This is a genomic window from Streptomyces sp. NPDC058683 (genome assembly GCF_042716195.1).
Classification (GTDB): Bacteria; Actinomycetota; Actinomycetes; order Streptomycetales; family Streptomycetaceae; genus Streptomyces.
On sequence record NZ_JBHXSK010000004.1, the window covers coordinates 1 to 53,783 of the forward strand.

The window sequence follows — 53,783 nt, forward strand, 5'->3', positions numbered from 1 at the left end:
CTTCAAGGCCTACGGCACGACGAACCGCACAACAGGCTAGGAACCGGAAAGCCTCAACCGACGCACAACCGTCAAGCCTCATCTGACGCTAGACATCTGCCAGGTGGAGGCTCAAGCACTCGTGTTGGGATCACGATCGTGGTAGGCCCGCTGCAGTCTGGCGTCGAACTCCCTTAGCTCCACGGGCAAGGGGCTTCCTCCAATCTCGGGAAGACCGAGGTCACACCGGGCCGAGTTGATGAACAAGCACTCAGCAACGAGGAGGCTTTCGTACAAGTCCTCAGGAACTGGCCCCGCACCGTGCACAGAGCGGGCAACACCGACACGACGGGCAATGCCGGTCAAGAGGTAGGCCCGGTCGATCGCCTCCTGCTCTTACGCCATGAGCTGCACGTTTGCGTAGGCCGACTCCATAGCTTCTTGATACGAAGCCCCGTCAGGACCGAGGCCGGGTATGAGACGGCCGTTGACCTCATTGGTCCACACTTCAATTCGGGCGTGCGGTCCCAATACGTGCGCCCTGTACTGCCTCACTGCGGAAACAAGGTTGCCGTAGGCAGTGCGCCGGGTCTCCCTCCACAAACGAGCTTCCTCTCGGTGCCATGCCCGGTCCTGAGCACGAGCCGATAACAAGCTGCCGAACCATACACCTGCTAGAGCAGTCAAACCGGTGCCCCACACTGCGACGTCCATGCCCCTCCAGGAGGTGAGGGAGCGGCCTTCCGGCGCACCTCCTTCGGACGGAAGTGGCGCCGTGCCCGCGAGGTCGTCGGCCTCCCGGACAGCTTTCGCTTCTACGACCTTCGTCACACCGGACACACGCTCTCGACCCGATCGGGCGCCACCCTCAAGGACACGATGGTCCGCGCCGGCCAGTCGTCCGAGAAAGCCGCGATGATCTACCAGCACTCCGACGACGACCGGCAACGGGAGGTCGCCGCCGGGCTGGACGGGATGGTGCGGGCCGAGCGTGCGAAGCACCACAAGAACGGTGGCCCGCACCACAGGCAGGGGTCGTCAGCGGGCTAATGGTGCGCTAGTGGTGCGCTAGTGGTGCGGCACCCGCTCGCCGGTCTAGACAACAAAGAACCCCCGGGTCCACGACCTGGGGGTTTCTGCTGGAGCGGGTGACGAGAATCGAACTCGCGCTCTCAGCTTGGGAAGCTGATGTTCTACCATTAAACTACACCCGCGTAAGACGCCGACGGAGTCGGTGTCGAATGCCCGCTCACTGTACCTCATGACGGACCCCCGGTGCTGGGACCGTGGGGTCCGGGCGCGTTCCAGGGGGTGGGATCCGCGTGCGGGCGGCCGGAGTTGGGGCGTACCGTGGAGGTGTGGGAGAGGGGCCGGGTGAGCCGGAGTGCCGCCTGGAGAGCCGTCCCTTTGATCCCGTAATGTGGCTTTCCGTCGTCACGGCAGTAAGCCCGACGCGGCTCCTGGGGAAGGGACTTGATGGAACGCACCGTCGTCCGCTGTGCCGAAGGGCACGTGTTCAGCACCACTTCGTTCCCGATGCAGCAGGCCGAGCGGCTCGGCCCCGGTCGGCTCGTCCGGTGTCCCAAGTGCGCCCGGCTGCGCAGCGTCGTGCCGGTCGCCCTTGAGAAGCATTAGCGGCAGAAGAGGACAGCAGTAACAGAGGCGCGTGGACCGTCACGATTGTCGTGGGTCCGCGCGCCTTGCGTATCCTCGGGACGTGCTTCTCTCAGACAAGGACATCCGGGCCGAGATCGACGCCGGGCGGGTACGGATCGATCCCTACGACGAATCAATGGTGCAGCCGTCGAGCATCGACGTGCGGCTGGACCGCCTCTTCCGGGTGTTCGAGAACCACCGGTACCCGCACATCGACCCCTCCGTCGAGCAGCCGGACCTGACGCGGCTGGTGGAACCGGAAGGCGACGAGCCCTTCATCCTCCACCCCGGGGAGTTCGTCCTCGCGTCGACGTACGAGGTCATCTCGCTCCCCGACGACCTCGCCTCGCGGCTGGAGGGGAAGTCCTCGCTCGGGCGGCTCGGGCTGGTCACGCACTCCACCGCCGGGTTCATCGACCCGGGGTTCAGCGGGCACGTGACCCTTGAGCTGTCCAATCTCGCGACCCTCCCCATCAAGCTGTGGCCGGGCATGAAGATCGGGCAGCTGTGCATGTTCCGGCTCTCCTCCCCCACCGAGCACCCCTACGGCAGTGAGCGCTACGGCTCCCGTTACCAGGGGCAGCGCGGACCCACCGCCTCCCGCTCCTACCTCAATTTCCATCGGACGCAGGTGTGAGGAGCCGGCCATGAGCAGCGACGTACGGGAGAACCTCACCTACGAGCGGTTCGGTGTCGCCGTGCGCGAGCTCGCCCAGACCATCGCCGACGACGGGTTCGAACCCGACATAGTGCTGAGCATCGCCCGCGGTGGCGTGTTCGTCGCCGGCGGGCTCGCCTACGCCCTCGACTGCAAGAACCTGCACCTGGTCAACGTGGAGTTCTACACCGGGGTGGGGACGACTCTCGAGATGCCGGTCATGCTCGCGCCCGTCCCCAACGTCATCGACTTCAGCGACAAGAAGGTGCTGATCACCGACGACGTCGCCGACACCGGCAAGACGCTGAAGCTGGTCCGCGACTTCTGCCTCGACACCGTCGCCGAGGTCCGGTCCGCGGTGATCTACGAGAAGTCCCACTCCCTCGTGAAGTGCGAGTACGTGTGGAAGCGGACCGACGACTGGATCAACTTCCCGTGGAGTGTCCTGCCTCCCGTACACAGGTCGGGAGAGACACCCAGAGCGAACACGGAAGCTCTCTGAGCCAGGCAGGTTCAGTGCCGACCGCTGATGTTCGCGTTCCGCGGCCCAAGATGCGTGCGACGACCGCCATCAGCGGCTGACACCGACGGGGCACGGGTGCGCCCTTCGCGACGCCTGCGGCCATGCAGCAACGGCCACGCGGGTTGCAGTCGCGGTGCCGACGGATTGCGGTGATCCTGTCAGAGGAGCGTAGTCGGCCTCGCACGGAACGTGTGCGTCGGTGACCGCACCGTACAGGAAGGGAGGCTGCTGCCATGACAACGGTGCCGAACAAGGCACGGCAAGGGCACGGCGGGCCCGACAGCGGCGCAATGCTCTCCGGCGCCTCTTCGTTCGCCGGGATCGTGATGATGCTCAGCGGGCCCCTCAGCATTCTGATGGGCGCGGCCGGCATCGCGCACGACACCCTGTTCGCCGCGTCCCGGTACGCCTACCGGTTCGACGTGACCGCTTGGGGCTGGATTCACCTGGTGATCGGAGTGGTTCTCGTCGTCGCCGGCATGGGAGTGCTGACGGACCAGGGCTGGGGTCGCGGGGCCGGCGTAGCGGCGGCGGTGATCAGTCTGATCACCCAGTTCATGTTCGTTCCGTACTACCCGCTGTGGGCCATCCCTGTGATGACACTCGACCTCCTGATCCTGTTCGCGCTGACCAGGGCGCATGTCGAGACCAGCGGGGATCGGTGAACCCGGACGCCGAAGCGCATGGGAAGGGCCCCCGGCTCGGCAGCCGGGGGCCCTTGTCATGTGCGGGTGGGGCAAGAACCTCATGTGCGGGTGGGGCTAGAACGTGCCCAGCTTGACGATCGACAGCAGGGCGATCAGCTGGATCGCCGACGCGCCCAGCGCCTTCGGCCACGGCAGGTCGTGGGACTTGCCGACCATGAGCGTGAGGAGGGCGCCGGCCGCGATCCAGGTCGCCCAGCCGAGAATCTGCACGAAGCCCGCGTCGCCGCCGAAGAACATGGCGAACAGGAGACGGGGGGCGTCGGTGATCGACATGATCAGCATCGACAGGCCGACCGTCGGCTGCCAGGCCCCGTCGCCGCCCAGCTGGCGGGCCAGGGTGTGGGTCACCACGCCCAGCACGAAGGCGGCGAGCACCATCGCGATCGCCGTCGTCAGGACGATCGGGATCGCGTTGGTGAGGGTGGCGCTTATCGCGTCCGCGCGGGCGCCGTCGAAGCCGAAGACCGCGAGCAGGCCGTAGAGGAAGGTCACGATGAGGGCGGGCCCCCACATCGTGTAGTCCCGCATCTGGAGGAACGTCTGGTTCGGGGAGAGCACGATCCCCTTCAGCAGGTCCTTCCAGTGCAGGCGCGGGCCGACCGGGCCGGACGGCGCCGCCGAACCGGCGTGGTAGGTCGCGCCCCGCGTGTAGCCGTCGGCCTCGTCGACCGAGAACGCCTGGGTGTGGCCCGGGTTGTTCGCCGCGTACGGGTCGGGGGTGCCGGCGCCCTGGCCGCCGTAGCCGTGGTCGTCGCCGAAGTACTCCGGGCCGTCGCCGCCGGGCTGCCCCTGCCCCGGGTAGCCGCCGCGGCCCTGCGGCCAGCCGCCGCCCCCGCCGTTCGGCGGGTACGGCTGCGGGGCCGACGGGTACCCGTACGACGGTCCCGCCGGCTGCCCGCCGAAGCTCTGGGGCGGCGCCTGCTGCCCGTACGCGGGTTGTTGCGGTCGCGTTTGCGGGGCACGGGCGTCCCGGCCGCCGCGTCCGATCCTGAATCCAGCCACGTCATCGAACGTACCTGGTCCGGGGGAACCTTGGGGCGGGCTCGGCCGTCCGAGCCCGCCTTTGCCGCAGAGCTGTGACATCCCCTAGGGGGCCCTCAGGGGATGCCTGAGGGCCCCGGACCTCACTGTCCGAACACCATCCCCAGCTGCGCCCACGTTCCCGGCAGGCCCACCGACGTCGCCCCGAAGGTGACCGCGCCCGTCGTCGTCAGGCCCGCCGAAGAGCCGCGCAGGGTCCATACGGCACCCCGGCCGCCGTTCTCGTGGCGGGCGCCGACCGCCAGGTCTGCCTTGCCGTCGCCGTTCAGGTCGGCCAGGTGGACGGCGCTGCCCCAGAAGTCGTTGTCCTCGTTCACGTCCGGTACCCCGGGCGTGTTCTGGGTCCAGCGGGTGGAGCCCGCGCCCGTCAGACCGGCGGCGGAGCCGCGCAGCAGCGTGACCGTGCCGGTCTGCCAGGCCGCGCCGACCCCTTCGTAGGGCGTGCCGACCGCCACGTCGGCGTATCCGTCGCCGTTGACGTCGCCGACGGAGAGCGAGTCGCCGAACGACTCGCTGCCCGGGGCGCGGGTGGCGCCCGGGACGCCGGGGCTGTCCTGGGTGAGCGCTGCCTGGGGCGTGGGGCTGATGTCGTGCGCGGAGCCCAGGTAGACGGCGACCGTGCCGGGCCCGACCTTGTCGCCGTAGACCGTGTTGTAGGACGTGATGACGTCGTCGTAGCCGTCCCCGTTGACATCGCCGAGGACCGCACGCTGCCAGCCGCCGCTCACCAGCGTCCGCAGGGCCTTCGGCCGGGACTCCGCGCCCAGGTACACCAGCTGGCCGTCGACGTAGTCGCCGCTCCCCGAGCGGATCGAGCCGCTGACCACCAGGTCGTCGACGCCGTCGCCGTTGATGTCGCCGGCGGCCAGGGACTGGGAGCCGTAGAGGTTGCCGGTCTGTATGAACGGCACCACCCAGGTGCGGGACGCGGCCCCGGCGGACTTGGTGAAGGTGCCCCGGAAGATCTGCACGTCGGCGCCGGTGCTGCCGACGGCCAGGTCCGCCCGGCCGTCCGCGGTGAAGTCGCCGACCGCCAGGGACATGCCGAAGCGGGTGTGGGAGGTACGGGCCGGGTCGGCGACGATACGGCCGCCGGTCAGGCCGTTCTTGCTCCCCCAGACGATCGTGACCGACCCGGCCTCGCCGTCCTCGCCCTCGGAGCCCACGACCAGGTCGGCGTACCCGTCCCGGTTGAGGTCCCCGAAGGCGAGCGACGAGCCGAACGCGTCGTACTTCTCGGCCGTGCCCGGGACACCCGCCGAGTTCTGGGTGACGACGGTACGGCTGGACGCCTTGACGCCGGACTTGGAGCCGTAGGTGACGACCACGGCGCCGGCGTCGGCCTTGCCGCCGACCGTGGTGTCCGGGGCGGCGGTGGCGAGGTCGTGGTAGCCGTCGCCGTTGAAGTCGTCCGCGTACTTGGCGGGCGCGGCCGAGGCGGTGCCGGCCAGCGGGACGAGGCCCGCGGTCAGGAGTGCGGCGAGGGTCGCCGCCGTACGCATGCGCATGATCAGCCTTCCAGTACGTCGCCGAAGTAGGCGGTCCCCGACGGGCCGCCCAGGGTGGTGCCGGTGAAGGTCTTGGAGCCGCCTGCCGCGACACCGGCGGTGGTGGACTTGAAGAGCCAGACGGCGCCGGCGCCGCGGCTCTCGCCGTAGGCACTCGCGACCAGCTCCGCGCGGCCGTCGCGGTTGATGTCGGTGAGGCGGACGGCGGAGCCGAAGAAGTCCTGGGACTGGGCGGTGCCGGGGACGGCCGTCGTGTCCTCGGAGAAGAGCTTGGCGCCGCTGCCGGTCAGACCTGAGGCCGAGCCGCGCAGCACGGTGACCGTGCCCGCCTGCTTCTTCGCGCCGAGGGTCTCGGCGTAGGCGCCGACGGCGATGTCGGCGTAACCGTCGCCGTTGACGTCCCCGGCGGACAGGCTCCAGCCGAAGCCGTCGTTCTTCTCGCTCTTCTCGGGCACGCCGGCCGTGTCCTGGGTGATCCGGACCGGCGTACGGCTGCTGAGGCCGCCGGCCGCGCCGTACGTCACCGTGACCGCCCCGCCGAGGCCGCCGTTCGGCTCGGTGGCCGACTTCTCCAGGAAGTTGCCGGTGACGATGTCGCCGTAGCCGTCCTTGTTGACGTCGGCGATGACCGCCTCGTAGCCGCCCGCGAGCTTCTTGCCTGCCTTGAGCGTGCCGGTGGCGGAACCCGTGTAGAGGACGCTGCGGGTGCGGTAGTCGCCGGAGGCGGTCTCCTCCTGGCCCATGACCAGCAGGTCCGTCCTGCCGTCGCCGTTGACCTCGCCCGCGATGATCTTGTCGGTGTTGATGCCGGTCTGGGCGGAGGTGTCGATGCCGACGAGGGAGGCCGCCTTGCCCTTGCGGGTGATGGGGCCCCGGAAGATGTTGAGCTCGGGCGCGGCGACGTTGCCGACGGCCAGGTCGGTGTGGCCGTCGCCGTCGAAGTCGCCGGCCGCCAGCGCCCAGCCCAGCTCGTTGCGGTACCTCGGCAGCGGCGAGGAGAGGTTGCTGGCGCCCTTGAGGCCGCTCGCGCCGCCCCAGAGGACGGTCACGTTGCCGGAGTCCCCGTTCGTGCCGACCGGCTCGCTGTGCACGCCCACGACCAGGTCGGTGTAGCCGTCGCCGTCCAGGTCGCCGCTGGTCATGCGGTCGCCGAAGTAGTCGTACGACGCCGGGTTGCCGGGGACGCCGGTGGTGGCCTGGCTGACGATCTGGCGCTTGGTGGTGTCGAGGCCGTTCTTGGTGCCGTAGACGACCGCCACGTAACCGGCGCCGGACTTGCCGGAGATCTTGGCGACGGGCGCGGCGATCGCGAGGTCGCGGTAGCCGTCGCCGTTGAAGTCGCCGGCCAGGCCCGAGGGGGCGGCGGAGGCGGTGGCGGCGGGCAGGGCGGTGAGCAGGCCCGTGGTGAGGGCCGTGGCGAGCAGCAGGGTGGTGCGCTTGGGCATGGACTTCCCCGTGAGGTGGTGAAGAGACGAGGTGGTGAAGTGACGAGGTGATGAGGTGACGAGGCGTGGTCGGGTGGCGGCGCGTCACCTCGCGGTGGTCACGCCGAAGTTGCCGTCGCCGTCGATTGCGGCAGAGCTGGGGGATCCCGCCGGAACCGGCCCCTGAGGGCCGGTTCCGGGGTCGCCCGGGGGCGTCAGCCGGTGAGGCCCGTACCGAACGCGCCGTACGTGCGGGAGAGCCCGAAGGTGCCCGGGCCGAAGGACTTGGCACCCGTGGCGGTGATGCCGGAGGCGCTGCCGCGCAGGGCGGTGACCGCGCCGACACCCTCGTCCTCGAAGGAGGCCCCGACGGTCAGGTCCGCCTTGCCGTCCTTGGTGACGTCCGAGAGCACGAGGTCCGAACCGAAGTAGTCCATGGACTCGGCGTTGCCGGGGACACCGACGGTGTTCTGGGAGATGGTCCGGGCGCCGGTACGGGAGACGCCGTCGGCCGAGCCGTTCATCAGCACGACGAGACCGGTGTCCTCGGCCGCGCCGATGTCCTTGAAGACGACGCCGATGGCCAGGTCGCCGTAGCCGTCACCGTTGGTGTCCCCGATGGAGACGGCGCCGCCGAAGCCGTCGCCCTCCTTGTCGGTGCCGGGCACGCCCGTGGCGGACTGGGTGAGCTCGGCCATGGGGGCGTCGCCGTTGACCGGGCCGCCCCTGCTGCCGCGGATGACGACGACCTGGCCGCCGAGGGTGCCGGTGTGGTCGTCCTCCTTCGCGAAGACGTTGCCGATGGCGATCTCGTCGTAGCCGTCGCCGTCGATGTCGCCCAGGGCGAGGGAGGTACCGCCGTTCAGCGCGCGCGGCTGGGTCGCGACCACGCCGGTGGACGCACCGAGGTAGGCGGCGCCCTTGGACCAATGGTCCGACGGGTCCGAGGCGAGCGCGGTGCGGTAGGTGAGGACGAGGTCGGCCTTCTTGTCGCCGTTGGTGTCACCCGCCGCGAGCGCGTCGATACCGAACTCCGCCTTCTGCGGCGTGGGCACCTTCTGCACGCCGCCGGTGGTGCCGGACTTGGTGAAGCCGCCCTTGACGATGTAGGCGTACGAGGCTGCCGTGCCGGACGCCAGGTCGGCCTTGCCGTCGCCGTTGAAGTCGCCGGCGGCCAGTACCGAGCCGAAGGCCTCGTGCTTGGTCGCCGAGGGGTCCTTGACGTTCGTGCCGTTCTTCAGGCCGCTCGTCGAACCCCACAGGATCGTGACCGAACCGCCTTCGGAGTCCGAGCCGTTGTCCTCGCCGGGCGCGCCGACGGCGAGGTCGGTGTAGCCGTCCTTGTTGAAGTCGGCCACGGCAAGCGCTCGGCCGAAGAAGTCCTCGGTCTCGGCGGTGCCGGGGACACCGGTGGTGTTCTGGCTGACGATCGTGCGCTTGGCGGGGTTGAGTCCGGAGGCGCTGCCGTAGACCACGGCGACGTACCCGGCCATGTTCTTGCCGCCGACCTTGGCGTAGGGGGCGGCGAAGGCGACGTCGCCGTAGCCGTCGTGGTTGAAGTCGGCCTTGTAGGCGTGGGCCGTGGCGGCGGACGCGACGGGGGCCGAGAGGGTCAGCAGACCACCGGTCAGTGCGGCGGCGGTGACCGTCGCGAGGGCGAGGCGGCGGCGGTGATGTCCGTTCGCGAGGACGTTCACGGAAACGTTCACGGGGCGGGAGCTCCTGAGATCAGCGGCATGGGTGCCGGAGGTACGCGGGTACGCGGAGGCGGTGCTGGCGACAGTGCGGAACTTTTGTGCGGGAGCGGGAGGGACCGGGATCGGACAGGCCCGTGGTCGTACGACCGACGGGCCTGCCCGTACGCCGTCCTGAGTAGCTCTCCCGGCGTGCCGGTCAGTCGGCGAAGAGGGCGCCGAGCTGCGGGGTGCCGGACGTCGACACGCCCAGCTTGCTCGCGGCCAGGGCCCGGGAACCGGTCGTGGTGATCTTCGAGCCGTTGGACGGCAGATAGGTGACCGCGCCGTCGCCGCCGTTCTCGTACGAGCCGACGACCAGGTCCGCCCTGCCGTCGCCGGTGACGTCGTCGAGCTTGACGTCGGCGCCGAAGAGGTCGGCCTTCTCGTCGTCGCCGGGGACGCCGGCCGTGCTCTGCGCGAAGGACTGGGCGCCGGAGGCGATGTTGATCCCGGTCTTCGCGCCGTAGAAGACGGTGACCTGGCCGGTGTTGGTGTTCTTGCCGATGTCCTCGTTCGGGGTGGAGACGACCAGGTCGGCACAGCCGTCGCCGTTGACGTCACCGAGGTCGAGGTCCCAGCCGAAGCCGTCACCCTTCTCGGAGGTGCCGGGGACGTTCCCGGAGTTCTGGTTGAACATGGTGGCCTTGGCGGGCCCGGCGGCGGAGCCGTAGGTGACAGCCACCCGGCCGCCCTTGGCGGAGTCGGGCACCGCGGTGCCGTCGTCGGTGGCGGTGTCCCAGGAGGCGCCGCTGACGATGTCGCCGAAGCCGTCGCCGTTGATGTCGCCGATGCCGGTGACGATGCCGTTCTTCAGCGCCTTGGCGCCGGTCGCGGTCAGGCCCCTGGAGGTGCCCGGCAGCCAGTAGTTGGTGTTCCAGTGCCGGGAGGTCTTCGTCTCGTAGCCGTCGACGATCAGGTCGGTGCGGCCGTCGCCGTTGACGTCACCGGCGGTGAGGTTCATCGGGCCGTACGGGTTCGCGTCGCTGCCCGGCTCGATCGGCGGCTTGACGGTGTACCGGCCGCCGGGCGTGCCGTTGGCCGCGATGCCGCCCTTGAGCACCCACAGGGTGGCGGCGGAGCTGCCGACGGCGAGATCGGCCTTGCCGTCGCCGTCGAAGTCGCCGGCGGCGAGGTTCAGGCCCCAGTAGTCGTGGCCGCTCGGGGAGGGGTCCTTGAGGTCGACGCCCTTGCCGGTGAGCCCGCTCTTGGAGCCCCAAAGGAGGGTGACGGTACCGCCGTTGGTGTCGCTGCCGACCTTCTCGTAGGGCGAGGAGACGGCGAGGTCGTCGTAGCCGTCGGCGTTGAAGTCGGCGTACGCCAGCTCGTAGCCGAAGCCGTCGCCGGCCTCGGCGGTGCCGGGGACGCCGGCGCTGTTCTGGCTGAGGGTGGTGCGCTTGGCGGTGGTGACGCCGGTGGCGGAGCCGTAGAGGGCGACGACCTGGCCGGCGCCCTTGTGGCCGCTCACGTAGGCGGTGGGCGCGGAGGTGGCGATGTCGCCGATACCGTCGCCGTTGAAGTCGGCGCGCGCGACCTTGGAGGAGTCCGCGGCGGTCGCCGAGACGGCGGAGAACGTGAGCAGACCGCCCGTCAGCGCGGCCGCGGCGGCCGTCGCGAGGGCGAGTCGCGGGAACGTGTGCATGCGGGTCGTCTCCTGCGGCATGCGGGGGCCGCCCGCACTCCGGCGGACGGCCGGAGTCAGTGGATGTCCGGCGATCAGGAGACCCGCGCCGGGGAGTAAGGGTTGTACATAAGTTCGGTGAAATCTTTGATGCCGCTGTGACTTACGGGGTCGTTGGTCCCGGCTGGTGCAGGATGGGCCCATGAGCGTAGTCAAGATCAACGTACTGACCGTGCCGGCCGAGCAGCGGGAGACGCTGGAGAAGCGGTTCGCCCATCGCGCCCACGCGGTGGAGAGCTCCGACGGGTTCGAGTGGTTCGAGCTTCTCCGTCCGGTCGAAGGCACCGAGAACTACCTCGTCTACACGCGGTGGCGCGATGAGGAGTCTTTCCAGGCGTGGATGGAGGGACCCATGAAGGCAGCGCACCAGGGTGGTGGGGAGGGCGACGACAAGCCGAAGCCTGCGGCCTCGGGCTCGACATTGTGGTCTTTCCAGGTCGTCCAGCAGGCCGAGCCCAAGAACGCGTGATCCAATCTTGTATGAATGATCCCGCTTAGCCTCGCCCCCTGTGCAAGATCGAGGCTGGATCGCAAGAGCCCCTACGGCGGGGCATCGCCCTCGATCATCGGATGGCGCCCCGCCGGCTCGCTCCGGCCTCAAGACCCCGCCGACGGCAATGACGGGGTCTTGAGGTCTTCCAGTGCCACACCTTTCGAGTCGACAGCTCGTACATCCGAGCCGTGTTCACACCGGCCACAGCAAGCTCATGTCACCGACGACCAGCCCTTACGCGGCGAACTGGGCGTTCAGGTAGGTGCTGATCACGTCCGGGTCGGGATCCATGCCCAGCCCAGGACCCTGCGGTACATCGACCCGGCCCTGTTTCGGAATCAGCTGGTCGCCGTAGATCTGCGCCTCGAGATCGAAGTAGCGCCATTCGACCATCGAGTCGGAGGTTCCCATGACGGCGACCGTGTGCAGCGCGGCCAGCAGACCGGGTCCGTCGTAGAAGCTGTGGGGCATGACCGGGACGTTGTGGACGGACGCGAGCGTGAAGGCCTTGCACAACTCCGTCACGCCGCCCACCTTGGCCGGGCTGGGCTGTACGTAGTTCACCGCTCCGGCGCCGAAGAGGCGGTCGAACTCGATGAGAGTGGGCACGTTCTCCCCGGCGGCGATCGGTACGCCCGCGCGGCGCACCTGCGCGAGCCCGCTGTAGTTTTCCGGCGGCCAGACCGGTTCTTCCAGCCACTTGAGCTTGAGCGGCAGCAATTCCTCCGCTTTCGCCAACGCCTCGTGCACCGTCCATGCGCAGTTCACGTCGACCATGATGTCCACGTCGGGTCCGGCTTCCTCGCGTGCGGCGCTGATCACCGAGAACTGCTTCTCATGCAGCTTGACGCCGGCGAATCCGGCGTCGGCCGACTGACGGACGGCGTGGCGGACGAGGTCGGGATGCCCGTAGGCGTCCAGGCTCGCGTAGCAGGGCAGATCGGCCTGGCCACCGCCCAGAAGCCGATGGAGCGGGACGCCGGCGATCTTGCCCGCGATGTCCCACAGGGCGATGTCCACCGCCGACAGGGCGTGTGTCAGAGGCCCCCCGCGCCCGAAGACATGCAGCTTCTTCTGCACGTCGAGCATGAGCGGGACGATCTGGGAGGGGTCCTGGCCGATGCACAGCGGCGCGATGACGTCGTCGATCGCCCGGCGTGTCACCGGGAGACCGGTGAATCCAAAGGATTCGCCCCAACCCTCCAGTCCCTCGTCGGTAGTCACCCTGGTCAGCAGTGTGTCCACCGCGTGCAGGTCTTTCGGGCCCCAGGCGGAAGCCTCGGATGGGGGACCGGGCTTGAAAGGAATGCGCAGCGGAAAGGTCTTGATCGCGGCGATGATCACATCGACTCCAAACCCCGCCGAATTCACAAGGACGTGGCAGAGGCAGGGAAATTCCTCAGGCCTGCCGCGGGTCGTTCCGGGGATCAAGGTATTCCATGGAGATCGGACCGATCGCGGTCACCTGCGTCACGTACTCGCCGGATTTGGCCCAATGGAAGTGGGAGGTACCGCCCGGCAGCACGACGACCGTCCCTGGCGGGTACGCCTCCAGCTTGCTCTCGTCGAACTCGTCGCCGCGGCCGACGTAGAAGACACCGGATATGACCGTGTAGACACGGTCCTCGCGATGGCGGTGCGGCATGATCCTCTCGCCGGCGGGCAGCTTGACCCGGACCACGTACGGCTCGGGCTCCTGCGGCTTGCCCACCATGACGGCGAGGCGGGCCGCAGGCGGGAACGCCGGAAACGGCTGCCAGTCGATGTCCTGCTGCAGAACCGCCCTGAAAACGTCCTGATCAATGTGGTGGATGCTCATCCCTATCGACCTCCCAACCGATGGAAAAAACCACCCAGACCCACTCCAATCCATCATGCTGCCGCCTGCCCCCGCGCACCACGGAAGGTCAGTACGGCGGGCGCTCTTCGGTGCGGCCGCCGAAGGCTGTGCAGTCCCGGCCGTCCCGCTCCTGCCCCTTGGTGCTCTTGATGTCGCGGCCGGTCATGGGACCGCGTCGCCGACCGCTCTCGGACGGTTCGCAGGCGGGCTCGTCTTCGCCTCCGTCCGTGGAGAGGCGGACGAGTACGGCGGTGGCGGGACGAGGAGTCCTTCCAGGCGTGGATGGAGGGGCCGATGAAGACGGCGCACCAGGGCGGCGCCGACGGCGAGTGACGGCCGGGCCGGGCCGGCGGACGCGGGGCGGCGGCAGCGCGCCCCGCGTTCCCACGGGGTGGGTCAGGCCGGGGTGGCCGTCTTCTCGGCCGGCCGGGTCGGCTCGGGCAGGGTGCGGCGGGAGCGGGTCGGGAGGGCGAGTGTCGGGTTGGCGACGGCCCAGGCGGCGCCCTTGCAGACCAGTTCCTTGTAGAGGGCGGCGGTGCGGCCCGTCAGGGACGCCCGTACGGCGCGGTCGTCGGCGGTGACGTACTGGATCAGGCCCTGCCCGCGGCCCAGCGAGATGCACTGGTTGAAGTAGCGGAGCGGCACCTTCGGGAGCTTTCCGCCGGTCAGGCGGGCCGCGATGGTGTCGGCGGCCAGCCACGCCATCGGGGCACCGCTGGCGCACGACATCCGCAGCGGCTTGTCGCCGGGGCCCGTCGCCATCGCCGCGTCGCCGACGGCGTACACGTCCGGGTGCGAGACCGACCGCATGGTCCCGTCGACCACGATCTGACCGGAGCCGGTGACCTCCAGCGCGGTGGCCCGCGCGATCGGGTGGACGGCGAAGCCGGTGGTCCACACCGTGACCGCGGCGGGGATCGTCCCGCCCTCGGCGGTGGTGACCCGGTCGGCCGCCACGGCGGTGACGGCGGTCTGCTCGTGCACGGTGACGCCGAGCCCGTCGAGGACCTTCCGCAGATGCCGGCGGCCCTTGGGCGAGAGCCAGTCGCCGAGGCCGCCGCGGGCGGCGAGGGCCACGGCGAGGTCCGGGCGGGCCTCGGCGATCTCGGTGACGGCCTCCAGGCCGGTGAGCCCGCCGCCGACCACGAGCACGGACTGTCCCGCCGTCAGGCCGGCGAGGCGCTCGCGCAGGCGGAGCGCGCCGGGGCGGCTCGCGATCTGGTGGGCGTGCTCGGCGGTGCCGGGGACGCCCTGGTCGTTCCAGGCGCTGCCGAGGGCGTAGACGAGGGTGTCGTACTCCAGGACCTCCGTCTCCTCCCCGGGGCCGACGACGGTGACCGTCCTGCGGTCGACGTCCACGGCGGTGACCCTCGCCAGCCTCAACTCCACGCCGGTGCCCGCGAACATCTCGGTGAAGGGCCGGGGCTTGAGGTCCTGGCCGGCCGCGAGCTGGTGCATCCGGACGCGTTCGACGAAGTCGGGTTCGGCGTTGATGAGGGTGAGAGCGACGTCTTCGCGGTGCAGCCGCCTGGCGAGACGGCCGGCGGCGATGGCTCCGGAGTATCCGGCGCCGAGGACGACGATGCGGTGCTGCATGTCCGTGCTCCTGTCGGGAAACGGCAAGTCGAGCAAGTCGCCCCTTGAACCGGGCGGCCCGCCGTTTCCTGACAGGAACGCGGAGTGAAGCAGCTCACACAGGGTCGGAGAAGAGCCGGAGCAGGGGTTCGCCGTGGCCGGTGGCCGCCCACTGCCGGGTCGCGCGTTCGAGCTTGTCGGGGTTGACCTGGTTGTGGAACACGGCGATGCCCTCGGCGGTGATCTCCAGGCACATGACGCCGAAGACCCGGCCGTCGACGACCGCCACCAGGGCGGGGCCCCAATTGGCGGTCGCGGCATGGATCTCGACCGAGCCGCCCGCCAGGGCTCGCTGCGCCGGGCCCGGTTTGAACAGGCCCCGCATGAACCTCGCGACCGCGAGGGCACCCTTGAACCCCTTGGCGCCGGCCGGCACCTTCCCGCCGCCGTCGCCGATCGCGACGGCGTCCTGGGTGAGCAGCCGGACCAGCGGCTCGGTCCGGCCACTGGTCGCGGCCACGAGGAACTCCTCGATGATCCGCCGGGCGGCGGCCTCGTCGACCTCGGCGCGCGCCTTGCCGGCCGCGACGTGCTTCCTGGCCCGGTGGAAGGTCTGCTGGCTGGCGGCCTCGGTGATGTCGAGGATCCGGGCGATCTCCCGGTGCGGGTAGTCGAAGGCCTCCCGCAGCACGTACACCGCGCGCTCGCCGGGCGTGAGCCGCTCCAGCAGGGTCAGGACGGCGTACGACACCGACTCGCGCCGTTCGGCGGTGTCGGCGGGGCCGAGCATCGGGTCCCCGGCGAGCAGCGGTTCGGGCAGCCACTGGCCCACGTAGGTCTCGCGCCGGGCGCGGGCCGAGGTGAGCTGGTTGAGGCACAGGTTGGTGAGCACCTTCGTCAGCCAGGCCTCGGGGACCTCGATACGGCCGGTGTCGGCGGCCTGCCAGCGCAGATACGTCTCCTGCACGACGTCCTCGGCCTCGCTCGCGGAGCCGAGCAGGCGGTAGGCGATGGCCGCCAGCCGGGGCCTGGCCGCCTCGAACCGGTCCACCTCGCTCATGGTCTGCGCCATGGCCCGGATCCTAGCCCCCACGGTGCACGGCGTCCGAGACCCCGTCAGCGTCCGGCCCCCTCCGCCCGCCACCGGTCGCCCCCTCCGCGTCCCGCCGCCTCCGGCCGCCTCCATCTGCCCCGGCCGCCTCCGCCCGCCGCCGATCGCCCCCTCCGTGTCCGGCCGCCTCCGCCCGCCACCGGCCGCCCCGTCCCCGCGTCCGGCCGCCCCGTCCCCGCCTCCGGTCGGCGACCCGGGCAACTGTTGCCGTGAGGAGGTAGATGCATATTGTCGTGAATGGGTGGTACGCGTCACCCACCGCGGGGGACGGTACGAGACGGTACGGCGCGTGCCGCCCGTGGCACACGACCGGAGGACGACGTCATGCGGCACCGTGCCCGGCCCAGGGGTGACCTCCCGGTCGACGATGCCCTGGGCGGGGCGCTGGCCGGCATGGTGTGCCGGACGGGGGCGGCGATCGGCGGGGTGTATCTCATCGAGGAGCCGGCCGCGCTGCTGCGCCTGGTGGCGCTGTGCGGACTGCCCGTCGACTTCACCGCGCCGTGGCAGCGGCTGGCGCTGACCGCTCCCGTCCCGGTGGCCGACGCGATCCGCGAGCACCGCCTCGTCTGGGTCGGCGGCCAGGACGAGATGGCGCGCCGTTATCCGCGTACGGCGGCTGTCCTGCCGTACCCCTTCACGCTCGCCGCGGTGCCGCTGCACGGGGTGCGCCGCTGCTGGGGCGGGGTGGTGCTGATGTGGCCCGCCGACCATCCGGCCCGGGCCACCGCCCGCGAACGGCACCACATCGTCACGAACGCCCGCCGGCTGGCCCGGTTCCTGGACGACTCGCCGGTGCTGCCGGCCCTCCCCGAGCAGCCGCGGGTCGTCCCCGTGGACTGCCCGTGCCACCCCGCCCGGACCGGGCCGGCCGCCGCCGACTACCTGGACCGTCTCCCGGAGGGCGCACTCGCCCTGGACCTGGAGGGCCGGGTCACGTTCGTGTCCGCCGCGGCCGCCCGGCTGCTCGGCCGGGAACCGGACCTGCTGCTGGGCACCCGGCCCTGGCAGTCCCTGCCCTGGCTGGACGACCTGCGGTACGAGGAGCGGTACCGGATGGCGGTCGTCAGCCGGACCCCCGTGTCGTTCAGCGCGCGCCGCCCGCCGGACCGGTGGCTGACCTTCCAGCTGCATCCGGACCGCAGCGGCATCAGCGTGCGCATCACCCCCGGCGCGGAGACGGCGGCCGCGGCGCCCGTCGGCACGGAACCCGCCCCGGCCACGCCCGGCCGCCTCTACCAGCTGATCCACCAGGCCGTCGCGCTCACCGAGACGGTGACCACCCAGGACCTCGTCGAGCTGATCGCGGACCAGATCCTGCCGGCGTTCGGCGCCCAGGGGCTGGTGCTCAGCATCGCCGAGGCGGGCCGCCTGCGGATCGTCGGGCAGTACGGCTACCCCTCCGACATCGCCGAACGCCTCGACGCCCTCCCCCTCGACACCGACCTCACCCCCGCCGGCCGGGCCCTGACCAGCGGCGTCCCGGCCTACTTCGGCAGCCTCGCCGAACTCTCCCACAGCTACCCGCGCGCCCCGCTGATCAGCGGAAAGCAGGCGTGGGCCATACTGCCCCTGCTCATCTCGGGGCGTCCGGTGGGCTGCTGCATCCTCTCCTACGACCGCCCGCACACCTTCACCGCCGACGAACGCGCCGTCCTCACCCCGCTGGCCGGCCTGCTCGCCCAGGCCCTGGACCGGGCCCGGGTGTACGACACCCAGCACCACCTCGTCCACCAGCTCCAGCAGGCGCTGCTGCCCCGGAGCCTGCCCACCCTGCCCGGTCTCGACGTCGCCGCCCGCTATCTGCCGTCCGGGCACGGCATCGACGTCGGCGGCGACTTCTACGACCTGCTGCGCCTCGACGCCACCCACGCGGCGGCCGTCATCGGGGACGTGGAGGGCCACAGCATGGCCGCGGCCGCCCTGATGGGGCAGGTCCGCACCGCCATCCACGCCCACGCCACCACCGGAGCCGCCCCGGACCAGGTCATCGCCCGCACCAACCGGCTGCTCGCCGATCTCTCCTCAGAGCTCCTGGTGACCTGTCTCTACGCCCACCTGGACCTCGTCGGCCAGGTACTGACCCTGGCGAGCGCCGGGCACGCACCGCCTTTGCTGCGTCCCGGGCCCGGCCGGGCCCATCCCCTCGACGTCGCCCCCGGGCCACCCCTGGGTGTCGACCCGGACGCCCGTTACCCCGTCACCCGCAGCGCGCTCCCGGCCGGCTCCGTCCTCGCCCTGTACACCGACGGCCTGATCGAACGCCCCGGCACCGACGTCCTGCACGCCACCGCCGACCTCGCCGCCCACCTCGCCCACGCCGACGCCCACGACCTGGAGCGCCTCATCGACAGCCTCGTCCACCACACCTGGCCGGCCGGCGGCCACACCGACGACGTGGCGGTGCTCCTGCTGCGGACGGCCGCGACGGCGAGGACCGGCCGGAGTGCGGGGCTCAGTGGTGGTGGCCGTACGTCGTAGTGGCCGTCCCGGCGCGGGCGGCCGCTTCGGCGGCGCGGTTCCTGGCCGGGCCGGCCTCGTCGGCATGGCCGGCGCTGTCCAGTACCCGGGCCAGGTTGTTCCAGGTCAGGGCCAGGGCGTACCAGTTGTCGGAGTCCTGGCGGATCCGGAGGGACTCCCGCAGGGCGGCGACGGCCGGCTCGGTCCGGCCCGCCGCGTACAGCACGCAGCCGAGGCTGTTCAGCGAGTCGCCGTGCAGGAAGCGGTTGTCGGTCCGGTGGTGCAGGGCGCAGGCCCGCCGGAACGCGGCCGCCGCCTCGCCGTACCGGCCCAGTCCGTCCAGCACCAGGCCGAGGTTGTGCCAGGCCCGGCCCTCGTGGGAGCGGTCACCGGTGGCACGGAAGCGCTCGCCGGCCTGCCGGTGGGTGGCGAGGGACTCGTGGAGACGGCCGGACCTGCGCTGCGCGAGACCGAGGTTGTTCCACGCCACGCCCTCGCCGTTCGGATCGCCGAGGGCACGGAAGAGATCCGCGGCGTGGACGAGGGGTTCGATGGCCTCGGCGGACCGGTCGGCCCGCAGCAGCGCGTTGCCGAGGTTGTTGCAGACGGCCGCCTCCATGCGCCGGTCGCGCGAGCGGCCCGCCCGGTCCCGGGCGGCGCGGCCGACGGCGACCCAGTCCTCGAAGAACCGCCGCTCGCGCAGGAAATCGGCGAGGTGCAGCGCGAGCTCCACGGTGTGGACCGGGTCGCGTCCGCCGTGTCCGTCGCGTCCGTCGTCTCCGTCGCGTCCGTCCTGTTCGTCGGGCCACTGGGCGGCGGCGACGAGGTTGACCCGTTCGGCGTCCAGCCAGCCGAGCGCCTCCGCCCGGCCCTTGAACAGGTCGGGCAGCGGGCCGTCGCCGGGCGCCCGCAGATGGCGGGCGGCCGCCTCCGCCCTGGTCCGGTAGTGGTGGCGTATCCGCCGGCGTGCCTCGCGTCCCTCCTCGACGAGCGCGGGGTCCTCGGCGGCGAGCGCGCTCGCGTAGCCGCGGACCAGGTCGTGTATGCGCCAGCGCTCGGGGAGTTCACCTCCGCGCCCCTCGCCGGTGACCAGATGGGTGCCCACCAGGTCGTCGAGGAGTTCCAGCGCCAGGGGCCGGTCCTGGCCGGTGGCCACCACCGCCGTCTCGGTGCTGAAGTCCGGGAAGGGCACCTGGGCCAGCCCGCACAGCGCGCGTCGCCGGTCCGGGGGCAGCCGGCGGAACGACATGTCGAACACCGGGGCCAGCGCGAGGACCCTGCCGTATTCGTCGACGCCCCGGCTGCGCAGGACCCGGCTGCGGTCGGCGACGGCTCTCAGCTCCTCCACCAGGGACCCGAGCGGGTCGTCCCGGACCCGGCGCCGGTGCAGCAGGGCGGTGGCTATCCGCAGGGCGAGCGGCATACGGCAGCACAGCCGCGTCAGTTCGCGTACGGCCTCGGTCTCCTCGGGCGTCCACTCGTCCCCGGCGGCGGTGGGCCGGCGCAGCGCCGGGGCGATCAGGCGGACGGACTCGTCCCGGCTGAGCGGCCCGAGGGGCAACTCGACGGCCGTCAGGGACTCGTGGCACTCCCGCGAGGTGATCAGGACGCAGTGCAGGCCGCCGGCGGGCAGCAGCGGTGAGACCTGGGCCGAGTCCGAGACGTTGTCGAGCACCAGCAGAACCCGCCGGCCGGCGTCGGCGAGCGCGGCGAGGTGGCTGCGGTACACGTCGAGTTGGCGGCCCTCCTCCCCGAAGTGGCCGACCCGGTCGGCGCCGGGGTCGAGGTCCGCGGCGGAGAGGGCGTGCAGCAGCGACGTCACCGCCTGGGTGGGGGTGACCGGGTGGTCGTCGTAGCCCGCGAGGTCGAGGAAGAGGGCTCCCCCGGTGAACCAGCCCGCTTTGCGTGCCCGGTGCGCGGCCTTCAGGGCGAGGGCGGTCTTGCCCATGCCGCCGAGTCCGGTGACGACGCAGACGACCGGCGCGTCCGGGGCCGGGTCGGCGGGCGCCCGCAGCCGGGCCTCCAGCGCGGCCAGCTCCGCCGCCCGCCCGGTGAAGCCGGCCTGCACCATGGGCAACGTGCACGGACCGGCCCGGTCGGGCCGCCCCCCGTGCTGCACGACCAGCTTCCCGACGACGGGCCCCAGAAAGGTGCTCCACCCGAAATCAACCCGGTCACCGTCACCGACGGGGGGCGAGGCGTCGGCATCGGGAGGGGAGACGCTGCCGGCGAAGCCGGATTCACCGCTCACCGGATCCGGTACGTCACCGCCGTCCGCATTCGGTTCGTCACCGCCGTCCGGATCCGGTTCGTCGTCTCCGTCCGGATCCGGTCCGTCGCTGTCCGGATCCGGTTCGTCGTTGCCGGAGTCCGGTGTCCGGCCGTCACCTGCGTGCACCCGTGGCTCCCCTTCGGCCGGCATCCGCCAGGCTCGGACCGCTTTGAGGTGCTTCACGGTAGAGCATCCCCACCGTCCGGGGGACGGCTTCGCCCATCCCCGCCCGCCCTGCCCGGTCACCGGCGGTTCCGTGTTCACGGGGAGGCCGGGTGACTGCTTGGCTACCCTGGGACTGAACCGGCTATAAGGGGCGAGTTACGACGAAACGCCACAAGGAACCGAAGAAGGGTCCCGGTGTCGGCCTTCCGAAGCGCGGGTCCCTGTCCCGTGCGGCGGCAGCGGTCGCGGTCGGCACCGGGCTGGCGCTGACCGGGACCTGCGCCGAAAGCGACTGGAGCGGTGGAGGCAGGGGAAGCGGGGGCGACGGCCTCAGCGTCGGCGTGCTGCTGCCGGGCAGCGGGGCTTCGCGGTACGGGCAGTTCGACCGGCCGCTCATCGAGCGGAAACTGAAGGAGCTGTGCCCGCACTGCCCGGCGGCGACCGTCGCCGCCACGCCCGACCCGGACGTCCAGCAGCAGCAGCTGGACGCCCTGATCACCAGGGGCGTGGACGTCGTGATCGTCTCCGCCATCGACCCCAAGGCGCTGCGCTCGTCGGTCGAGGCCGCGCACCGCGCCGGCATCCCGGTCGTCGCCTACGACCGGCTCGCCCAGGGCCCGATCTCCGGTTACGTCAGCTTCGACGGCGCGGAGATCGGCAGGCTCCAGGGCGAGGCGCTGCTGAAGGCCATGGGCCCGAAGGCGGACGGCGGCCAGATCGTCCTGATGAACGGCGCCGCGTCCGACCCCAACACCGCCTGGTTCGAGCAGGGCGCGCTCTCCGTCCTCAAGGGCAAGGTACGGATCGGCAAGTCCTACGACACCGCCGGCTGGCGGCCCGAGAACGCCTACGCCGACATGAGCGGCGCCATAGCCGCCCTGGGCGCGGACGGCATCGACGGTGTCCTGGCCGCCAACGACCGCCTCGCCGGTGCCGTGATCTCCGCCCTCGAGGCAGCCGCGGTCCGGCCGCTGCCCCCGGTCACCGGTCAGGACGCCGAACTCGTGGCCGTGCAGCGGATCGTCGCGGGCCGGCAGTACATGACGGTCTACAAGTCCTTCCCGGCCGAAGTCGACGCCACCGTCGAGATGGCCGTCGCCCTGGGGCGCGGCAAGCCGGTGGGGTCCATCGCCACCGGCACCGTCGACAGCGCGACCACCAAGGACATCCCCGCGACGCTGCTGCCGTCGTACACGGTGACGGTCGGCACCATCAAGGACACTCTGGTAAAGGATGGTATCTACACTATCGACCAGATCTGCACCCCCAAGCTCCGGTCCGCCTGTGAGAAGGCCGGACTCACCCCGTGAGCGTGCCCCGGGCAGGGAGAAGGAGGTGGCCGCGTGGTTCAGCCCCTGCTGGCGTTGCGCGGAATCTGCAAGCGCTTCGCCGCCGTCCAGGCGCTGGTCGACGTCGAGCTGGAGGTCCGGGCCGGGGAGGTGGTCGCCCTGGTCGGCGGGAACGCGGCCGGAAAGTCCACGCTGGTCAAGGTGATCTCCGGCGTCAGTCCCCCCGACAGCGGGGTCGTCGAGTGGGAGGGCCGCCCCGTGCACATCCGGCGCCCCCACGACGCCCGGGCCCTGGGCATCGCGACCGTGTACCAGGACCTCGCGATGTGCACCAACCTGGATGTCGTCGGCAACCTCTTCCTCGGTCAGGAGATCCAGCGCTTCGGCGTCCTCGACGAGGTCGAGATGGAGCGCCGTACCCGTGAACTGCTGCGGACCCTGCCCATCCGCATCCCCGACGTACGGGCGCCGCTCGCCACGCTCTCCGGCGGGCAGCGGCAGGTCGTCGCGATCACCCGCTCCTTCCTCGGCGCGCCCCGGCTGCTGCTGCTCGACGAACCCACCGCCTCCCTCGACCTCGAACAGACCAACCAGTTCCTCGACCTCATCGAGGAACTCCGCGACCGGGGCACCGGAGTGCTTCTCATCAGCCACAACATGGGGGACATCAAGGCCGTCGCCGACCGGGTCGCCGTGCTGCGCCTCGGCCGCAACAACGGCCTCTTCGACGTGGGCACCACCTCGCAGGAGCAGATCATCGCCTCCGTCACCGGCGCGACGGACCACTCCGCGCGCCACGGCACGACCGGCCCGGAGGAGCGATGGGCGTGAGGGGGAGATGGCGGCTCTGGCCGGGGATCCGCGCACGCGCGCAGGGCCCGGCCGTCACCGGCCGGGGTGGCATTGGGCGAAGCGGGCGCCCGAGGGGCGACAGAGGTGACGGACCGGGCGACGGCTCGGGCGGGGACGGCGGGGGTGGCGATGGAGACGGCGGTCGCAGCGCCGACGGACGGCGGGACAGCGACGGACGGCGGGGACCCGGCGGTCGTCTCCAGGAACCTGCCGGGCGACTCCAGGGACCTGCCGACAGGTTCCGGAAGTACGCCGGCACCGGATGGCGCAGGCTGCACGCGGGTGGGCTCGGGGCCGTGCCGGCGCTGCTCGCGCTGGCCGTGATCTGGGTCGTCTTCCAGAGTCTCAACGCGAACTTCCTGTCGCCGCGCAATCTGTCCGTGCTCAGCGTGGACATCGTCGGGCCCGGAATGGTCGCCGTCGGTGTCGTCTTCGTCCTGCTGATCGGCGAGATCGATCTGTCGGTGGGCTCGCTCGCCGGTCTGTCGGGCGCCCTGTTCGCGACCCTGAACGTGAACCAGGGCCTGCCGGAATGGCTCGCCGTCCTCGTCGCGGTGGCCGGCTGCGCGGGCGCCGGCGCCCTGCACGGGTTCGTCTTCACCGGGACCGGGGTGCCCGCGTTCGTCGTCACCCTCGCGGGCCTGCTGGCCTGGTACGGCCTGATGCTCTACCTGCTGGGCCCGGAGAACACCATCAGCTTCAGCGGCGACGGTCTGGTCGCCATGCTGACCAGCCACTACTTCGGCGCCGCCGTCGCCACCTACGGTCTCGCGGCGCTCGGTACGGCCGCCTACCTGCTCGTCTCCCTCCACGACCGCGGCCGCCGCGCCGCGGTCGGGATGCCGTGCCGCCCGGTGGGCGAGGTCTGGGTGCGCACGGCCCTGCTCGCGGCGGTCACGTTCGCCGCGGCGCACATGCTGAGCCGGTTCGAGGGCCTGCCGCTGGCCCTGCTGATCTTCCTCCTGGTCGTCACGGCCACGGACCTCCTGCTGCGCCGGACGACCTACGGCCGCCAGGTCATCGCCCTGGGCGGCGGCGCGGAGGCGGCCCTGCGGGCCGGGGTCGGCGTGGCCCGGGTACGGATCTCGGTGTTCCTGATGTCGGGGGCCCTGGCCGCGATCGGCGGCCTGTTCGTGGCGTCGCGGCTCACCTCGGCGACCCCGGTGACGGGCTCCGGGATGCTGCTGGTCAATGCCATCGCCGCCGCCGTCATCGGCGGCACCAGTCTCTTCGGCGGCCGCGGCTCGACCTGGTCGGCGCTGCTGGGAGTGCTCGTCATCCAGTCGATCGCCTCGGGCATGGCACTGCTGGGGGTCCAGACGGCGGTCCAGTTCATGATCACCGGCGGGGTGCTGGTCATCGCGGTGGTCTTCGACTCGCTGGCCCGGCGCGCAGGGGTCGCCGCGGGGCGGGCCTGACCGGCCTCCTGGCCCCGCACGCCCCCGGCGTCGGTTGTCGGGCGCACGGTGCGGCGGGATGCTGGGAGCGGGTGCGGGCACCCGGACGGCCGGGCGCCCCGGCATCCGGAGGCACCATGGAGGGACGCGTACCGGCGGACCCGGCGGTCGTACCGGACGACCTCGCGGTCGTCGTCGACGCCGACGGGGCGGTCCTGGTGTGGAGCGCCGGTGCCCGGCGGCTGCTCGGGTACGAACCCGCCGAGATCGTCGGCCGCCCCGCCCGGACCCTGCTCGCCGCCGAGCTGCCCCCGTCCGCGCGCCGCCACATCGCCGGCGCGTACCGCTGGTCCACCGAGGTGGCCCTGCGGCACCGCAACGGCGACCGGATCGTCGTACGTCTGCAGGGCATCCCGCTCGCGGACGCGGGCGCCCGGTCGCTCTGGCTGGTGACCGCCGCCGCGCGGACGGCCGTGTCCGGGCGCGACCAGCCCGGGGCGGCGGCCCTGTGGGACCTCACGCTCGCCCAGCTGCCCATGCCGGTGGCGATCTACGACCGCGAGGCCCGGCTGGTCGCCGCCAACGAGGTCATGACCCGGATCATGGGCCTGCCCGTGGCGGAGATGCGCGGCCTGACCCTGCCGGAGATCGAGTCCGGCCCGCCCTTCGACGAGTACGACCGCCTCCAGCAGCAGGTCCTGCGCACCGGGCGGACCATCTTCCACGAGCAGCACGGCCAGGCGCCCGGGGAGACCCGCGAGCACTCCTGGTCGATGTACTTCTCCCCGCTGAAGGACGAGACCGGCACGGTGCAGGGGCTGTCCGCGGTCGTCTTCGACACCACCGAGCAGTACTGGGCCCGCCGCCACCTGGCCGTCCTCAACGACGCCAGCCTGCGCATCGGCAGCACCCTGGACGTGACCCGGACCGCCGAGGAGCTGGCCGAGGTGGCCGTGGGCGGGTTCGCCGACTACGTCACCGTCGACCTGCTGGAGTCCGTCACCCTCGGCGAGGAGCCGGGACCGCTGCGGCCGGGCGAGTCGATCACCGTACGCCGTACCGCGCAGCGCTCGGTCCTGGCCGGCTGCCCGGAGAAGGTGGCCGACCCGGGCGACCCGGTCCACTACCCGGTGGACACGCCCCCGATGTGGACCCTGCTCGCCGGCCACGGCACCCGCCACCGGCCCGGCGACCCCGGCATGCCGGAGTGGATCGGCGCCTCCCAGGCCCGCGCCGACTCCGTCGCCCGGCACATGATCCACTCGGTGCTGATGGTCCCGCTGCGCGCCCGGGGCGTCACCCTCGGCCTGGTGCACTTCCTCAGGCACCGCACCCCCGAGTCCTTCACCGAGGACGACCAGCGGCTCGCGGAGGAGATCGTCGCCCGGGCCGCGGTGTGCGTGGACAACGCCCGCCGCTACACCCGGGAGCGCCGCACCGCCCTGGCCCTGCAGCGCAGCCTGCTCCCGGGCCGGCCGCCGCCCGGCCTGGAGGCGACCGAGGTGGCCTACCGCTATCTCCCCACGGGTTCCGGCGCGGACGTCGGCGGCGACTGGTTCGACGTGATCCCGCTGTCCGGCGCCCGGGTCGCCCTGGTCGTCGGGGACGTCGTCGGCCACGGCATCCACGCCTCGGCGACGATGGGCCGGCTGCGGACGGCGGTACGGACGCTCGCGGACGTCGACCTCGCCCCCGACGAACTCCTCACCCAGCTGGACGACCTCGTCATCAGGCTCGCCCGCGAGGAGGACCCGGAGACCACCTCGGGCGAGGTCGGCGCGACCTGCCTGTACGCCGTGTACGACCCGGTGTCCCGCCGCTGCACCCTGGCCCGCGCCGGCCATCCGCCGCCCGTCCTGGTCACCCCCGGCGGCGACGTCCGCCTCCTGGACCTGCCGGCCGGCCCGCCGCTGGGCCTCGGCGGCCTGCCCTTCGAGTCCACCGAGGCGGAACTGGCGGAGGGCAGCCTGCTCGCCCTCTACACCGACGGCCTGGTCGAGACCGCCGACCACGACATCGAGGTGGGCCTGGGCCTCCTCCGCCGGGCCCTCGCCGCCCCGGCCGCGCCCCTGGAGGAGACCTGTGACCGTGTCCTGCACACGGTGCTGACCGACCGCCCGGCCGACGACATCGTGCTCCTCCTGGCCCGCACCCACGTCCTGGACGCCGGCAAGGTCCGCACCTGGCAGCTCCCGCAGCGCCCGGCAGCCGTCGCGGGGGCCCGCAAGATGGCGGGCCAGCAGCTGGAGGCGTGGGGTCTGACGGACGCGGCCTTCGCCACGGAGCTGATCGTCAGCGAGCTGGTCACGAACGCCGTCCGCTACGGCGAGGGCCCGATCGCCCTCCGCCTGATCCGCGACGCGTCCCTGATCTGCGAGGTCTCCGACGGCAGCAGCACGGCCCCGCACCTGCGCCGGGCCCGGGTCTACGACGAGGGCGGCCGGGGTCTGCTCCTGGTCGCCCAGCTCTCCGAACGCTGGGGCAGCCGCCAGACGCCGACCGGCAAGACGATCTGGGCGGAACAGCCACTGCCCACCCAGACGCTCGCCTAATGAGCGAGCGGAACGTCCCGGCGCAGCACGTCGATCACGGCGGAGACGACCGCGGAGGCGACGAAGGTCCCCACCATGACCAGCCCCACCCCCACCACGAACAGCCCGCTGGCCTCACCCGACCAGTCGACGTAGGCGGCGAGCGTCAGCCCCGCGGTCGTACCGCCCACGGCGGCCGCGCTGTGTCCCCGGGCGGCCGCCCAGCCGACGGCCACGAGCAGGGTGAGCACGAGCCCGCCGACCTGCCAGGCCTCGTACGGCCCGCTCGTCGATCCGTCGGCGCGCACGTCGTACTGCTGGTCCCAGCCCAGCCAGGCGGCCCAGGCCGCCGCCGACACCGCGGCCAGCGCGAGCGCCGGCAGCACCACCCGAGGAACCCGCTTGTGAAGTCTCATGTCCTCAGCGTCGCGGGCGGTCCGGGCGCCGGACAGAGTGCGGATACTCAGACCGGCCCGAGTACGTGCCCGGGCCGGGCGGGGCGCGGACGCGGCGGCGCGCTGGGCTGTTCGCGTGGGTTCGCGGTGTCACCGGGCCCGCCGCACGCGTACGGCACCGGTCCTGCCGCAGGCTGATCTCCGACTGCCCTGCCGCAGGACGGTTCCCGACCGCTCCGCGGCGCGCCCCCGGCCTGGTGAGGACCATGACCACCGCGACCACCCGGCCGACGAGTCTCCACAAGGTCCAGCCGCTCGGCGAAGCGCTCGACCGGGCCCCGATGTCCCGCCTGCACGTCCTGTTCTGGCTGCTCGCCGGGCTGGGCGTCATGCTCGACGGCTTCGACTTCTTCGTCATCGGCGTCGCGAACCCGCTGGTCTCCCACGACTTCGGCGTGAGCGCGACGCAGAAGGGCCTGCTGTCGGCTGCCGCCATCGTCGGTTCGGTCTTCGGAGCCGCGCTGCTGGGGCCGCTCGGTGACCGCGTCGGGCGGCGCCGGATCTTCCGGGTCGACCTGTGGATGTTCGTCGTCTTCTCACTGCTGTGCACGGTCGCCTGGGACGTCTGGTCGCTGATGGCGTTCCGCTTCGCCCTCGGTGTCGCGATCGGCCTGGACTACCCGATCGCCGCGAGCTACCTGGCGGAGATCCTGCCCGCCAAGAACCGCGGCCGTTGGCTGGTGGCCGCGTTCAGTCTCCAGGCGGCGGGCATCCTGCTGGGCGCGGTGGCCGGCGTGGTGATCCTGGAGATCTGGCCGGCGACCGGCTCCTGGCGGATCCTCCTGGGGTTCGGGGCGGTGCCGGCCCTGGTCATCATCTGGCTGCGCCGTCTGGTGCCGGAGAGTCCCCGCTGGCTGGCCCAGAACGGACGCGAGGAGGAGGCCCGCGAGGTGGGCGAGGCGCTGGCCGGCACGCCGGTCGTGGTGACCGACGCCGACCGGGCCCGGCAGGAGGCGCCGCCCGAGGGGATCCGGGCGTTCATCCAGCCGCGGCTGTTCTCGCCGCGCTGGCGCAGGCGCACCGTCTTCTCCGCGGTGCCGTGGTTCCTGATGGACATCGCGACGTACGGCGTGGGCATCTTCACCCCGACCCTGCTGGCGTCGCTGTCGCTGGCGGGGGCGAACACCACGTTCATCGCCGACGACATCGCCTCCACCACCGGCACGGCCCTGCTCGACATCTTCCTGGCCATCGGTTTCGCGCTGGCGATCGTGCTGGTGGACCGGGTCGGGCGGGTGCCGTTGCAGCTCACCGGCTTCGCCGTGATGACCGTCGCGCTGTGCGGGCTGGCCCTGGCCAACCAGCTCCCGGGCGGCGCCGACGCCCACCTCGGCATGATCGTCGCCGGCTTCGCGCTGTTCAACACGTTCATGAACCTGGGGCCCAACGCCACCACGTTCACGCTGCCCGCCGAGGTCTACCCCTCCGAGATGCGGACCGCGGGCCATGGCTTCGCCGCCGGCTGCGGAAAACTGGGCGCCGCGCTGGGGACGTTTCTCTTCCCCGTCCTGCTGGCGGACGTCGGGGAGAGCGCCCTGCTGTACGGGGTGGCCGTCACCTGCGCCCTGGGCTTCGTGATCACCTTCGCCTTCCGGGTCGAGACCCGCGGCCGCTCCCTCGACGAACTCTCCGGCGCCCAGGCGGCCGCGGTCGCACCGCGGATCACACCGCCCTGAGCCGGCCGGCGGTTCACCACCGGCCGTGCTCCCCGTGGTTACGGCCGTTCAGCGGCCGCGGGATGCGCAGGGGGCGGTGTACGTGCCATGCGGGCCGCCAGTTCCAGGAGTTCGTCGACCGACCACTGGTCGTAGGCGTGCTCGCCGTGCTTGGTGGCGAGGACCTGGCCGTCGGGGGCGATGAGGAAGTCGGCGGGCAGGCCGAGCCGGCCGCCGTGCGGGCTGTTGGCGGGCAGGTGTTCGCGTCCGCGGAGGACGTGCCACGTGCCGCTCACCACCGCCCGGACGATCGGCCCCCAGGCGCGCGGGTCGAGCAGGGCGCGGGGCGACTGTTCGACGCCGAACTCCCGGTACAGCCGTTTGTCCGGGTCGGCGACGACGGCGAACGGGAGGTCGGCGGTGTGGGGGCGCAGTTCCTCGGCGGGCGAGTGGAAGACCACGACCTCGCGTATCCCGGCGGCCTCTATCTCGTGGTGCCGCCGCACCACCGAGCGCAGATGCAGATTGCAGACCGGGCATCCGGCGAAGCGCCGGAACTGGAGGTGGATCGGGCGGGCGGGGTCGGGGACGGTGACGGGGTCGCCGGAGACCGTGGTGAGACCGCGCCGAGGCACGGTGGAGCCGGTGGTCATCGGACTACGGGGTGTGCGCATGAATGTTCCCCTCCGTAAGCGTACGCTATACGCCTACCAGCGTAAGCGTATGCCGTACGCTGTCAACCGCCATGCCACGACCGCGTTCCGTCACCCCCGACCAGCTCGCCTCGGCCGCTCTCGTCGTCATCGACCGCGAGGGGCTCGCCGGGCTGTCGATGCGTGCCGTCGCCAAGGAACTCGGCATGAGCACCATGGGGCTCTACCGGTATGTGCGCGACCGCGAGGAACTGGAGAGGCTCGTCGTGGAGCTCGTCCTGGGCGCCGTGGACACCGAGCCGCCCGACCCCGCCGCCGCATGGCGCGAACGGATCACGGTCATGGTGCGACGCATGCGCGACGCCGTGGGCGCCCATCCCGCGGTCGTCCCGCTGGTCATCGCCCACCGCCACCACTCGCTCGGGGTGCTGCGCTGGTCGGAGACCGTGCTCGTGGTCCTCGGCGAGACGGGAGTGGCGGGCGAGCGGCGGGTCATCGCCCTGCGCGCCCTGCTCAGTTACCTCAACGGGGCGATCCAGCTGGAACACCTCGGCCCCCTGGCCGGTCCGGGGACGGTGGCCATCTCCGAGCTGTCGTCCGACGACTTTCCGCACATGGCCGAGACCGCCCGCGACGCGCGGAACGTCGACGCCGACCGGGAGTTCCTGGGCGGGCTCGGCATGCTGCTGGACGGCCTCGAAGGACTCGGTGGCCTCGGCGGCCCCGGCGGTGTCAGCCGTTGATCACCCGGTCCACGACCAGGGTGTCGCTCACCTGCTGGAGCTTGACGAACCTGCCGTCGCGGACGGTCCACAGGTGCATGAACCTGGCGTCGGCCGTCGCTCCCCGCCTGCTCACGGTGTGGTAGTGCCCGAGGGCGAAGACATGGTCCTCCCCGTCCGCGAAGTACTCCTCGCCCACGGGATAGAAGGTGTCGAAGTTCTCCATCAGCGGGTCGAAGAAGTCCCGGCCCACGCTCTCCGGGCCGTGATAGACCCGGCCGCCGGGGAAACCGGGCGTGATGTCCCAGACCAGCTCCGGGTCCATGACCTCCTGGAAGACCTCGGGCGCCACCTTGGACTCGTAGAAGCGGCGGACGAGGGCGATGTTCTCGGATGCGGACATGGTGAAGTGCTCCTCTGACGGAAACTGACGGCGGATCAGGACCGGGGTCAGTATCAGACCCCGGGGGCGGCACGGGCCGCGAGGAGAAACGCCGTCCGACGGGAACGTGTGACGCCATCGCCAGGAGAGCGCGAACGTGAGTACGGTTGATCACGAGCCTTCCGCAGGAGCCCCCATGTCCTCCGTACCCCCCGTGTCCCCGACGCCCAAGCCCCGCTTCGCCGTTCTCGGTGCGGGCACCATCGGCTGTCATCTCGGCGGCTCTCTCCGTGCCGCCGGGTACGACGTGACGCTCATCGGCCGGCCCGCCGCCATGGACGTGCTGCGCGAGCGGGGGCTCACCCTCAGCACCTCCGTCCGGCCGCCCGTCCGTCTCCCGCCAAAGCGGCTGACGCTGGCCACCGGACCGGAGGCCGCGGCCGGCGCCGACTATGTGCTGGTCACCGTGAAGAGCGCCGGTACCGGGGCCGCCGCCGCGGACCTCGCCGCTCATCTCGCCCCCGGCGCGGTCGTGGTCAGCTTCCAGAACGGGCTGCACAACCCCGCCACCCTGCGCGCCGCGCTCCCCGGTCACACCGTGCTGGCCGGGATGGTGCCGTACAACGTGGTGCAGTCCGAGCCGGGCACCGTGCACCAGGGCATGGCCGGGCGGCTGATGACCGAGCCGGACGACCGGCTCGTCGCCGCCCTGCGTGACGCGCGGCTGGCCGTCGAGGCCCGTACCGACATGGCCGAGGTGCAGCACGCCAAGCTGCTGCTGAACCTCAACAACGCGATCAACGCCCTGTCCGGGCTGCCGTTGCGCGACCAGCTCGGCGGGCGGGACTACCGCCGTTGCCTCGCCCTGTGCCAGCGGGAGGCCCTCGCCGTCTACCGCGCCGCCGGGGTCGCCCCGGCCCGCCTCGGCCCCACCTCGCCCGCCGTCACCCCGTACGTCCTGGGGCTGCCCGACGGCCTCTTCCGGCGGCTGGCGGGGGCGACCCTGCGGATCGACGCCCAGGCCCGCTCCTCGATGTGGGAGGACCTGCAACGCGGCCGCCCCACGGAGATCGACTCCCTCCAGGGCGAGATCGTCGCCCTCGCCGGCGCCCATGGCCGGAGCGCGCCCGCGAACGCGCGGCTGGTCGCCCTGGTGCGTGCGGCGGAGTCCGAGCCGCGCACCTGGCCGGGCCCGGAGCTGTACGCCGAACTGCGCGCGGCACGCTGAACGGGCGGGAACGGCAAGGGCCGTGGCCGGGTCGCCCTTGAGCAACCCGGCCACGGCCCCTCGGCTCGGCGCGGTGTCAGACCTCCGTCGACGCCGGCTCGGCGGCGGCCACGGGCGCGGGCGCCGGGCCGCCCTCGCTCAGGCCGTACCGGGCGTGGAACCTGCGCAGGAAGCCGGGCGCGTACCAGGCCGAGCGGCCCAGCAGCCGCATCGCCGCGGGCACGAGCACGCCGCGCACGGCGACCGCGTCGATGAGGATCGCGATCCCGCTGCCCAGCCCGAACATCTTCATGAAGCTGATCTCCGAGGTGACGAAGGCGAAGAAGCTCACCGCGAGCAGGCAGGCCGCCGCGGTGACGATCCGGCCGGTGTGGCCGAGGCCGTGCACGACGGCGGCCTCGGTGCTCTCGCCCTGGTCGTGGAGTTCCTTGATGCGGCTGGTGACGAACACCTCGTAGTCCATGGAGAGTCCGAAGGCGATGCAGAACATCAGCACGGTCATCGACGTCTCCATCGGCATCGCGGTGACGCCGAACAGGGAGGCGAGGTGGCCGTCCTGGAAGATCCAGGTCATCGCGCCGAGGGTGGCGCCCAGGCTGACCATGTTGAGGAGCAGGGCGCGCAGCGGCTGGACCACGCTGCCGGTGAAGAGGAAGAGCAGGACGAAGGTGGTGAGGGCGACCAGGGCCAGGGCGAGCGGGATCCGGCCGCCGACGGAGGCCTTGGAGTCGACCAGGGCGGCGTCCGTGCCGCCGACCAGGGGCTGTGAACCGGCGGGCGGTACGACCGCGCGCACGTCCCGGACCAGGTCCTGGGCCGCACTCGACCTCGGCACCAGATCGCTCACCACGTTGAGCCGCTGCGCGTCGGGGCGGCCGAGGGCGGCGCTGCCGGGCCCGGCCGCCGTGGACCGGCCGTCGGTGTAGGTGCCGGTGCCGGCCTCGACGCGGACGACGCCGTCGAGGGACGAGAGTTCGGTGGCGTACGAGTCCAGCGCGCTCTTGCTCACCGCCTGGTCGATGACGACGTGGATGGCGCCGCTGTCGTCGCCGTCGAACTTCTCCCGCAGCACCGTGGAGACCTGGCGGCTCTGCGCGCTCTCGGGCAGGACGCGTTCGTCCGGGCTGCCGAGGGTGATGCCCAGCAGCGGGCTCGCCGCGACCAGCAGCACCGCGAGGACGGGCAGCGCGGTGAGCGCGGGCCGCCGCATGACCGTGCCGGCGAGGCGCCCCCACATCGGCGTCCGGTTCGGGCGGGGCTTCTTCGTCCACGGCAGCCGGCCGCTGTTGACCCGGTGCCCCAGCACGACGAACAGCGCGGGCATCACGAACAGGGTGCTGACGGCCGCGATGGCGACGACTCCGACACCGGCGTAGCCGAAGGAGCGCAGGAAGTACTGCGGGAACACCAGCAGCGCGGCGAGCGCGACGGCCACGGTCGCGGCGGAGAAGGCGACGGTACGGCCCGCGGTGCGCACGGTGTGCCGTACGGCGTCCGGCACGCTCGCCCCCGTCCCGAGCTGCTCCCGGAACCGGCTGATCATCAGCAGGGCGTAGTCGATGCCCAGGCCGAGCCCCAGGGCGGTGGTCAGGTTGGTCGCATTGATCGAGACGTCGGTGGCGCTGCCGAGCAGGGCGAGTTCGGCGAACGTGCCCGCGATGGCGATGGTCGCGACGGCCAGCGGCAGCAGGGCCGCGACCACGCTGCCGAAGACGAACAGCAGCAGGACGAGGGTCAGGGGGACGGCGATGCTCTCGGCGAGGACCAGGTCCTTGGGCACCTGGTTCGACATGTCGTTGCTGACAGCGGCACCGCCCCCGGCCTCGACGGTGAGCCCGCCCCGGTCCGTGCCGGTGTACTTCTCGATGACGCTCTTGGCGTTCTTCTCCTGCTGGGTCTCGTCGCCCTTCACATGAGCGAGGAGGAGGGCCTCGCGGCCGTCCCCGGAGCGCAGGGTGGGGCTGTCGGTGTCCCAGTACGAGATGACGTTGTCGAGGCTCGCCTCCCCCTTGAGCTCCGCCACCAGGGTGCGGCCGCTGCGCTCGACGGCGGGGGTGTCGATCCGGCCCTCGGGAGCGCGGACCAGCAGCACCAGGTCGGTCTCCCCGCCGAACTTCTCGTCGATGGTCTGCGCCGCCCGGGTGGACTGGGAGGCCGGGTCGTCGTAGCCGCCGCCCTTCAGCTCGGTGAACGCGCCGGCGCCGAGGGCGCCCATGAGGGCCACCGCCACGACGGCGACGACGAGGACCAACCGGGCCCGGTGGATGGCCAGTTCGGCTATGCGGTCAAACACGACCGGTCTCCTTTGGCAGGGAAGGGGGCTGACGCCGGAGACGAAACTAACGGGGTACAACAAACTTTGGCAGTGTTAGATTTTCTTCATGCCCCGACAGACAACGGCCGCACCGACCGTGCTCTCGCTCCGTGAACGGCGCCGGGCCGTCGCCACCCAGGAGATCCTCGACGCCGCCGGACGTCACATCACCGAACACGGCCCGCAGGCCCTGTCCCTGCGCGCGGTCGCCCGCGACCTCGGCATGACCGTGCAGGCGCTCTACCACTACTTCCCGAGCCGGGACGCCCTGGTCACGGCGATCATCGCCAAGGCGTACGACGACCTCGCCGACGCCGTACAGACCGCCCTGGACACCGCGCCCGACGACCCGGACCTGCCGCGGCTGGTGGTCGCCGCCGAGGGCTACCGCCGTTGGGCCATCGCCCACCCCGAGCACTTCCAGCTCCTGTACGGCACACCCCTGCGGGACTACGCGGCCCCGGTCGAGGGCCCGACGACCCAGGCGATGCGCCGGATGGGCGGGATCTTCCAGAACGAGCTGTTCGGCGGGTTCACCGAGGACCGGCTCGCCGCCGTGGAAACCCCGGAGCTGTCGCCCGCGCTGCTCGCGCACCTGGACCGGCTGCCGTCCGGCGACATGGGCTATCTGCCGCCCGCCGCGAACGCTCTGCTCATGTGCGCCTGGGGCCAGATGCACGGCCTGGTCGTCCTGGAGGTCTTCGGACACACCCCGCATCTCGGGGACCACCAGGCCGAGATCTTCCGGATGGCGATGCGGAACCTGCTGGACGACATCCGCGGCCGGATCCCCACCGGCTGAACCGGGAGCGGAGACGGCTGTTCGCGGGGGTCGGGGTGCTAGCCGCCGGACTGTGGCGTGCTCTGCCGGTCGATGAGGGCGCGGAGTTGGTGGCGGCCCGCGATGCCCAGCTTGGGATAGGAGCGGTACAGGTGCGAGGCGACCGTGCGCGGGGACAGGAACAGCCGGTCGGCGATCTCGCCGTTGGTCAGGCCGTGTCCGGCGAGGACGACGATCTCGCGCTGCTGGGCGGTGAGTCCGTCCAGCGCGCCCGGGGCGGCCGGCGGAGCCTGCACGGGGACACCGCAGGCCCGCAGTTCGGACTCCGCACGCCGGGTCCAGGGCGCGGCACCCAGGCGGCGGAACGTCTCCAGGGCGGTGGCGAGGACGGGCTTCGCGTCGTTGATGCGGCGGCGCCGGCGCAGCCACTCCCCGTAGTCCAGCTGAAGCTGGGCCCGTTCGAACGGCCAGGCGTCGCCGGCGGGATCGGCCAGCGGCGCGGCGAAGTGGGCTTCGGCGTCGTCGGGTTCGGCGAGCAGCCCGCGGGCCCGGGCGGTGAGTTGTTCGAGACGCGGTCCGGGCGCGGGCTTCAGCAGGGCCAGCGCGCGCTCCAGCACCGTCCTTGCTTCGAGGTGCCGTTCGCAGCGCGCCCCGGCGGCGGCGAGATCGGCGACGGCGAGATACGAGAAGTGGTGGTGCAGGGGGGTGCCGTCGGCCGCGAAGAGCTGGCTGAGCTGGGCGTAGGCGGTGACGTGGTTGCCCTGGGCCAGTGCGGCGAGCCCGGCCGCCTGCCAGATCCGGGCGGCGAACCCGCGGTACTCGGAGGTGTCCACGGCGGCGCGCACCCGGGCCAGCAGCGGCGCCACCTGCTCGTGGTCGCCGCGCAGGGCCGCCACGACGGCCGTGGTGAGGTCGGCCGAGCCCGCGACGGTCTCCATCTTGTAGGCGGCGGCGATGTCACCCGCCTCACGGGCGGCGGCGAGCGCGTCGTCCCAGCGCCCGCTGTCGACATACGCCCACTCCAGGGCCGACAGCACCCCGCCGCTGGCGCCGCGCACGCCCGGTGCGCGCAGCCGGCTCAGCGCCTCGCGCAGCACCCTGACCGCGAGTTCCGTCTCGTCCAGGACCCAGGCCGCGGCGCCGACCGTACCCGGGTCGAAGAGGGGTCCGTGGGATCCGTGGGCCCCCCGGGATCCGTCCGTCAGCCGCCGCAGCCGGGGCACGATGTCGGCTCTTTCGGCGAACGGGTCCGTGCAGGCCCGGATCCAGAGGCGGTACTCGTCGGCACGGGCGGCGGGCCAGTCCTCGGACCCGTCCCCGGAGTCGAGGGCGTCCAGAGCGTCCAGGGCCGCGCGTGCCTTGGCCCGGACCTCCGGGAGCCCGGTCTGGTGGACGACCGTGGCGGCCATCCAGGCGGCCTGCCAGGCGATGGCCGGCAGCTTCGGGGCGGCCTCGGCGGCGACGGACAGCAGGGTGTCGATCGCGTCGGCGTTGCGGTTGGACCACAGCAGCGACCAGCCGATGTCCAGCCGGGCGGCGATCCGCAGGTCCGGGTCGGCGGTCAGGGTGAGCACCCGGCCCGCCAACTCCCTTACCCAGTCGGCCTGTCCGGCGGACAGGGCCAGGTCGGCCGCGGCCAGCAGCCGCCGGGCCCGGTCGGGTTCGGCGGGGCTCAGTCCGGCGGCGCGTTCGAGGGCGCGGGCGGCAGCGGCGGCACCGCCACGGCGTTGTGCCTGGGCCGCGCTGTCCTCAAGGAGCGTGGCCAGCTTCTCGTCGGGTTCCAGGGCCGCGGCGGCCAGGTGCCAGGCGTGCCGGTCGGGCTGGTCGCGGAGCGCGTCGGCGACCTGACGATGCGCGGCGGCCCGCTCGGCGAAGGTCGCGGCGTGGTAGACGGCCGAGCGGGTCAGCGGATGGGCGAACCGCGGGCCCGGGGTGTCCAGCCGGATCAGGCCCGCCGCCTCCGCCGGGGCGAGCGCGTCGGCGGACAGCCCCGGTATCGCCGTGGCGAGGTCCGGGCTGTCGGCGGCGGCCGCGAGCAGCAGCGCGGACCGGGCCGCCGGGGGCAGGGTGGCGTACTGGGCGGCCATGATTGCGGTCAGCTGCCCGGTCAGCGGCAGCGGTTCGGCGGTCCAGCGATGCGCCGCGCCGGGATCCGCAGCGATCATCCTGGCCAGCTCGATCAGGGCCAGCGGATTGCCGGCCGCCTGCGCGAGCACCTGTTCGCGCAGCCGGCCGTGCGGCGGGCACGGCTGGGCGTCCAGGAGCAGGCCCGCGTCCGCCCGGGCCAGCGGCCGCAGCAGCAGCTGGGGCAGGTCGCGTTCGAACCCGGCGGGGGGTACGGGCCCGCGCGCACCGGCGAGCAGCACGAGCCGCTCCGACTCCAGCCGGCGGGCGGTGAAGGCGAGCGCGTCGAGCGAGGCACGGTCCAGCCACTGCGCGTCGTCGACGGCGACCAGCAGCGGCCGCTCGTCGGACAGCCCGGACAGCAGGGTGAGTACGGCGATCCCGGTGAGCAGCGGGTCCGGCGGCGCGGGATCGGCGGAGAGCCCGAACGCACCACGCAGCGCCGCCGCCTGCCGGAGCGGCAGTCCGGCCACCCGGTCCAGCACCGGGCGCAGCAGCTGGTGCAGTCCGGCGAACGCCAGGTCCCGCTCCGACTCCCGGCCGGTGGTCGCGAGGACCCGCATCCCGGCCGCCCCGGCCGCCCGCGCGGCCTCGGCCAGCAGGGCGGTCTTGCCCAGGCCCGGATCGCCCAGGAGCAGCAGAACGCGGCTCTCCTCGTGGGGCGGGGCGACCAGCTCCCGCAGCCGGGACAGCTCCGCACGCCGCCCGACCACGGTCGTGTCCTTGCCGGTCATCGCGGAAACGCCACCCTCACCCGGCCCAATATAGGGCGCACACAGCCGAGGTGATCCGGTGCGCGGAAAGCAGGGTGCGGGGCGGGGGGGCGAGGCCGGCCGTGGGCAGTCGGGCGCGGGCAGTCGGGCGCGGGCAGTCGGGCGCGGGCAGTCGGGCGCGGGCAGTCGGGCGCGGGCAGTCGGGCGCGGGTACCGGACGGCCGCTGCGCGGAAACGCGGGGAGTCCAGAGACGATCCCCCTCCCGGGCGCGGGAACGCGGGTGCGTGAACTGTGCGGCGGGCCCGCGGGCACGGCGGTACCGGCAGGCTGACCGCACCTTCCCGGCGGCCGGGCCCGGTGCAGTCAACATGCGGATTCCGTCGCTTCGCCACGGCTGATTCGCTCGGGTCATGACGCTCAGCTCGTACTCAGCCCTGCCGAACCAGCGGGTCACGGCCGCGAACGGCATCGACTACGCCTACCGCGACACCGGCCCCGCGGACGGCGACGACGCCGGTGTGCCGCTGGTCCTTCTCCAGCACTTCCGCGGCAACCTCGACAACTGGGACCCCGCGCTGATCGACGCGCTGTCACCGGCCCGGCGTGTCATCACCTTCGACAACACCGGCGTCGGCGGATCCTCGGGTATGACGCCGAACACCGTGGAGCGGATGGCCTACGACGCCATCGCCTTCGTCGAGGCCCTGGACCTCGGCGGCCAGGTCGACGTCCTGGGCTTCTCCCTCGGCAGCTTCGTCGCCCAGCAGATCGCCCTGACCAGGCCGGCGCTCGTCAGAAGGCTGGTCCTCGCCTCGTCGGCACCGCAGGGCGCCGCCGGCATGCACGGCTGGGCGCCCGAGGTCATCGGCGCCATCGGCGAACCGGAGACAAGCCCGGAGGACTACCTGAGCGTCTTCTTCACCCCGTCCCCGGCCGGCCTGCAAGCCGGCGGACAGGCCGCACGGCGGATCTACGGCGCCCGCGGCGAGGACCGGGACGCGGCGACCAGCTGGGCGACCCGCCAGGCGCAGTACGACGCGGTGTGCACCTGGGGCATCCCCGACCACACGAAGCTCCAGCGGCTCGGCTGTCTGACCATGCCCGTGTTCGTGGCGAACGGCGACAGCGACCCGATGATCCTGCCGCACTACTCCCACCTGCTCGCCGGTCTGATCCCGCAGGCCCGCGTGAAGATCTACCCCGACGCGGCGCACGGCTTCCTGTTCCAGCACCACACCGAGTTCGCCGCGGACGTCGACGCCTTCCTCGGCGGCCCCCGGTGACCCGCACGCACATGGTCGTCCTGCCCGGCGGCGGATACGCCGAGCACGCCGCGCACGAGGCCGAGCCGGTCGTCGCGTGGCTCGGCGGGATCGGCGTGCAGGCGAGCGTGTTCCGCTATCCGCTGCACGCCCGCCATCCGCAACCGCTGAAGGCGCTGCGCGCCGAGATCCGCCGGCTGCGGGCGGCCGGCGCCCGGCGCGTCGGGCTCATCGGGTTCTCCGCGGGCGGCCATCTGGCCGGGCTCGCCGCCCTCGCGCCGGGCGCCGCTCCGGAGGAGACGGTGGACTTCGCGGTGCTCGGGTACGCCATCACCTCGATGGAGACGGAGACCTACCGCCCCTCCCGGCTGATCCTCCTCGGCGAGGACGCGAGCGCCGAACTGCGCCGGTCGACCTCGCTGGACGCGCTGGTCACGCCCGACGCGCCGCCGTTCTTCCTCTGGCACACCGCCGAGGACCCCTACGTCCCCGCCGACCACACCTACCGCCTCGCCTCGGCGCTCGCGGCCGGCCGGGTCCCGCACACCGCCCACGTGTTCGCCCACGGCCCGCACAGCCTCGGCCTCGCCCGGGACGCCGGGGAGGCCGCGATCTGGACCACGCTGGCCGAGGCCTGGATCTACGAACAGGCGTGAGTGCCGGGTCCTACCGCCTCACCGGTCCCCGGCCGCCGCCTGCAACTCCGCGATCTGCTTACGGGCCGCGGCGACGAGTTCGTCGTTGGTGTGGGCGTGTCCGGCCAGCCCCCAGCCGCCGGGCACGGCCTCGGTCAGCAGCACCCAGGTGCGGTCCGCGAGGGCCGGGTCGGCGGCGGCGTCCGCGATCATGCCGGTGAACCGGCGTACCACCGCGAGCTGCTTGTCACGGTCGAGAGCGCCCGCGTTGGTCAGCACCTGCACGCGGACGTGGTTCGAGGCGCCGTCGACGTCCGACAGGTCGCCGGCCGGCAGCTCATGGACGAACGCGGCGGTGTTCTGGCGGAACATCGGGATGTCCGGGACCTCCTCGATGGCCATCAGGGTCGCGGCGAGGTCCCGGGCGAGCTGATGCTTGTCCGGGAACGTCCCGGTCGTGGCATATACGTCGATCATCGGCATGGCGTACTCCTTCTGCTCCTTCGGATGACGGGCGGCCCGACCGGGCCGGCGGCCGGCGCTACCACCACGTGGATTCCAGTGCGCGGTCGGTGCCGCCGGTCCGGTCGAGCGCGTCGAGTTCGGCCATGTCCTGGTCGGAGAGGGCGAAGTCGAAGATCCCTGCGTTCTCGTGGATGCGCTCGCGGTGCGTCGACTTCGCCACGACGACGAGTCCCTGCTGGAGGCCCCAGCGCAGCAGCACCTGGGCCGGTGTCCGGCCGGTGCGCCGGGCGATCCCGGCCACGGTGGGGTCGTCGACGTAGCGGCCGGTGCCCAGCGGGCTGTAGGCCTCGACGGCGACGTCGAAGCGGGCGCAGGCGTCCAGCAGTGCGCGCCGGTTATTGCGCGGGTTGAACAGGACCTGGTTGACGGCGGGCGGGACCGTGCCGGCGGCGATCACGGCCTCGAGTTCGGCCGCGCTGTAGTTGGAGACGCCGATGGAGCGGGTCAGGCCCAGCTCCAGGGCGCGTTCCATCCCGGCCCAGGCGCGGGTCGCGCCGCCCTCGGGCCAGTGCACCAGATAGAGGTCGACCTCCTCCACGCCGAGGCGGCGCAGGCTGTTCTCCAGTTGCCCGACCGGGTCGTTGCCCCGCGGCTGGAACTTCGTGGTGACGAACACCTCGCCGCGCGGTACGCCGCTGTCACGGAGGGCACGGCCGACGCTTGCCTCGTTGCCGTAGGCCTGAGCCGTGTCGATGTGCCGGTAACCGGCGCCGAGGGCCCAGCGCACGGCGTCGACGCAGGCGCGTCCGTCGGGCACCTGCCAGACGCCGAGACCGAGCACCGGCAGCCGGTTCCCGTCCGCCAGCGGGCGCGCGCCACTGCCGGATGTGTCCGCGTTCGGGTTCATGACCACCAGCATCCGACAGCACACCGCGGGGTGGTATCAGCAACATGACTGCACTCGCCGACGGCCGACACACCGGACGCGTCCGACGACCCGCCGCGCACAGCCGACGACCCGCCGCACACAGCCAACGATCCGCCGCGCACGGGCGACGACCCGCCGGACGCGGCGGGCGACACACCGGACGCGCCGGGCGGGAAAACCACCGTCGGAGTCGGGCACACAGCCGGTCGGGGCGGGCCGCGGCAGACGGGCAGACGGGCAGACGGCACTCGACAGGCGGCACGCCGCACGCCGCACGCGGCACGCGGCAGGCGGCAGGCGGCAGGCGGCAGGCGGCAGGCGGCAGGCGGATACGCCACGGCCGTTTTGGGGGCGATCATGGGGTGATGAGCCTTGACTTCGACGTGTTCGTGGTGGGTCCCAAGCCGATCCCGAGTGCGGTGCCGGGATTCGAGGAGGCGGTGGGGCAGGCGACCTGGCCGCCGAGCACCTCGACCTTGATCAGTGACGACGAGGGCGCCCTGCTGGTCGACTGCCTGATCACCATGCGGGAGGGGCGGGAGCTGGCCGAGTGGGTGAGGTCCCACGACCGCGAGCCCGACCACGTCTACATCACCCATCCGCACGCCGACCACTTCCTCGGGCTGCCCGAGATCCTCACGGCGTTCCCGCGGGCCAGGCCGGTGGCCCTAGCGGACTCCGTCCCGGCGATGCAGGAGCAGATCTCGCCGGGCTATCTGAAGGTCTGGGGCGGTTTCTTCCCCGGCGGGCTGACCGCCGATCCCGTCGCGCCCGGGCCGCTGGCGGGCACCACGATCCCGGTCGGAGCCGCGACGGCCACGGTGATCCCGGTCGGCACCACCGACACCGGGCACTCCAGCGTCGTCCACGTCCCCGAGCTGAGCCTGGTCGTCTCCGGTGACGTCGTCTACAACCGGACCCACATGTGGCTGGCGGGCTCCACCCCCGAGTCCCGGGCCGACTGGGCGCGGGCGCTGGACACCGTGGCGGCGCTGGCGGCCGACACGCTGATCGCCGGCCACCGCGACCCCTCGGCCCCCGACGACGACGCCCGCCGTCAGCTCGACGAGAGCCGCCGCTACCTCGCCGACTTCGAGACGGCGCTGGCACGCAGCTCCGCACCGGCCGAGCTGATCGACCGGCTGACGGCCGCCCACCCCGGCCTCGCCAACCCCTACACCCTGTGGGTCGCCGCCCACGACCTGCTCGGCACCGGAGCCTGACACAGCCGACCGGGACGGATCACCACCGTCGGCATGCCGCCCGCCGTCCGGATCACGACGGTCCGGTGGCCGCGCGCGTGAAGCCACCGCCGCGCGGCCCCGCCGTCGCGGCCTGGGCGGTACGCCGAACGGACTGATCATGCGCCGGGCGGGGGCTGACCACCCCGCTGTGCAAAGGCTCGGCGGCAAACGGAAATCTGTCACGGCGGAGCCACATCTCCAGGGCCGACGGAGTTAGGGTTGCCGTGCGACGCGGATGGTGCCGAATCCTTCGGAGACCGGTGCCAGGCCCGCCCGGGTCCCCGCCGCGTCCCCGAAACGAAGGTGTCATGCCCGCTGAGAACGCCCCTGTCGCCGGCAACCTCGACGATGACGACTACCCCGCCTACACCATGGGACGGGCCGCCGCCGTTCTCGGTACGACCCCCGCCTTCCTCCGGTCCGTGGGCGAGACCGGGCTGATCGCTCCCCTGCGTTCGCAGGGAGGTCACCGCAGGTACACCCGCCGTCAGCTGCGCATCGCCGCGCGCGCCCGGGAGCTGGTCGACCAGGGCACCCCCGTCGAGGCCGCGTGCCGGATCATCTCCCTGGAGAACCAGCTGGCGGACGCCCTCCGGCTGAACCGGGAAATCAGCCGGAAGCTCGACGGGGGCGGCACGGATACCTAGTCCCGCCAGTACAGAAATACGGTCGCCAGCGGCACTAGAATTACCATGCGGACCCGAAAACACATGGCCGCTTACAGCCCACCTGTGTTAGCGTGATAGCAGTTGCAGTTTTGGTTGCCAGAGAAATTTTTTCTTTGTAAAGCTTTCCGGATCATTCCGGAGGGGTGATCATCGCGGCGACTCGGCTTCGTAAAGTGCGGAGTCCGGCACTGCCCCTCAAGGGAGATTCAATATGGCATCTGGCACCGTGAAGTGGTTCAACGCGGAAAAGGGCTTCGGCTTCATCGAGCAGGAGGGTGGCGGCCCCGACGTCTTCGCCCACTACTCGAACATCGCCACCCAGGGCTTCCGCGAGCTTCAGGAAGGCCAGAAGGTGACCTTCGACGTCACGCAGGGCCAGAAGGGCCCGCAGGCCGAGAACATCGTTCCTGCCTGAAGCTGACGCGAACCGTGGCGAGCCACTAGCTCGCGCGATTTGAGGCTGGGGCCCGCGCTCTTGGGGTGCGGGCCCCAGCTTTTCTCTTTTTTTCTCCGGCTCATTCTTGTGATTCCTCGCGCGGTTAACCCGTCCGCCGGCCGGAATTCCTCGATACGCCGCATCGAGGAAGGTTCCTTCTTGGACCGCACCCGCCGCACCGGCGGCAGTTCCGGGCGCCACCGCACGGATCGCACCACCACACGCTCGACAGGCTCCACCTCCGGCAACCGCTTCCGTTCACAGGGATCGGGCCACCCCCGGCAGGGCAGCGGCACCGGACGCAAGAACGGCCAGGGCCAGCGCTCCGCCCCGGGCCGCCAGGAGTTCGCCCTTCCGGTCACCCTCACCGAACCGCTGCCCGCCGTCGAGACGTTCGCCGAACTGGACATGCCCGAACGGCTGCTGGCCGCCCTCCGCACCGGAGGCGTGACCGTCCCCTTCCCGATCCAGGCGGCCACCCTGCCGAACGCGCTGGCCGGCCGGGACGTCCTGGGCCGTGGCCGCACCGGCTCGGGCAAGACGCTCGCCTTCGGACTGCCGCTGCTGGCCCGCCTGGACGGGCAGCGCGCCCAGCCCAAGCAGCCGCTCGCGCTCGTCCTCGTCCCCACCCGCGAGCTGGCCCAGCAGGTCACCGACGCGCTCACCCCCTACGCCCGCGCCCTGCGGCTGCGGCTCGCCACCGTGGTCGGCGGCATGTCGATCGGCCGCCAGATCAGCGATCTGCGGGCCGGCGCCGAGGTCGTCGTCGCGACGCCCGGCCGCCTCCGGGACCTCATCGAGCGAGACGCCTGCCGGGTGGACCAGGTCAACATCACCGTCCTCGACGAGGCCGACCAGATGGCCGACATGGGCTTCATGCCCCAGGTGACCGCACTGCTCGACCAAGTCCCCGCCGGGGGCCAGCGGTTGCTGTTCTCGGCCACCCTGGACCGGAACATCGACCTCCTGGTGCGCCGCTACCTCCACGACCCCGTCGTGCACTCGGTCGACCCGTCCGCGGGCGCGGTCACCACCATGGAGCACCACCTGCTGCATGTGCGCGACGCCGACAAGGAGACCGCCGCCACCGAGATCGCCGCCCGGGACGGACGCGTGCTGATGTTCCTGGACACCAAGCACGCGGTGGACCGGCTCGCCAAGCGGCTGCTCGCCGTCGGTGTGCGGGCCTCGGCCCTGCACGGCGGCAAGTCCCAGTCGCAGCGCACCCGGACCCTCGCCCAGTTCAAGGACGGGCACGTCTCGGTCCTCGTCGCCACCAACGTCGCCGCCCGCGGTATCCACGTCGACGGCCTCGACCTCGTCGTCAACGTCGACCCGCCCGCCGACCACAAGGACTACCTGCACCGCGGCGGCCGTACCGCCCGCGCCGGCGAGACCGGCACCGTCGTCACCCTCGTCCTGCCGCACCAACGGCGCGCCGTGGACCGCCTGATGACGGACGCCGGAGTCACCGCGCAAGCCGTCCAGGTCCGTCCCGGTGAGGCCGAACTGCATCGCATCACCGGCGCCCGCACCCCCTCGGGTGTGCCCGTCACCCTGGCCGCACCGACCACCGACACGCCACGCGAGGGCGCGCGATCCGCCGGCCGCGGCCGGGGCCGTGGCCGCGGAGGCCGGTCGTCCGCCGCCCGAACACGCCGTACCACCTCAAGGGCCGACTCCTAACCGAAGGAGGACCAGCCCACAGCCGGAGCACGGGGTTGCGCTCCCGGCGGACAGGCCGAGCCGACACCCGTCCCGTCCGCCCCGACGCTGGACCGCACCCCGGACGTGTCCCCCGTGATCGACGCACACGGATACACCCCGGGCGTTCTCGCCCTCACCGCCTGACCGTCGTCCGAACCCTTGTCCCGCCGCGCCCCGCGGTCGCCCCCTGAGGAGGCATCCATGCGTGTTGTCATCGCCCGTTTCCCCTTCGACCTGACGAAGAGCGAGGTCGAACAGTCGATGAGCAGCCACACGCCCGAACCCGTCATCGGCGTCGGCGTGACCATCGACGGCCGCATCTACCCCGTGATGCAGGTCGGTGAAGTGATCACCCGGCAGAACCGCCGTGACTTCACGTCGCTCGAAATGCGCCGCGCACTGACCCGCCTCGGCTTCACCTGCCACGACGCCCGCCCGGTCACGCCGCCCCGGGAGGCGCGAGCCGACGAGGACGTCCTCGGCTGGTGACACCCTCCGGGCGACCGCGAATACTGCGCGGTTCGCGGGTTGGAAAGCCTCAGATGTGGCACCCGGCTCTTGAGCGGGCCGGACTCCGGTAAGAGCGGCCGACGGTTCAGCAACGAGCCGCACACCGCACTGGCCCGGCAAGGCCCGCTCAGCCGGTTGTCGCCGCGGGACTGCCCGGCGGCAACCGGTACGACACGCCCGGCGAACGGCCGGTAACGCCTTCCCCGAGAACGGCGGGTGCGGCCCGGCGGTGAGCGGTCGGTACGGCTCGGGCGGCGACGCCGGTCGTAGCCTCACGCCGCCGGCGCGGCGTCTCCCCATCTCCCGCCCGTGGCGACCAGGGCCCGGGCCGGCGCCCCGGGTCCTCGCGATGTTCCCCCCGCCAACTCCGGTGTGGAATAGGGCTGTTCCCACACAGCCTTGGAGGGGAGATCATCATGCCCGAGCAGTTCCCGCCCATCGAGCCGTATGCCCATGGGCTCCTCGACGTCGGTGACGGCCAGCGGATCTATTGGGAGACCAGCGGCAACCCGGAGGGGAAGCCCGCCCTGTGCGTGCACGGCGGTCCCGGCAGCGGCGGGGGCCGCCGCAACCGCAGGCTGTTCGACCCCGAGGTCTACCGGATCGTCCTCTTCGACCAGCGCGGCTGCGGTGAGAGCCGGCCGCACGCCTCCGACCCCGCCGTCAGCCTCGCCGACAACACCACCGACCACCTGGTCGCCGACATGGAGCGGCTGCGCGAACACCTCGGCGTCGAGCGCTGGCTCCTCTACGGGGGCTCCTGGGGCTCCACGCTCATCCTCGCCTACGCCGAACGCCATCCGGAGCGGGTCTCCGGGATCGTCATCGCCGGGGTCACCATGACCCGTCCGGAGGAGACCGACTGGCTCTACCACGGCGTCGGCCGCCTGCTGCCCGGCCCCTGGGAGGCCTTCCGCGACGCCCTGCCCGCCGCGGACCGCGCCGGCAACCTCGTCACCGCCTACAACAGGCTGCTGAACAGTCCCGACGACGCGATCCGGGTCAAGGCGGCCCGTGACTGGTGCACCTGGGAGGACGCCGTCATCGCCCACGAGGTACTGGGCAGTCCCGGCGCCTACAGCGACCGGCCCGACGACTCACTGATGGCCTTCGTCCGGATCTGCGCGCACTACTTCGCCCATGACGCTTGGCTGAAGGACGGCCAACTGCTCCGGGACGCCCACCGGTTGGCCGGGATCCCGGGGGTGCTGATCCACGGCCGCCTCGACCTGGGCAGCCCGCTCAAGACCGCGTGGGAGCTGGCCAAAGCCTGGCCGGACGCGGAACTGAAGGTGATCGACGACTCCGGCCACACCGGCAGTCCCGCGATGCGCGAGGCGGTCCTGACGGCGATCGCGCGGTTCGGCGAGAGGAGTGTTCGCTGAGAGGAGCGTTCAGTGAGAGGAGTGGGTGACGGGGGCCGCGCCTCCTGCCCGTAGGAGTCAGGCCTCCTTTCTGATGAGTTCGTCCGCCACCCAGCGCGCGACTCCCTCCGGATACGGGGCCGGCAGGCCCAGGACGATGTGCCGGAAGCCGGCGCCCAGCGCCTCGGCGATCGCGGTGCGGGTCGTCTCCGGGTGGTCGTAGGAGACCGGGAGGTGGATGGAGCGGGTGATCTCGGCGGGGTCGCGGCCGATCTCCGCGCAGTAGCGGTCGAGGAGGGCGCTGCGGCTGACGCAGTCCTCGATGTCGCCGCCCGGGATGTTCCAGAGGTCGGCGTGTTCGGCGGTCACCCGGAGGGTCGCCGCCGAACGGCCGCCGATCAGGATCGGAGGATGGGGGCGCTGGACGGGTTTGGGGTTGGCGAAGGCGCCGGTGAGCTGGTGGTGGCTGCCGTGGAAGTCGAAGGGTTCGGCGGCCGTCCACAGACGGCGGATCAGGGCGCAGGCCTCGGCGAGGCTCTCGACGGCCTGCGCGGGAGGGGTGAAGGACAGGCCGTGCGCCGGATACTCGCGGCGGGCCTCGGGCGGATGCGGCCGTGAGCCGACACCGATGCCGAAGTCGAGCCGGCCGCCGGAGACGACGTCGACGGTCGTGGCGATCTTCGCGAGTATCGCGGGCGGCCGGAAGCGGTTGCTGGTCACCAGGAGACCGAGGCGCACGCGTCGCGTCTGGGCCGCCAGGGCGGACAGCAGCGTCCAGCCCTCGAGGATCGGCCCGCCGGGATCGCCGCCGATCGGCATGAGGTGGTCGAACAGCCAGGCGTGCTCGATCTCGGGGATCGCGTCCGCCTCCCGCCAGACCCGCAGGACGTCGTCGTACGACACCTGCATGGGGGCGGTCATGATCCCGAAGCGGGGTTCCGTGGTCATCGTGGCTCCCGGGAGGGTCAGTGGCGGCGCAGTGCCGGGTCGAGCAGGGCGGGCGGGGTGTCGTTCTTCTCGTGGGCGGCCAGGTCGGTGCCGGGGGCGACGATCGCGTCGATCGCGTCGAGGACGTCGGCGGAGAGCACGGTGTCGGCGGCGGCGAGCTGGGAGTTCAGGTGGTCCTGGGTACGGGGGCCGATGAGGGCGCTGGTGACGGCGGGGTGCGCGGTGACGAAGCCGAGCGCGAGCTGGACCAGGGTCAGTCCGGCCTCCTCGGCGACGGCGGCGAGCCGCTCCACGGCGTCGAGCCGAGCCTGGTTGGCGGGCAGGGTGAGGTCGAAGCGGTCGGGAAGGATCCTGGACCGGCTGGTGGTGATGTCCCTGCCCTTGCGCACGGCACCCGACAGCCAGCCCGAGGCCAGCGGGCTCCACGCCAGCACACCCATCCCGTACTCCTGCGTCACCGGCAGCACATGGGCCTCGATGCCGCGCTGGAGGAGGGAGTAGCTGGGCTGTTCGGTGACGTACCGGCTCAGGTGGTGCTCGCGCGCCGCCCACTGGCCCTGCACGATCCGGTAGGCCGGGAAGGTCGAGGAGCCGAAGTAGCGGATCTTCCCCGCGCGTTGCAGATCGGTCAGCGCCGACAGGGTCTCCTCGTCACTCGTGGCCGGGTCCCAGCGGTGTATCTGGTAGAGGTCCACATGGTCGACGCCGAGCCGGACCAGGCTGTTCTCCAGCTCGGTGACCAGCCACCGCCGTGAACCGCCGCGGTGATTGCGCTCGTCGCCCATCGGCAGGCCCGCCTTCGTGGCCAGCACGAGGTCGTCGCGGCGGCCGGCGATCGCCTTGCCGACCATCTCCTCCGACTCGCCCTGCCCGTACATGTCGGCGGTGTCGATCAGGTTGATCCCGGCGTCCAGGGCGGCGTCGACGAGTGCCGTCGCCTCCTCCTGCGTCGTGCGCCCGATCGCGCCGAAGTTCATCGCGCCGAGCGCGAGCGCGCTGACCTGCACACCGGTACGGCCCAAGGTGCGGTACTGCATGACGGAGTCTCCTCACATGACGCAACATGACGTACAGACAAGCGGGACGATGTCCCGTTTCATGTCTTCGACGATACGGAACGCTGTCCCGTTTGGCAACGCCCCGATAGGGTGACAGCGGAGGGAGCACACGATGAGGAATGCACGATGAAGGACGAGGAGCAGGCGGTCCGGCCCCGCCGGGCGGACGCCCGGCGCAACGAGATGACCCTGCTGGAAGCGGCCGCGGCGGCGTTCGTCGCGTCGGGCGTGGAGGCACCGGTACGCGACATCGCGGCCCGCGCGGGCGTCGGCACGGCGACGATCTACCGGCACTTCCCGACCCGCGCGGACCTGATCATCGCCGTCTACCGGCACCAGGTGGAGGCCTGCGCCGAGGCCGGGCCGGCCCTGCTGGCCGAGGCGCCGAGCCCGTACGACGCGCTGCGCCGGTGGATCGACCTCTTCGTGGACTTCCTGGTCACCAAGCACGGCCTCGCCGCGGCCCTGCGCTCCGACCAGGCGGGCTTCGACGCCCTCCACTCCTACTTCCTGGACCGCCTGGTCCCGGTCTGCACCCGGCTTCTCGACGCGGCGACCGAGTCCGGCGAGATCCACACCGACCTGGCCGCCGTCGAGCTGATGCGCGGCGTCGGCAACCTCTGCATCGGCGCGGAGAACGACCCCGGCTACGACGCCCGCCGTCTCGTCGCCCTTCTCGTCACGGGGCTGGGCCGGACATAACGCGCCGGGAATGAGCGTCAGTTGCGGCCTCCGCGGCCGGCCGGCCGAGAGCGTCGGCGGCCCGGGGACCTGCACGCGCGGTGACCGAACTCGCCGTACGCGGCCGGCTTCTCCCGCACGTCGGAGTGGTCCTCCCGCTCGCCGAGGCAGCCGACGCGCACCGCCGTGCCGTGCCGCGACGCGGCACGGCACGGGACGCATCGGTCTGCGGATCGGTGCCTGACGGAGCGCGGTGTTCGCTCGGGCCGGGCGACAACGTCCCCGGCGACAACGTGACAACGTCCCTGGCGGCAACGTCCCCGACGACAGCGTCCCCGGCGTCGACACGGCAGTGCGACGTCGGGGACGGATCGTCAAGGCCTGAACGGCGGCACCGGCCAGGGATTTCCGTCCGGCGAGCTGTCTGCCGGCCGTCCGGCCATCACGTGGTCGTGATACGAGAGGGAGCCCGGGAACCTGTCCTCGATGCACGGCATCCCGGCCGGCACCACCTACCACCCACGCCTACCGCCCACCACCTACCGCCCACCACCTACCGTCTACCGCCTACCCTCTGCCGCCGGCCCGACTGCCCGACGGCCCGGCCTCACTTCAGGTGCCGGGCGAAGAAGTCGGCCGCTGCGTCCCCCGCGAACTGCGGGACGCCGGTATGGCCGCCCATGTTGGCCTGCAGCGTCTTCTCCTTGGAGCCGAAGGCGTCGAACAGGTCCAGGGACGCCTGCCGGTCGTTCCCTTCGTCGTCCCACTGCAGCAGGACGTGCAGCGGAAGGGTGACCCGGCGGGCCTCCTCGAACAGGGCGGCGGGCACGAGACTCCCGGCGAACAGCACGGCGGCCGAGATGCGCGGCTCGACCACCGCCAGCCGGATGCCGATGGAGATCACTCCCCCCGAGTACCCGACCGGGCCGCCGATCTCGGGCAGCGAAAGGAGGGCGTCCAGGGCGGCCTGCCATTCCGGGACCGCCTTGTCGACCAGCGGGAGGACGAGGGCGTCGACGATCTCGTCGCCGACCGGCCCGCCGGCCTCCATGGCCCGGCGCAGGTCGGCGCGGGCCTGCTCGACGGCTGCCCAACGGGGCCGGTCACCGCTCCCGGGGAGCTCGATGGTGGCCGTGGCGAAGCCGTCCGCCGCGGCGTGCCGGGCCCGCCCCGCCAGCCGGGGGTACATCTTGCCCAGTCCGAGCGGAGGGTGGCCGAGCAGGATCAGCGGCACCGGTGCGGACGCGGATGCGGATGCCGGCGTCCACAGGATGCCGGGGATCTCGCCGAGGGTGAACTCGCGTTCGAGGACGCCGTCGTCGAGGCGCCGTTCGGAGGTGAAGTGCATGGTCGTGCCTTTCGGGAGCGCTCAGGGCGGCGCTCCCGGACGACCTATCGCCCGACCGTGACCCCGGAGGGGAGCACCCATGTCGATACTGCGGTCACGGGTACCACCTCCTCGTTCTCTCGCACGGCCTCCGGGAAAGTAGCAGTGGTCGCCGTGGTCCGCCAACCGGTTTTCCCGGAGGCTCCGTCCGGCCCGCCGGGCAGGGCCTCAGCCTGTCAGCCTCAGCGCCTCGGCCAGTGCCCGGTACCCCGGCAGCGGGTCGGTGTCCGCGGGGTGCAGCAGCTGGAGCGCCACGTGGTCGGCGCCCGCCTTCTGGTGGGCGCGGACGCCCTCGGCCACCCGGGCCGCGTCGCCGTGCAGGATCAGCGCGTCGAAGAGGCGGTCGCTGCCGCCGTCCGCGAAGTCGGTGTCGTCGAAGCCCAGGCGGCGGAGGTTGCCCAGGTAGTTGGACAGGTTCAGGTAGACGCCGAGGGTGGCGTCGCCGACGGCTCGGGCCCGGGTGCGGTCGGTCTCCAGGACCACCTTCTGCTCGGGGGCCAGGATCGGTCCGGTGCCGAGGATCTCGCGTGCCTGGCGGGTGTGGTCCGGGGTGACGAGGTACGGGTGCGCGGCCGCCGTGCGGTCGGCGGCCAGGCGCAGCACCCGGGGGCCGAGGGCCGCCAGGGCGCGGCGCGCCACCGGGACGCCGCTCGCGTCGAGGACGTCCAGGTAGTCGTTCAGGGCCTGGTACGGCCGTACGAACTCCTTGGTCGCCTCCGGGTGTCCGGCGCCGACGCCCAGCAGGAAGCGGTCCGCGTGCCGCTCGGCGATACGGCGGTACGAACGGGCCACCCGGTCGGCCGGGTTGGACCAGATGTTCACGATGCCGGTGGCGACGACCAGGGTCTCGGTGGCGTCGAGCAGCCGTTCGACCACGGCCAGGTCGGGGTCGGTCACGTTGCCGAGCCACAGCGTGCCGTAGCCCAGGCGTTCCAGCTCGCCGGCGAGCTCCGGCGAGGTGTCCGCGTGACGCCATGCGCCGACGGCACCCAGGTCGATCTTGTCCGTCTCATCCACGATCTCGTCCATGTCAGCGACAACCGGGGTCCGGCGACGACTATTCCGATCGCCATCGAAATAATCGAACCATCCCCCAGAGAATCACACACCTGAACTTCCTTTACATACATGACCCTTGACGCGTCCGCGACACCTTCCCTAGCTTCACAGAGAAAGCGCTTTCCTTCTCTACGGATCTACGCCTCCACCTCTCCCGCACGTCCGGTCACACCTCAAAACCCGAACGGAGACGAACGATGCACGTGAGACCAGTCATCGCGTCCGTCGGCCTGCTCGCCGGCACGCTCGTCGCACTCTCCGGCACCCCCGCGCAGGCCGCGTCCACCGTGCTGTACGTGTCGCCGAGCGGCACCGACAGCGCGGCCGGCACCCAGTCGGCGCCGACCACGCTCACCTCGGCGATCAGCCGTATCGCCTCCGGCGGCACGATCTACCTGCGCGGCGGGACGTACGCCTACTCCGCCACCGTGACCATCCCGGCCGGCGCCGACGGCACCTCCGGCGCGCTCACCACCCTCTCCGCCTACCCGGGCGAGACCCCGGTCCTCGACTTCTCCGCGCAGAGCGAGAGTTCGTCGAACCGGGGCATCCAGCTCTACGCGAACTACTGGCACCTGTACGGCCTCACGGTCGAGCACGCGGGCGACAACGGCATCTACGTCGGCGGCAGCAACAACGTCGTCGAGCGCGCCGTGACCGCGTACAACCGCGACACGGGACTCCAACTCGGCCGGATCTCCTCCAGCACGCCCAGCAGCCAGTGGCCGGCCGGCAACCTCGTCGTCAGCTCGGAGTCGCACGACAACGCCGACAGCGACGGGGAGGACGCGGACGGGTTCGCGAGCAAGCTGACCACGGGGACCGGGAACGTCTTCCGGTACGACGTCTCGCACCACAACATCGACGACGGCTGGGATCTCTACACCAAGACCGACACCGGGGCGATCGGGCCGGTCACCATCGAGTACTCGCTCTCCTACGGCAACGGCACGCTCAGCGACGGCAGTCAGAGCGGGGACGGCGACCGCAACGGCTACAAGCTGGGCGGCGACGACATCGCCGTCGACCACGTGGTGCGGCACAACATCGCCTACGGCAACGGGCACCACGGGTTCACCTACAACAGCAACCCGGGCACCATGACCGTCTCGAACAACGTCGGCATCGACAACGCCGAGCGCAACTTCTCCTTCGACACCGGGACTTCGGTGTTCCGGACCGACACCTCCTGCCGGTTCGCCGTAGACGGCTCGAACGACAAGACCGTCGGCGACGCCGACAGCTCCAACCAGTTCTGGACCGGTACGAACGGCTCCCGGTGCTCCTCCTACGCGGGCGCCCTCGGCTGGTCCTTCGCGTCGGGCGGCAAGCTGAACGTCACCTTCGGCGGCAGCGTCGTCAACCCGTAGGCCCCACCGCGGCCGACCGGGCGTCCACAGGGTGTGGACGCCCCGGCGGCCCGGTGGGGGGAAACAGGCCGGCGGCGGCTTAACCCCCCCCAACCCGTATAATATAAAAAAAAGAAGCAGGCCGCGGAAATTGAGGTG

45 protein-coding genes, 1 tRNA gene and 2 pseudogenes are annotated in these 53,783 nt (G+C 72.0%); 26 read left to right on the plus strand and 22 right to left on the minus strand.

All coding sequences use genetic code 11. The features are described from left to right. Positions 1-702: 702 nt before the first annotated feature. Positions 703-1,029 (plus strand): annotated as a pseudogene (locus ACFWXC_RS05465) (site-specific integrase); the annotation flags it as partial. Positions 1,030-1,119: 90 nt separating this feature from the next. On the opposite strand, the gene ACFWXC_RS05470 reads toward ACFWXC_RS05465, so the two are convergent. Beyond that, a tRNA-Gly gene (locus ACFWXC_RS05470) sits at positions 1,120-1,193 on the minus strand. A 262-nt stretch (positions 1,194-1,455) separates the two neighbouring features. Between ACFWXC_RS05470 and ACFWXC_RS05475 the strand changes: the two genes are divergently transcribed. The 4 genes from ACFWXC_RS05475 to ACFWXC_RS05490 all read left to right on the plus strand — a co-directional run bounded on the left by ACFWXC_RS05475 (position 1,456) and on the right by ACFWXC_RS05490 (position 3,481). Continuing rightward, positions 1,456-1,614 (plus strand): hypothetical protein, encoded by a 159-nt coding sequence (locus ACFWXC_RS05475; protein WP_362577243.1) that lies wholly within the window; start codon positions 1,456-1,458, stop codon positions 1,612-1,614. Between the two features lie 82 nt (positions 1,615-1,696). Beyond that, positions 1,697-2,272 carry a dCTP deaminase gene (gene dcd / locus ACFWXC_RS05480; RefSeq protein WP_351709320.1) on the plus strand — a complete coding sequence of 192 codons (576 nt, stop codon included), beginning with the start codon at positions 1,697-1,699 and terminating at the stop codon, positions 2,270-2,272. 10 nt (positions 2,273-2,282) lie between these two features. Continuing rightward, positions 2,283-2,795, plus strand: a complete 513-nt coding sequence (locus ACFWXC_RS05485) for a phosphoribosyltransferase (RefSeq protein WP_384473457.1) — start codon at positions 2,283-2,285, stop codon at positions 2,793-2,795. 254 nt (positions 2,796-3,049) lie between these two features. Further along, on the plus strand, positions 3,050-3,481 hold the full coding sequence (locus ACFWXC_RS05490; protein WP_384473460.1) for a hypothetical protein: 432 nt from the start codon (positions 3,050-3,052) through the stop codon (positions 3,479-3,481). Positions 3,482-3,577: 96 nt separating this feature from the next. On the opposite strand, the gene ACFWXC_RS05495 is transcribed toward ACFWXC_RS05490, so the two are convergent. The 5 genes from ACFWXC_RS05495 to ACFWXC_RS05515 form a co-directional block, all read right to left on the minus strand. Continuing rightward, on the minus strand, positions 3,578-4,606 hold the full coding sequence (locus ACFWXC_RS05495) for a Yip1 family protein (RefSeq protein ID WP_384473463.1): 1,029 nt from the start codon (positions 4,604-4,606) through the stop codon (positions 3,578-3,580). A 41-nt stretch (positions 4,607-4,647) separates the two neighbouring features. Next, complete coding sequence (locus ACFWXC_RS05500; protein ID WP_384473466.1) at positions 4,648-6,072, minus strand: FG-GAP and VCBS repeat-containing protein; 1,425 nt, start codon at positions 6,070-6,072, stop codon at positions 4,648-4,650. A gap of 2 nt (positions 6,073-6,074) precedes the next feature. Then, complete coding sequence (locus tag ACFWXC_RS05505; RefSeq protein ID WP_384473469.1) at positions 6,075-7,517, minus strand: FG-GAP-like repeat-containing protein; 1,443 nt, start codon at positions 7,515-7,517, stop codon at positions 6,075-6,077. Positions 7,518-7,711: 194 nt separating this feature from the next. Next, positions 7,712-9,205, minus strand: coding sequence for an FG-GAP repeat protein (locus tag ACFWXC_RS05510; protein WP_384473472.1), 1,494 nt, complete (start codon positions 9,203-9,205; stop codon positions 7,712-7,714). Between the two features lie 184 nt (positions 9,206-9,389). Beyond that, a complete protein-coding gene (locus ACFWXC_RS05515) occupies positions 9,390-10,871 on the minus strand; it encodes an FG-GAP and VCBS repeat-containing protein (protein WP_384473475.1) in 1,482 nt (493 codons plus the stop codon). Between the two features lie 181 nt (positions 10,872-11,052). Between ACFWXC_RS05515 and ACFWXC_RS05520 the strand changes: the two genes are divergently transcribed. Next, positions 11,053-11,379 carry an antibiotic biosynthesis monooxygenase family protein gene (locus ACFWXC_RS05520; protein WP_384473478.1) on the plus strand — a complete coding sequence of 109 codons (327 nt, stop codon included), beginning with the start codon at positions 11,053-11,055 and terminating at the stop codon, positions 11,377-11,379. A gap of 258 nt (positions 11,380-11,637) precedes the next feature. On the opposite strand, the gene ACFWXC_RS05525 is transcribed toward ACFWXC_RS05520, so the two are convergent. Next, positions 11,638-12,747, minus strand: coding sequence for a mandelate racemase/muconate lactonizing enzyme family protein (locus ACFWXC_RS05525; RefSeq protein WP_384473481.1), 1,110 nt, complete (start codon positions 12,745-12,747; stop codon positions 11,638-11,640). Between the two features lie 55 nt (positions 12,748-12,802). Then, positions 12,803-13,222 (minus strand): cupin domain-containing protein, encoded by a 420-nt coding sequence (locus ACFWXC_RS05530; protein WP_384473484.1) that lies wholly within the window; start codon positions 13,220-13,222, stop codon positions 12,803-12,805. A 270-nt stretch (positions 13,223-13,492) separates the two neighbouring features. Between ACFWXC_RS05530 and ACFWXC_RS05535 the strand changes: the two are divergent. Next, positions 13,493-13,570, plus strand: a pseudogene (locus tag ACFWXC_RS05535) (antibiotic biosynthesis monooxygenase); the annotation flags it as partial. Positions 13,571-13,639: 69 nt separating this feature from the next. Here the strand turns inward: ACFWXC_RS05535 and ACFWXC_RS05540 are convergent. Further along, positions 13,640-14,839: an NAD(P)/FAD-dependent oxidoreductase gene (locus ACFWXC_RS05540; protein WP_384473487.1), complete on the minus strand. Its 1,200-nt coding sequence runs from the start codon at positions 14,837-14,839 to the stop codon at positions 13,640-13,642. A gap of 94 nt (positions 14,840-14,933) precedes the next feature. Next, positions 14,934-15,890 carry an RNA polymerase sigma factor SigJ gene (gene sigJ / locus ACFWXC_RS05545; RefSeq protein ID WP_384473490.1) on the minus strand — a complete coding sequence of 319 codons (957 nt, stop codon included), beginning with the start codon at positions 15,888-15,890 and terminating at the stop codon, positions 14,934-14,936. Between the two features lie 363 nt (positions 15,891-16,253). On the opposite strand from sigJ, the gene ACFWXC_RS05550 reads away from it, so the two are divergent. After that, positions 16,254-18,410, plus strand: coding sequence for a SpoIIE family protein phosphatase (locus ACFWXC_RS05550; protein ID WP_384473492.1), 2,157 nt, complete (start codon positions 16,254-16,256; stop codon positions 18,408-18,410). Here the strand turns inward: ACFWXC_RS05550 and ACFWXC_RS05555 are convergent. After that, entirely contained in the window at positions 18,385-20,787 is a 2,403-nt protein-coding gene (locus ACFWXC_RS05555) for a tetratricopeptide repeat protein (protein WP_384473495.1), read from the minus strand. The two genes, ACFWXC_RS05550 and ACFWXC_RS05555, sit on opposite strands and share 26 nt — an antisense overlap. A 260-nt stretch (positions 20,788-21,047) precedes the next feature. Between ACFWXC_RS05555 and ACFWXC_RS05560 the strand changes: the two genes are divergently transcribed. The 4 genes from ACFWXC_RS05560 to ACFWXC_RS05575 all read left to right on the plus strand — a co-directional run bounded on the left by ACFWXC_RS05560 (position 21,048) and on the right by ACFWXC_RS05575 (position 26,916). Beyond that, complete coding sequence (locus ACFWXC_RS05560) at positions 21,048-22,136, plus strand: sugar ABC transporter substrate-binding protein (protein ID WP_384474166.1); 1,089 nt, start codon at positions 21,048-21,050, stop codon at positions 22,134-22,136. Between the two features lie 33 nt (positions 22,137-22,169). Further along, positions 22,170-22,946 carry an ATP-binding cassette domain-containing protein gene (locus ACFWXC_RS05565; RefSeq protein ID WP_384473497.1) on the plus strand — a complete coding sequence of 259 codons (777 nt, stop codon included), beginning with the start codon at positions 22,170-22,172 and terminating at the stop codon, positions 22,944-22,946. A 317-nt stretch (positions 22,947-23,263) separates the two neighbouring features. Next, positions 23,264-24,385, plus strand: a complete 1,122-nt coding sequence (locus ACFWXC_RS05570; RefSeq protein ID WP_384473500.1) for a sugar ABC transporter permease — start codon at positions 23,264-23,266, stop codon at positions 24,383-24,385. Between the two features lie 116 nt (positions 24,386-24,501). Then, positions 24,502-26,916 carry a SpoIIE family protein phosphatase gene (locus ACFWXC_RS05575; RefSeq protein ID WP_384473502.1) on the plus strand — a complete coding sequence of 805 codons (2,415 nt, stop codon included), beginning with the start codon at positions 24,502-24,504 and terminating at the stop codon, positions 26,914-26,916. On the opposite strand, the gene ACFWXC_RS05580 is transcribed toward ACFWXC_RS05575, so the two are convergent. Continuing rightward, positions 26,913-27,311: a hypothetical protein gene (locus ACFWXC_RS05580; RefSeq protein ID WP_384473505.1), complete on the minus strand. Its 399-nt coding sequence runs from the start codon at positions 27,309-27,311 to the stop codon at positions 26,913-26,915. The genes ACFWXC_RS05575 and ACFWXC_RS05580 overlap by 4 nt on opposite strands. A gap of 245 nt (positions 27,312-27,556) precedes the next feature. Between ACFWXC_RS05580 and ACFWXC_RS05585 the strand changes: the two genes are divergently transcribed. Beyond that, complete coding sequence (locus tag ACFWXC_RS05585; RefSeq protein WP_384473508.1) at positions 27,557-29,026, plus strand: MFS transporter; 1,470 nt, start codon at positions 27,557-27,559, stop codon at positions 29,024-29,026. Between the two features lie 38 nt (positions 29,027-29,064). On the opposite strand, the gene ACFWXC_RS05590 is transcribed toward ACFWXC_RS05585, so the two are convergent. Continuing rightward, positions 29,065-29,679 carry a peroxiredoxin-like family protein gene (locus ACFWXC_RS05590; protein WP_384473511.1) on the minus strand — a complete coding sequence of 205 codons (615 nt, stop codon included), beginning with the start codon at positions 29,677-29,679 and terminating at the stop codon, positions 29,065-29,067. Between the two features lie 71 nt (positions 29,680-29,750). Here ACFWXC_RS05590 and ACFWXC_RS05595 point away from each other — a divergent pair, with 71 nt between their 5' ends. Next, on the plus strand, positions 29,751-30,401 hold the full coding sequence (locus ACFWXC_RS05595) for a TetR/AcrR family transcriptional regulator (RefSeq protein ID WP_384473514.1): 651 nt from the start codon (positions 29,751-29,753) through the stop codon (positions 30,399-30,401). On the opposite strand, the gene ACFWXC_RS05600 is transcribed toward ACFWXC_RS05595, so the two are convergent. Beyond that, positions 30,391-30,783, minus strand: a complete 393-nt coding sequence (locus tag ACFWXC_RS05600) for a nuclear transport factor 2 family protein (protein WP_384473517.1) — start codon at positions 30,781-30,783, stop codon at positions 30,391-30,393. The genes ACFWXC_RS05595 and ACFWXC_RS05600 overlap by 11 nt on opposite strands. Before the next feature lie 175 nt (positions 30,784-30,958). Between ACFWXC_RS05600 and ACFWXC_RS05605 the strand changes: the two genes are divergently transcribed. Continuing rightward, positions 30,959-31,990: a 2-dehydropantoate 2-reductase gene (locus ACFWXC_RS05605; protein ID WP_384473520.1), complete on the plus strand. Its 1,032-nt coding sequence runs from the start codon at positions 30,959-30,961 to the stop codon at positions 31,988-31,990. Between the two features lie 76 nt (positions 31,991-32,066). Here the strand turns inward: ACFWXC_RS05605 and ACFWXC_RS05610 are convergent, their stop codons facing one another. After that, complete coding sequence (locus ACFWXC_RS05610) at positions 32,067-34,283, minus strand: MMPL family transporter (RefSeq protein WP_384473523.1); 2,217 nt, start codon at positions 34,281-34,283, stop codon at positions 32,067-32,069. Positions 34,284-34,371: 88 nt separating this feature from the next. Between ACFWXC_RS05610 and ACFWXC_RS05615 the strand changes: the two genes are divergently transcribed. Then, complete coding sequence (locus tag ACFWXC_RS05615) at positions 34,372-35,106, plus strand: TetR/AcrR family transcriptional regulator (protein WP_384473526.1); 735 nt, start codon at positions 34,372-34,374, stop codon at positions 35,104-35,106. 38 nt (positions 35,107-35,144) lie between these two features. Here ACFWXC_RS05615 and ACFWXC_RS05620 read toward each other — a convergent pair whose 3' ends face one another. After that, positions 35,145-37,943, minus strand: a complete 2,799-nt coding sequence (locus ACFWXC_RS05620; RefSeq protein ID WP_384473529.1) for an AAA family ATPase — start codon at positions 37,941-37,943, stop codon at positions 35,145-35,147. Positions 37,944-38,333: 390 nt separating this feature from the next. On the opposite strand from ACFWXC_RS05620, the gene ACFWXC_RS05625 reads away from it, so the two are divergent. Beyond that, positions 38,334-39,206, plus strand: a complete 873-nt coding sequence (locus ACFWXC_RS05625; RefSeq protein ID WP_384473532.1) for an alpha/beta fold hydrolase — start codon at positions 38,334-38,336, stop codon at positions 39,204-39,206. Continuing rightward, complete coding sequence (locus ACFWXC_RS05630; RefSeq protein WP_384473535.1) at positions 39,203-39,841, plus strand: prolyl oligopeptidase family serine peptidase; 639 nt, start codon at positions 39,203-39,205, stop codon at positions 39,839-39,841. The genes ACFWXC_RS05625 and ACFWXC_RS05630 overlap by 4 nt, the downstream gene beginning before the upstream one ends. Positions 39,842-39,859: 18 nt before the next feature. Here the strand turns inward: ACFWXC_RS05630 and ACFWXC_RS05635 are convergent, their stop codons facing one another. Next, positions 39,860-40,297 (minus strand): hypothetical protein, encoded by a 438-nt coding sequence (locus tag ACFWXC_RS05635; protein WP_384473538.1) that lies wholly within the window; start codon positions 40,295-40,297, stop codon positions 39,860-39,862. A gap of 64 nt (positions 40,298-40,361) precedes the next feature. Next, complete coding sequence (locus ACFWXC_RS05640; RefSeq protein WP_384473541.1) at positions 40,362-41,192, minus strand: aldo/keto reductase; 831 nt, start codon at positions 41,190-41,192, stop codon at positions 40,362-40,364. Positions 41,193-41,578: 386 nt separating this feature from the next. Between ACFWXC_RS05640 and ACFWXC_RS05645 the strand changes: the two genes are divergently transcribed. The 6 genes from ACFWXC_RS05645 (at position 41,579) to pip (ending at position 47,163) form a co-directional block, all read left to right on the plus strand. Continuing rightward, the gene (locus ACFWXC_RS05645) at positions 41,579-42,436 is read left to right on the plus strand and encodes an MBL fold metallo-hydrolase (RefSeq protein WP_384473544.1); all 858 of its coding nucleotides are present in this window, start codon (positions 41,579-41,581) and stop codon (positions 42,434-42,436) included. 329 nt (positions 42,437-42,765) lie between these two features. Then, the gene (locus ACFWXC_RS05650) at positions 42,766-43,104 is read left to right on the plus strand and encodes a helix-turn-helix domain-containing protein (RefSeq protein ID WP_384473547.1); all 339 of its coding nucleotides are present in this window, start codon (positions 42,766-42,768) and stop codon (positions 43,102-43,104) included. A gap of 232 nt (positions 43,105-43,336) precedes the next feature. Continuing rightward, the gene (locus tag ACFWXC_RS05655; RefSeq protein WP_031482971.1) at positions 43,337-43,540 is read left to right on the plus strand and encodes a cold-shock protein; all 204 of its coding nucleotides are present in this window, start codon (positions 43,337-43,339) and stop codon (positions 43,538-43,540) included. Positions 43,541-43,720: 180 nt separating this feature from the next. Continuing rightward, a complete protein-coding gene (locus tag ACFWXC_RS05660; protein WP_384473552.1) occupies positions 43,721-45,247 on the plus strand; it encodes a DEAD/DEAH box helicase in 1,527 nt (508 codons plus the stop codon). Between the two features lie 222 nt (positions 45,248-45,469). Further along, entirely contained in the window at positions 45,470-45,757 is a 288-nt protein-coding gene (locus ACFWXC_RS05665) for an SCO5918 family protein (protein ID WP_384473554.1), read from the plus strand. A 437-nt stretch (positions 45,758-46,194) separates the two neighbouring features. Next, positions 46,195-47,163 carry a prolyl aminopeptidase gene (gene pip / locus ACFWXC_RS05670; protein ID WP_384473557.1) on the plus strand — a complete coding sequence of 323 codons (969 nt, stop codon included), beginning with the start codon at positions 46,195-46,197 and terminating at the stop codon, positions 47,161-47,163. Positions 47,164-47,220: 57 nt separating this feature from the next. On the opposite strand, the gene ACFWXC_RS05675 is transcribed toward pip, so the two are convergent. Next, entirely contained in the window at positions 47,221-48,090 is an 870-nt protein-coding gene (locus ACFWXC_RS05675; protein WP_384473560.1) for an LLM class flavin-dependent oxidoreductase, read from the minus strand. A gap of 17 nt (positions 48,091-48,107) precedes the next feature. Continuing rightward, on the minus strand, positions 48,108-49,127 hold the full coding sequence (locus tag ACFWXC_RS05680) for an aldo/keto reductase (RefSeq protein WP_384473563.1): 1,020 nt from the start codon (positions 49,125-49,127) through the stop codon (positions 48,108-48,110). 147 nt (positions 49,128-49,274) lie between these two features. On the opposite strand from ACFWXC_RS05680, the gene ACFWXC_RS05685 reads away from it, so the two are divergent. Then, the gene (locus ACFWXC_RS05685; protein WP_384473566.1) at positions 49,275-49,850 is read left to right on the plus strand and encodes a TetR/AcrR family transcriptional regulator; all 576 of its coding nucleotides are present in this window, start codon (positions 49,275-49,277) and stop codon (positions 49,848-49,850) included. A gap of 586 nt (positions 49,851-50,436) precedes the next feature. On the opposite strand, the gene ACFWXC_RS05690 is transcribed toward ACFWXC_RS05685, so the two are convergent. Further along, positions 50,437-51,177: a dienelactone hydrolase family protein gene (locus ACFWXC_RS05690; protein WP_384473569.1), complete on the minus strand. Its 741-nt coding sequence runs from the start codon at positions 51,175-51,177 to the stop codon at positions 50,437-50,439. 207 nt (positions 51,178-51,384) lie between these two features. Further along, positions 51,385-52,233, minus strand: a complete 849-nt coding sequence (locus ACFWXC_RS05695) for an LLM class F420-dependent oxidoreductase (RefSeq protein WP_384473572.1) — start codon at positions 52,231-52,233, stop codon at positions 51,385-51,387. Between the two features lie 239 nt (positions 52,234-52,472). Here ACFWXC_RS05695 and ACFWXC_RS05700 point away from each other — a divergent pair, with 239 nt between their 5' ends. Continuing rightward, the gene (locus ACFWXC_RS05700) at positions 52,473-53,645 is read left to right on the plus strand and encodes a right-handed parallel beta-helix repeat-containing protein (protein WP_384473574.1); all 1,173 of its coding nucleotides are present in this window, start codon (positions 52,473-52,475) and stop codon (positions 53,643-53,645) included. Positions 53,646-53,783 lie beyond the last annotated feature (138 nt).

Excerpts from the sequence above, each read along its gene's own strand:
- ACFWXC_RS05475 (WP_362577243.1), top strand. The coding sequence starts at position 1,456 with ATGGAACGCACCGTCGTCCGCTGTGCCGAAGGGCACGTGTTCAGCACC.
- ACFWXC_RS05485 (WP_384473457.1), top strand. The coding sequence starts at position 2,283 with ATGAGCAGCGACGTACGGGAGAACCTCACCTACGAGCGGTTCGGTGTC.
- ACFWXC_RS05490 (WP_384473460.1), top strand. The coding sequence starts at position 3,050 with ATGACAACGGTGCCGAACAAGGCACGGCAAGGGCACGGCGGGCCCGAC.
- ACFWXC_RS05495 (WP_384473463.1), bottom strand. The coding sequence starts at position 4,606 with ATGTCACAGCTCTGCGGCAAAGGCGGGCTCGGACGGCCGAGCCCGCCC.
- ACFWXC_RS05500 (WP_384473466.1), bottom strand. The coding sequence starts at position 6,072 with ATGCGCATGCGTACGGCGGCGACCCTCGCCGCACTCCTGACCGCGGGC.
- ACFWXC_RS05505 (WP_384473469.1), bottom strand. The coding sequence starts at position 7,517 with ATGCCCAAGCGCACCACCCTGCTGCTCGCCACGGCCCTCACCACGGGC.
- ACFWXC_RS05515 (WP_384473475.1), bottom strand. The coding sequence starts at position 10,871 with ATGCACACGTTCCCGCGACTCGCCCTCGCGACGGCCGCCGCGGCCGCG.
- ACFWXC_RS05520 (WP_384473478.1), top strand. The coding sequence starts at position 11,053 with ATGAGCGTAGTCAAGATCAACGTACTGACCGTGCCGGCCGAGCAGCGG.
- ACFWXC_RS05530 (WP_384473484.1), bottom strand. The coding sequence starts at position 13,222 with ATGAGCATCCACCACATTGATCAGGACGTTTTCAGGGCGGTTCTGCAG.
- ACFWXC_RS05540 (WP_384473487.1), bottom strand. The coding sequence starts at position 14,839 with ATGCAGCACCGCATCGTCGTCCTCGGCGCCGGATACTCCGGAGCCATC.
- sigJ (WP_384473490.1), bottom strand. The coding sequence starts at position 15,890 with ATGGCGCAGACCATGAGCGAGGTGGACCGGTTCGAGGCGGCCAGGCCC.
- ACFWXC_RS05550 (WP_384473492.1), top strand. The coding sequence starts at position 16,254 with ATGCGGCACCGTGCCCGGCCCAGGGGTGACCTCCCGGTCGACGATGCC.
- ACFWXC_RS05575 (WP_384473502.1), top strand. The coding sequence starts at position 24,502 with ATGGAGGGACGCGTACCGGCGGACCCGGCGGTCGTACCGGACGACCTC.
- ACFWXC_RS05580 (WP_384473505.1), bottom strand. The coding sequence starts at position 27,311 with ATGAGACTTCACAAGCGGGTTCCTCGGGTGGTGCTGCCGGCGCTCGCG.
- ACFWXC_RS05585 (WP_384473508.1), top strand. The coding sequence starts at position 27,557 with ATGACCACCGCGACCACCCGGCCGACGAGTCTCCACAAGGTCCAGCCG.
- ACFWXC_RS05590 (WP_384473511.1), bottom strand. The coding sequence starts at position 29,679 with ATGCGCACACCCCGTAGTCCGATGACCACCGGCTCCACCGTGCCTCGG.
- ACFWXC_RS05595 (WP_384473514.1), top strand. The coding sequence starts at position 29,751 with ATGCCACGACCGCGTTCCGTCACCCCCGACCAGCTCGCCTCGGCCGCT.
- ACFWXC_RS05600 (WP_384473517.1), bottom strand. The coding sequence starts at position 30,783 with ATGTCCGCATCCGAGAACATCGCCCTCGTCCGCCGCTTCTACGAGTCC.
- ACFWXC_RS05605 (WP_384473520.1), top strand. The coding sequence starts at position 30,959 with ATGTCCTCCGTACCCCCCGTGTCCCCGACGCCCAAGCCCCGCTTCGCC.
- ACFWXC_RS05615 (WP_384473526.1), top strand. The coding sequence starts at position 34,372 with ATGCCCCGACAGACAACGGCCGCACCGACCGTGCTCTCGCTCCGTGAA.
- ACFWXC_RS05620 (WP_384473529.1), bottom strand. The coding sequence starts at position 37,943 with ATGACCGGCAAGGACACGACCGTGGTCGGGCGGCGTGCGGAGCTGTCC.
- ACFWXC_RS05625 (WP_384473532.1), top strand. The coding sequence starts at position 38,334 with ATGACGCTCAGCTCGTACTCAGCCCTGCCGAACCAGCGGGTCACGGCC.
- ACFWXC_RS05635 (WP_384473538.1), bottom strand. The coding sequence starts at position 40,297 with ATGATCGACGTATATGCCACGACCGGGACGTTCCCGGACAAGCATCAG.
- ACFWXC_RS05640 (WP_384473541.1), bottom strand. The coding sequence starts at position 41,192 with ATGAACCCGAACGCGGACACATCCGGCAGTGGCGCGCGCCCGCTGGCG.
- ACFWXC_RS05645 (WP_384473544.1), top strand. The coding sequence starts at position 41,579 with ATGAGCCTTGACTTCGACGTGTTCGTGGTGGGTCCCAAGCCGATCCCG.
- ACFWXC_RS05650 (WP_384473547.1), top strand. The coding sequence starts at position 42,766 with ATGCCCGCTGAGAACGCCCCTGTCGCCGGCAACCTCGACGATGACGAC.
- ACFWXC_RS05655 (WP_031482971.1), top strand. The coding sequence starts at position 43,337 with ATGGCATCTGGCACCGTGAAGTGGTTCAACGCGGAAAAGGGCTTCGGC.
- ACFWXC_RS05665 (WP_384473554.1), top strand. The coding sequence starts at position 45,470 with ATGCGTGTTGTCATCGCCCGTTTCCCCTTCGACCTGACGAAGAGCGAG.
- pip (WP_384473557.1), top strand. The coding sequence starts at position 46,195 with ATGCCCGAGCAGTTCCCGCCCATCGAGCCGTATGCCCATGGGCTCCTC.
- ACFWXC_RS05675 (WP_384473560.1), bottom strand. The coding sequence starts at position 48,090 with ATGACCACGGAACCCCGCTTCGGGATCATGACCGCCCCCATGCAGGTG.
- ACFWXC_RS05680 (WP_384473563.1), bottom strand. The coding sequence starts at position 49,127 with ATGCAGTACCGCACCTTGGGCCGTACCGGTGTGCAGGTCAGCGCGCTC.
- ACFWXC_RS05685 (WP_384473566.1), top strand. The coding sequence starts at position 49,275 with ATGAAGGACGAGGAGCAGGCGGTCCGGCCCCGCCGGGCGGACGCCCGG.
- ACFWXC_RS05690 (WP_384473569.1), bottom strand. The coding sequence starts at position 51,177 with ATGCACTTCACCTCCGAACGGCGCCTCGACGACGGCGTCCTCGAACGC.
- ACFWXC_RS05700 (WP_384473574.1), top strand. The coding sequence starts at position 52,473 with ATGCACGTGAGACCAGTCATCGCGTCCGTCGGCCTGCTCGCCGGCACG.